Origin of the sequence: Stenotrophomonas sp. G106K1, assembly GCF_037969685.1 — a bacterium.
GTDB lineage: Bacteria > Pseudomonadota > Gammaproteobacteria > Xanthomonadales > Xanthomonadaceae > Stenotrophomonas > Stenotrophomonas lactitubi.
In genome coordinates, this window is the sequence record NZ_JBBPFR010000022.1 from 1 (window position 1) to 56,825 (window position 56,825).

The window sequence follows — 56,825 nt, forward strand, 5'->3', positions numbered from 1 at the left end:
TTTCCTCGTAGTTCATGACGCAGCCCTCCCAGACGAAGTCATGGTTCGAGCATAGTCCGGCGCTGGCGCGCGGGCCGCCCTACCTTGGTAGGGGGTGGGATTTGTTCTGCAGGGCTTGCAGCCCTGCCGATACCCCTGCCCTCCTAGAACGGAGTCGCAGACTCGAACGCGAGCGCCTCGCCCGTCACCGGATGGGTGAACTGCAGCTTCCGCGCATGCAGGTGCACGCGCTGCGCGGCGTCTGCGCCGTACAGCATGTCGCCGACGATGGGATGACCGAGGCTGGCCATGTGCAGGCGCAACTGGTGGCTGCGGCCGGTGACCGGTTCCAGTTCAACGCGCGTGCGTTGCGCCTCGATGTCACGCGACAGCACGCGCCACCGGGTCAGTGCCGGCTTGCCGCGTTCGTGGTCGACCATCTGCCGCGGCCGGTTCGGCCAGTCGACGATCAGCGGCAGATCCACGTCACCCGCATCACCTTCAAGCAGCCCCTGCACGATGGCCTCATAGCGCTTGCCCACCTGGCGCTTCTCGAACTGCATCGACAGCGCCACCTGCATGTCCTTGCCACGCGCGTGCAGCAGCAGGCCGGAGGTGACCTGGTCCAGGCGATGCACGGTCAGCGCATCGGCATACACCGCCTGCAGCCGCGCAACCACGCAGTCCTGGTTCTCCGCCGAGCGGCCGGGCACGGACAGCAAACCGGCAGGCTTCTCGGCCACCAGCAGCGCGTTGTCGATGTAATGCAGATGGATCATGTCGTTGCCAGGTGCTCCATACGGAAACGGGGAAGCCGAAGCCTCCCCGTTTCCTGCGTACCGGCCAACGGCCGGCACCTACCCTGTTGGAAAACGTGCCGGCAAGCTGCCGGCACAGACCGCATCAGCCCAGCAGGTGGGCGACGCCGGCGCGCTCTTCTTCCAGCTCGGCCAGGGTCTTGTCGATGTACTTCTGGCTGAAGTCGTCGACCGGCAGATCCTTGACCAGGGTGTACTCGCCGTTCTCGGTGGTGACCGCAAAGCCGAAGATCACGCCTTCCGGAATGCCGTAGGAACCGTCTGACGGCACGCCCATGGTGACCCACTTGCCGTTGCTGCCCAGCACCCAGTCACGCACGTGGTCGATCGCTGCGTTGGCGGCCGAGGCAGCCGAGGACGAGCCACGGGCCTCGATGATCGCCGCGCCGCGCTTGCCGACGGTCGGGATGAAGGTGTTGGCGTTCCACTCCTGGTCGTTGATCGCATCGGCGATCGACGCACCATCGGCGGTGGCGAAACGGTAGTCCGGGTACATGGTCGGGCTGTGGTTGCCCCACACCACCAGCTTCTCCATGCCGGCGACCGGCTTGCCGAGCTTGGTCGACAGCTGGCTCAGCGCGCGATTGTGGTCCAGGCGCAGCATGGCGGTGAAGTTGCGCGGGTTCAGGTCCGGCGCCGACTTCATCGCGATGTAGGCGTTGGTGTTGGCCGGGTTGCCGACCACCAGCACCTTCACGTCACGCTTGGCGACCTTGTTCAGTGCGGCGCCCTGGGCGGTGAAGATCTTCGCGTTTTCCAGCAGCAGATCCTTGCGCTCCATGCCCGGGCCACGCGGACGCGCGCCGACCAGCAGGGCGATGTCAGCGTCCTTGAAGGCGACTTCAGCATCGTCGGTGCCAACCATGCCGGCCAGCAGCGGGAACGCGCAGTCTTCCAGTTCCATCATCACGCCCTTCAGGGCGGCCTGGGCCTTGTCGACCGGCAGCTCCAGCAGTTGCAGGATGACCGGCTGGTCCTTGCCCAGCATTTCACCGGAGGCGATACGGAACAGCAGGGCGTAGCCGATCTGGCCGGCGGCGCCGGTCACGGCAACACGAACAGGTGCTTTCATGGGGATTTCCTCTGCTAAGAAGCTAAATAGCGTTGTAGAAGATGGCCGCGCGGGCGGGGATGGGCCTGGCGGGGCGGCCGCAACATGGAAACGGCCCCCTCTGCAGGGGGCCGTCGGGGGCGGATCAGGCGGCGAGGATCTTGTTCCACTCACCCACGCGCTCAGCCTGGGCGGCGAGCACGGCGTCGGTGTCGCCTTCCAGGGTGATCGAATGGATCACGTCGCCCTGCTTGACCGAATCAACGATCGCCTGGCCTTCCAGGACCTGGCCGAACACGGTGTGCTTGCCGTCCAGCCAGTCGGTCTTGATGTGGGTGATGAAGAACTGGCTGCCATTGGTGTTCGGGCCGGCGTTGGCCATCGACAGCGAGCCGATCTGGTGCTTCACACCATTCTTCTCGTCTTCGAACTTGTAGCCCGGGCCGCCGGTGCCACGACCCTGCGGGCAGCCGCCCTGGATCATGAAATCGGGGATGACGCGGTGGAAGATCAGGCCGTCATAGAAGCCGCGCTTGACCAGGTTCACGAAGTTGGCGACCGTCAGCGGCGCCTTGTCGGCGAACAGCTCGACCTTGATCGGGCCCTGGGTGGTGTCGAAAGTGGCGATGAGGGACATGCAGATCCTTGGGATGCGGGGTGTGTAATCAGCCCCATAAGGATACACCTCCCCCGTGGCATGGGCGGCTTCGACCATCGGCGCAGGCAGGGTCTTCAGCCCGCGGACGGGCAGCGCCGGGGGCCAGGCTGAATGGGCCCCCCGGCAGGTCTGAAATCCAGGTTTTCGCCAATCGTCAAGTTCGACGTATAATGTTGGACTTCTTTTTCCAAATCCGGCGCCGACTGGCCCCCTTTCGTATGTCCATCGAAAATCTTCGCAACATCGCCATCGTCGCCCACGTCGACCATGGCAAGACCACCCTGGTCGACCAGCTGCTGAAGCAGTCCGGCACCCTGTCCGAGCGTACCGTCCTCGCCGAGCGCGTGATGGACAGCAACGACCAGGAAAAGGAACGCGGCATCACCATCCTGGCCAAGAACACGGCCATCACCTGGGAAGACAAGAAGACCGGTATCAAGAACCGGATCAACATCGTCGACACCCCCGGACACGCCGACTTCGGCGGCGAGGTCGAGCGCGTGCTGTCGATGGTCGACACCGTGCTGATCCTGGTCGACGCGATGGACGGCCCGATGCCGCAGACCCGCTTCGTCACCCAGAAGGCCTTCGCGATGGGCTTCAAGCCGATCGTCGTGGTCAACAAGGTCGACCGTCCGGGCTCGCGTCCGGAGTGGGTGATCGACCAGGTCTTCGACCTGTTCGACAAGCTCGGCGCCACCAATGAGCAGCTCGACTTCCCGATCGTCTACGCCTCGGCCCTGAACGGCTACGCCGGCCTGGAAGACACCGTGCGCGACGGCGACATGACCCCGCTTTACGAAGCGATCATGCAGCACGCACCGAAGCCGGAAGTGGACCCGGAAGGTCCGTTCCAGATGCGTATCAGCCAGCTGGACTACAACAACTTCGTGGGCGTGATCGGCATCGGCCGCATCCAGCGCGGCACCCTGAAGAAGGGCATGCAGGTCGCGGTGATCGACCGTGAAGGCAAGAAGCGCAACGGCAAGGTCGCGCAGGTGCTGGGCTTCCTGGGCCTGGAGCGCATCGAGCAGGACACCGCCGAGGCCGGCGACATCGTCGCCATCTCCGGCATTGCCGAGCTGACCATTTCCGACACCCTGTGCCACCCGGACACCCCGGAAGCACTCCCGGCTCTGACCGTCGATGAACCGACGATCTCGATGACCTTCCAGGTCAACAACTCGCCGTTCGCCGGCAACAAGGACCTGTCCGGTGGCAAGTTCCTGACCAGCCGCCAGATCAAGGACCGTCTGGACCGCGAGCAGGTCCACAACGTGGCCCTGAAGGTCGAACAGCTGGAAGACGCCGACAAGTTCCTGGTCTCCGGCCGTGGCGAACTGCACCTGTCGGTGCTGATCGAGAACATGCGTCGCGAAGGCTACGAGCTGGCCGTGTCGCGCCCGGAAGTGATCATCAAGCAGATCGACGGCCAGGCCATGGAGCCGATCGAGCAGCTGGTGGTGGACATTGAAGAAGTCCACCAGGGCGGCGTGATGGAAAAGCTGGGCACCCGCAAGGGCCAGCTGAAGAACATGGAATCGGACGGCAAGGGCCGTGTGCGCCTGGAATACCAGATCCCGGCCCGTGGCCTGATCGGCTTCCAGAACGAGTTCAAGACCCTCACCCAGGGTTCGGGCCTGCTGTTCCACGTGTTCGACCATTACGGCCCGAAGGAACAGGGCGCCATCGCCAAGCGCATCAACGGTGTGATGATCGCCAATGCCCCGGGCACCACTCCGGCTTACTCGCTGGGCCCGCTGCAGGAACGCGGCAAGCTGTTCGCTGCTGAAGGCGACAACGTGTATGAAGGTCAGCTGGTTGGCATCCATTCCAAGGACAACGACCTGACCGTCAACGCGATCAAGACCAAGCCGCTGACCAACATGCGCGCTTCGGGCAAGGACGATGCTATCCAGCTGACCCCGGCGATCAAGTACTCGCTGGAACAGGCCCTGGACTTCATCGAAGACGACGAGCTGGTCGAGATCACCCCGAAGGAGATCCGTCTGCGCAAGAAGTTCCTGACCGAAAGCGACCGCAAGAAGAACTCGCGCGGCGGCTGATCCAGCGAACCGTGAGCCAGAACGGCTACAACCCGGATCCGCATCGGCATCCGGGCCTCCATGTCATCGCCTTGCTCGAAGCGAGCAAGGCGATGCTGGCGTTGTTGGCGGCTACCGGACTGGAAATCCTCGGTCCGCAGCCGCTCCGCGACGGCGTCAATGCCCTGATCCGGCGTTTCAGCCTGGACCCGGATCACGGCACCCTGCCCTCGCTGTTGAATGCAATCAGTCCCGATGCGGTGCACCTGGCGGCAGCGGCGATGATCGGCTACGGCCTGCTGCATCTGGTCGAAGCCTGGGGTTTGTGGAAAGCCAAGGCATGGGCCTCCTGGCTGGGCTGCCTGACCGCCTCCATCTACCTGCCCTTCGATATCTACGCGATCGTCCGCCATCCCGGCTGGGCTTCGTGGACGGTGCTGGCGATCAACCTGATCGTCGTCTACGTGCTGGCGCGCGACCTGCGCAAGCGCCGTCGCTGAGCAGCCGCTACACTGGGGATCGGAGCCGTCGAAGCTGCCCCATGCGCCTGCCCTTGCCGCCCCTCCTGTCCTGTCTGATCGCCGCACTGCCTGCGGTGTTTGCTGCTGGCTGCAGCCCGGCCACGTCCACCGCGCATGCCGGTGAACCCGGCAACAGCACCATGCCCTTCCCCTACGCCGAAACCGAAGTCTCCGACCTGCAGGCGCGGATGGTCGCCGGTGAGCTCGACAGCGCCACCCTGACCAGCGCCTACCTCAAGCGCATCGCCGCCCTGGACCGTGCCGGCCCCCGCCTGCGCGCGGTGATCGAGCTCAATCCGAATGCCCTGAAGGAAGCCGCCGAGCGTGATCGCGAGCGCCGTAACGGCCGCCTGCGCGGACCGCTGCATGGCATCCCGATCCTGCTGAAGGACAACATCAACGCCGCGCCAATGGCCACCAGTGCCGGCTCGCTCGCCCTGCAGGGCTTCCGCCCCGACGATGCCTATCTGGTCCGCCGCCTGCGCGAAGCGGGCGCGGTGGTGCTGGGCAAGACCAACCTCAGCGAGTGGGCCAACTTCCGTGGCAACGACTCCATCTCCGGCTGGAGCGCGCGCGGTGGCCAGACCCGCAATCCCTACCGCCTCAGTCATTCACCCTGTGGCTCCAGCAGCGGCAGCGCGGTGGCCGTGGCCGCCAACCTGGCCAGCGTGGCGATCGGCACTGAAACCGACGGCAGCATCGTCTGCCCCGCGGCGATCAACGGCGTGGTCGGCCTGAAACCGACTGTCGGCCTGGTCAGCCGCGAAGGCATCATCCCGATCTCCTTCAGCCAGGACACCGCCGGCCCGATGACCCGCAGCGTCGCCGACGCCGCCGCCGTGCTGACCGCCATCGCCGGCCGCGATGACGCCGATCCCGCCACCGCGACCATGCCCGGCCGCGCGGTCTACGACTACACCGCACGACTGGATCCGCAGGGCCTGCGCGGCAAGCGCATCGGCCTGCTGCAGACACCATTGCTGAAGTATCGCGGGATGCCGCCGCTGGTTGAGCAGGCTGTCGCCGAGCTGCGCCGCGCCGGCGCCGTGGTGGTGCCGGTGGAACTGCCCAACCAGGGCGCCTGGGCCGATGCCGAGCGCATCGTCCTGCTGTACGAATTCAAGGCCGGACTGGAGCGCTACCTCAACACCTACCAGGCACCACTGCGCAGCCTGGCCGGGCTGATCGCCTTCAACGAGGCACACAAGGGCCAGGAACTGGGCCTGTTCGGCCAGGAGCTGCTGCAGGAGGCCGAGGCGACTCCTGGCCTGGGCGATCCCGTTTACATCCGCGCGCGCAGCGATGCGCGGCGACTGGCGGGTCCGGAAGGCATCGACGCCGCGCTGGCATCGCAGAAGCTGGATGCGCTGGTCGCACCGACAACCGGCGTGGCCTGGCCCCTGCGCAGCACCGGCGATGATTTCCCCGGCGAGAGCTACAGTGTCGCCGCCGTCGCCGGCTACCCCAGCCTGAGCGTGCCGATGGGCCAGATCGATGGCCTGCCGGCGGGGCTGCTGTTCATGGGCACGGCCTGGAGCGAACCGAAGCTGATCGAGATGGCCTACGCGTATGAGCAGCGCACACGCGCCAGGCGTCCGCCGCGCTTCGATACCGATACCCTGATCGAATCCGGCGAGCCGTGATCGTGTTTCTGTAGAGCCGAGCCCACGCTCGGCTTCACCGGAAAATCGAAAGCAGCCGAGCATGGCTCGGCTCTACAGAGGCTGGCCCGGCTCCACCGGCGCGATGGCCGCCTCACCATCCTCCGCACCCGGCGAGCGCACATCGGCGCTGCCTGCACGCCGCATCCGCGGCATGTCCAGCTCATCGTCCCGCTGCAGCCGCGCGCGCACCTGCGGCAGCGATTGCGGATGCTCGCGCGCAAGGAAATCCAGCATGCGTTCGCGTACCAGGCAGCGCAGGTCGAATGCGTCACCGGAACTGCGCGCACTGACCAGCAACCGCACCTGGATCGCACGCTCGCTGGTGTCGGTCACCTGCGTCACACACACCCGTCCGTCCCACAGCGGCTGGCCCTGGCAGATGCGTTCCAGCTCGGCACGTATCGCCGCGATCGGCGCGCGGTAGTCCAGCCACAGGAAGGCCGTACCCAGCAGGTCGGCACTGCGTCGCGTCCAGTTCTGGAAGGGATGCTCGATGAACCATGTCAGCGGCACCACCATCCGCCGCTCATCCCAGATGCGCACTACCACATAGCTGCTGCCGATTTCCTCGACACGCCCCCACTCGCCCTCGACAATCACCACGTCATCGAGCCGGATTGGCTGGGTCACCGCGATCTGCAGGCCGGCGATGAGATTGCCGAACACCGGTTTGGCGGCGATGCCCGCCACCAGGCCGATCAGGCCCGCCGACGCCAACAGTGCGGTGCCGATTTTCTGCACCATCGGGAAGGTCAGCAGCACCAGCGACGCGCCGAGCACGATGATGCCGCCCATCAGCACGCGGCTGAGCACCCGCGTCTGGGTCTGGATGCGGCGCGCTTCGAGGTTGTCCGAGACATCAATCGGATGACTGCGCAGGATCGCCCGTTCACCCGCAGCAACGCCACGCACCAGCAGCCAGATGAAGCAGGCGGTCAGAGCGATGTGCAGCACGCGCAGCAGTTGATCGAGCGTGTGTTCGGGCAATGGCGTGGCCTGCAACCCAGGCACCAGCAGCAGCAAGGGCAACGTCAGCGCCAGCGGCGGACCGATCACCCGGCCGATGCGCGCACGGCGCCGATCACGCCCGCGCAGGCGGCGGTACAGGGCCAGTACGGCCCAGGCACCCAGGCCTCCGACCACCAGCGCCGTGCCGATCGGCCACAGATACTGCTGCAGGTGTTGCCAGACCACTATGCATCCTCGCTGTCTGCATCGAAGTGCCAGCGTGGCGCATGCACCATGAGCGCGATGTCAGCCGTTCGTAAGCAGAATGTAGGCGGGGGTGTTCGGCAGGGCTGCGCCCTGCACCTGCAGAGGCTGGAGCAACGGCAACAGCAACGGCAGAAGCCGGCATTCCGTGGGATGGCAGGGTGGGTCCGGTTGCGGGGGACGCCGTGAATCCGTCCCTGGAGGCTTCGGCGCGCCTTGCACGTGTGCGCTGGCCTGCGCACACGGCAAGACCTGGATTGGGCATCCTGCCCAACCCACCCGAGGCATGCCTCGGGCCCATGGCGCTTACACCCCCGCAACCGGACCCACCCCGCCTTCGACAGATTCCCACGATCTGTCGGAATGTCATGGCCTGCTCTTGGTGGGTGTCGACCTTGGTCGACAGGTAGATCCACGCCGTGCGTGGATGCTTTTCGTTCAATTGTCGAAATATTCGATTCCGACGGAGATTCATCCACGCATGGCGTGGATCTACCAGATCGCGGGAAACTGTCAGAGGTGGGGCGGTGTCGGATTGCGGGGCATCCGCGCCATGGATGGCGCGGCTGAGCCTACAGGGACGTACTTGCGGCGTCCCCGCACTCCGACACCGCCCCGCCATCCCGCCGAATGCCCGCTTTTGACGTTGACGTTGCCTCTGCAGGTGCAGGGCGCAGCCCTGCAGAAGCCAACCCTCAGCGCACCTGCTCCTGCTTGCGCACGATCGCCATCGCAATCTCCAGCGACTGCTCGTAGTTCAATCGCGGGTCGACGGTCGAGCGATAGGCACGCTCCAGGTCACGTTCGGTCAACTCGCGCGCACCGCCGGTGCATTCGGTCACATCCTCACCGGTCAGCTCCAGATGCACGCCACCCAGACGCGTACCGGCAGCCGCGTGCAGGTCGAACGACAGCTCAACCTCACCACGTACATTGTCGAAACGCCGCGTCTTGAAGCCGTTGGCGGTGCTTTCGGTGTTGCCGTGCATCGCATCGCACACCCACAGCACGCGACGACCATCGCGCTTGACCGCATCCAGCAGCGGCGGCAGCTTCTGCGCGATCTGCGCCGCACCCATGCGGTGGATGAAGCTCAGGCGGCCCGGCTCGTCATCCGGATTGAGCGCATCGATCAGGCGCAGCAACTGGTCCGGCGTGACCGACGGGCCGACCTTGATCGCGATCGGATTGCGCACGCCACGCAGGTACTCCACGTGTGCGCCGTCCAGCGCGGCGGTACGCATGCCGATCCACGGGTAGTGCGTGCTCAGGTTCAACCAGCCCTGCTGGCGCGGCACCTGCCGGGTCAGCGCCTGTTCGTAGGGCAACAGCAGCGCTTCATGCGAGGTGTAGAAATCGATGCGGTTGAGGTTGTGCACGCGGGCCCCGGCCAGGGTCTCCATGAAGTGCACCGCATCACCGATCGAGGCGACCATCTTCTGGTACTCGGCGGCCAGCGGCGAGTGGCTCACCCATTCCAGGTTCCAGTATTCGGGATGGTGCAGGTCGGCGAAGCCGCCATCGATCAGCGCCCGCACGAAGTTCATCGTCATCGCCGAATGCGCGTGGGCCTGCAGCATCCGCTTCGGATCGGGCAGCCGCGCCGCTTCGGTGAAGGCCGGCGCATTGATGACATCGCCGCGGTAGCTGGGCAGGGTCACGCCGTCGCGGGTCTCGGTATCGGCCGAACGCGGCTTGGCGTACTGCCCAGCAAATCGGCCGACGCGGATCACTGGCTGACGCAGGCCGTGCACCAGCACCAGGCTCATCTGCAGCAGCACCTTCAAGCGGTTGGAAATCGTGCCCGATTCGCAGTCGCTGAAATTCTCCGCGCAGTCGCCGCCCTGCAACAGGAAACGCTTGCCTTCCTGGGCGTCGGCCAGCTGCTGCTTCAGCGCCAGGATCTCCCACGAGGTCACCAGCGGCGGCAGCCGCTTCAACTCGTGCAGCGCCGCATCCAGTGCCACCGGATCGGGATAGGTCGGCAACTGCAGCGCGGTCTTGCCCCGCCAGCTCTCCGGTGACCAGGCAGCGCCAGCAGCGATGGCGGCAGGATCGGGGGCGGGCGGAACGGCGGACAGGCTCATCACGGACATCCGGGGGTGGGGGGCGGTCATGGTCGCAGAGCCAGCCGCTGGCGCAAAGGGCCAGCCACCGCCGCGACTGCCTGAACGGTGCGGAAAGGGGCCGCCTGATCGGCCAGAAACGGCATGGTCGCCGTCGCTGGACAGGCGCATGATCGGCACGCAGCTGTTACGGAGTAACACTCCCTCATGGACCGGCCCCTTCCCCCTTCCCTGCCCATTTCCCATGAAGCCCTCCCTGCTCACCACCGCCATCACCTTCGCCCTGGTCCTGGCCAGCCAACCCGTGCTTGCCGCCGACCCTGATGCCAGCGCGGCTGCGGTCAAGGATCTCGACGTGGTCACCGTCAGTGCCCAGCTCGACCAGGCCCGCAATGCCCTGTCGCCGGACATCGGCAGCAGCCAGTACCAGATCACCGCCGAGGACATCCAGAAGCAGCCTCTGGGCGCCTCCGCTCCGCTCAGCCAAGTGCTGCTGCAGGCCCCGGGCGTGGTCCAGGACTCCTACGGCGGCGTGCACGTGCGCGGCGACCACGCCAACCTGCAGTACCGCATCAACGGCGTACTGCTGCCCGAATCGATCTCCGGCTTCGGCCAGACCCTGGATGCCCGCACCATCAAGAGCATCCGCCTGATGGATGGTGCCCTGCCGGCCCAGTTCGGTGAACGCACCGCCGCGGTGGTCGATATCACCACCCGCAGCGGGGCCGAGCTGGGTAACGGCGGCAGCGCCGGCATCACCGCCGGCTCATTCGGCAAGGTCAACCCGAATGCCTCCTGGTGGGGCAACCAGGGCCGCTGGAGCTGGTTCCTGACCGGCAACTACGACCAGAACGAGGTCGGGCTGGAGAACCCCACCAGCGCCCGCAAGCCGCTGCATGACGATACCCACCAAGGGAAGGCCTTTGCCGACCTGACCTACCTGGTCAACGACAACACCCGCCTGAGCGTGTTCGCCGGCTTTGCCAACAACCGCTTCCAGATCCCGGTCAACCCGGGGCAGACCCCGCAGTTCGGTTACCTGGACACCACCACCTTCGATTCCAGCCAGCTGGACGAAAGCCAGCGCGAGACCACCCGCTTCGGCATGCTGGTGCTGCAGGGCACGCTGGGCCAGACCGCGTACCAGCTGTCGGCCGGCCAGCGTTACAGCGATGTCGCTTTCAACCCGGACATCGTCGGCGACCTGGTGTTCAGCGGCGTCGCCTCGCAGGTCCAGCGCAGCAACCGCGCCAACACCCTGCAGGCCGATTTCTCCACACCGCTGGGCGACAACCACACCCTGCGTTATGGCCTGTATGGCAACTACGAACACGCCGTGGCCAACAACAGCAGCTGGGTATTCCCGGTCGATGCCGATGGCCGGCAGACAAGCACCACGCCGCAGCTGATCCCGGACCGCAACGCCTTCCACGCCAGCACCGCGGCACTGTACGTGCAGGATGAGTGGCGGATAGGCAATGACTGGACCGTCAACTACGGCCTGCGCGGCGACCGCTTCAAGGCGTTCGGCCACACCGAGGGCCAGCTCAGCCCGCGTCTGGGCGTGGTCTGGAATGCCAGCGACAGCACCACGGTGCATGCCGGCTACTCGCGCTACTTCACCCCACCCGCCAGCGAACTGGTTGCCGGCAGCGATCTGGCCCTGTTCGACGGCACCAGCAACCAGCAACCCGCCGGTGGCAGCAACACGCCGTTGTCCGAGCGCAGTGACTACTACGACATCGGCGTGTCACAGCTGGTCGGCGACCACCTCACCCTCGGCCTGGATGCCTACGACCGCCGCGTCTCGCGCCTGCAGGACGAAGGCCAGTTCGGCGCCGCCTACATCTATTCCACCTTCAATTATCGTCGCGGCCACATCCACGGCCTGGAGTTCAGCGCCGACTACAGCAACGGGCCGATCAGCGCGTACTTCAACGCGGCCTACAACAAGGCGATGGGCACCCAGGTCATCACCAGCCAGTACAACCTCGATCCGGATGCATTGGCCTACGTGCAGCAGAACTGGATCCATCTGGACCACGACCAGAAGCTGACGTCTTCCGGCGGCGTCAGCTACGCCTTCGCTGGCCACAACCGGGTGGGTGCGAACTACGTGTACGGCAGCGGCCTGCGTTCGGACATCGAGGGCGTGCCCAATGGCGGTGAGCTGCCGTCGTACCTGCAGGTCAATCTCAGCGCCGCGCATGACTTCAACGCCGACAGCGGCCATCCGCTGCATGTGCAGCTGGCCGTGCTCAACACGCTGGACCGCAGCTACCAACTGCGCGATGGCGGCGGCATCGGCGTGTTCGCGCCGCAATGGGGGCCGCGTCGCGGCGCCTATCTGAGCCTGCAGCAGGATTTCTGAGCGAAGGGGTCGGCTCCCTTTCCGCAGGAAAGGGCTCTGCCCCCGGAGCGCGCAGGAGAGCCACGCCATGCGTGGCTCCAGAATGCCTCAGCGCGTGACCTTGCGCAGCGACACAACCAGCGCCCACAGCGCCAGCAGTACGAACCACACGCCCGACCACATCGGCATGGTCAGGCCGAGGAAGGTCCAGTCGATGTTGCCGCAGTTGCCGGTGCCGGTCAGCACGGTGCGGAACACTTCCAGCGGGCCCATGGTTTCGCGCAGGAAGGCCAGCGGCGGGCCACAGGTCGCACCCATCTCCGGCGGCAGCATCTGCACGTAGACGTGGCGTGCGGCAATGCCCACGCCCACGGCAGCGGCGATGAACGCGAGGATGCCGTAGGTGGCGCGCCCCGGACGGTTGGACGGCCCATGCAGGGCGCCGATCAGGAACAGCAGCCCCAGGGCGACGAACGCCAGGCGCTGGAAGATGCACAGCGGACACGGCTCCAGCCCCATCTTCAACTGCAGGAAGATGGCGTAGCCCAGCAGGCCCGCGCAGATCAGGAAGCCCAGCAGGAACTGGGCGCGGAAAGGCCAGCGCAGAGGATTCATCGGCAACGCTCGTGTAGTACGGACCGCAAGCGTAACCGAGACTGCGCGCCGTTCGAACCGCCACAACGTCGCGCCCGTCGGAACGGTGCGGGTCGGATTCCTTTGCGGATGCAAAGGGCTCTGACCACGTAGAAACGGAAAAACCCGGCACGAGGCCGGGTTCTTCACCGAATGACGGGTGTAGCGCGTCGATTACTCTTCGACGGCTTCAGCCACGACCGGACGGTCAACCAGTTCGACGTAGGCCATCGGCGCGTTGTCGCCGGCGCGGAAGCCGCACTTCAGCAGGCGCAGGTAACCGCCCGGACGGGTCGCGTAGCGCGGGCCCAGGATGGTGAACAGGTTGCCGACGGCTTCGTTGTCGCGCAGGCGGGCGAAGGCCAGACGACGGTTGGCGACGGAGTCGACCTTGGCCAGGGTGATCAGCGGCTCGGCGACGCGGCGCAGTTCCTTGGCCTTCGGCAGGGTGGTCTTGATCAGCTCGTGCTTGAACAGCGAGGCGGCCATGTTCTTGAACATCGCTTCGCGGTGGGCGCTGGTACGGCTGAACTTACGGCCGGATTTCTGATGACGCATGGTGATATTCCTTGGTTAATGATGTGGCTTTGCGGATCGTTGTCGCCTTCCTGGCGCTGCTGCTCGGACTGCGGTTGGTCCTGGCCATCCGTCCTGGACGACCTGCCCGCGAACCTTCGTTCGTCGTGGCGGTATTGCCTTGGTGCAATGGCCCCGTCGTTGCCGACGGGGCCATGCAGTCTTGCAGAAAGGCTATATCAGCCCAGCATGCCGTGGCTGGCGACACCGGCCGGCGGCCAGTTCTCCAGCTTCATGCCGAGCGACAGGCCACGCTGGGCCAGCACTTCCTTGATCTCGGTGAGCGACTTCTTACCCAGGTTCGGGGTCTTCAGCAGCTCGACTTCGGTCTTCTGGATCAGATCGCCGATGTAGTAGATGCTCTCGGCCTTCAGGCAGTTGGCCGAACGCACGGTCAGCTCCAGATCGTCGATCGGGCGCAGCAGCACCGGATCCACGCCGTTGTTGGCCGGCTTCGCCGCACCGCGGTCACGGTGGGTGAAGTCACCGAACACCGACAGCTGATCGCTGAGGATGTCGGCAGCGGTACGCACTGCTTCTTCGGCGTCGATGGTGCCGTTGGTCTCGATATCGATGACCAGCTTGTCCAGATCGGTGCGCTGTTCGACACGAGCCGCTTCCACGGCATAGGCGACACGGCGGACCGGCGAGAACGAGGCATCCAGGACCAGACGGCCGATGGCACGGGTTTCTTCGTCCGGACGACGACGCGCAGCGGCCGGCTGATAGCCGAAACCACGCTCGATCTTCAGACGCATGTTCACTGCCGTGTCCTTGGTCAGGTGGCAGATCACGTGGTCGCCGTTCAAGATCTCCACATTGTGGTCGACCTTGATGTCGGCAGCGGTGACAACGCCCGGACCCTGCTTGGACAGGGACAGAGTCGCGTTGTCGCCAGAGTGCATACGGATGGCCACGTCCTTCAGGTTCAGCAGGACTTCCAGCACGTCCTCCTGCAGACCTTCGACCGTGGTGTACTCGTGCAACACGCCGTCGATTTCGACTTCCGTGATGGCGAAGCCCGGGATGGACGACAGCAGCACGCGACGCAGGGCATTACCCAGCGTATGCCCGTAACCCCGCTCCAAAGGTTCGATAACGACCTTTGCACGGGTGTCGGTAATGCGTTCGATCTGCGGACCGCGAGGACGCAGAACCTGGTTGGCGGTAACCGTCATGTTGCGGGTTCTCCTAGTGAACCCCCGGCCGTCGCCGGGGGCTCTCCAATGTGAATTACTTCGAATACAGCTCGACGATCAGCGCTTCGTTGATGTCTGCAGGCAGATCCGAACGATCCGGAACAGCCTTGAAGATGCCGGAGAACTTGCCGGAATCCACTTCAACCCACGACGGGCTCAGGTCATGCTGGGCGGCGACGGTCAGGGCTTCCTGGACGCGCAGCTGCTTGGCAGCCTTTTCAGACAGAGCGATGGCGTCGCCAGCCTTGACCTGGTACGAGGCCAGGTTGACCGACTTGCCATTCACGGTGACGCCGCGGTGCGACACCAGCTGACGGGCAGCCGGACGGGTCACGGCGAAGCCCATGCGGTAGACAACGTTGTCCAGGCGGGTTTCCAGCAGCTGCAGGAGGTTCTCGCCGGTGTTGCCCTTCTTGGTCGAGGCCTTCTTGTAGTAGTTGCGGAACTGACGCTCCAGCAGACCGTAGATACGCTTGACCTTCTGCTTTTCACGCAGCTGGGTAGCGTAGTCGGACAGCTTGCCCTTACGGGCAGTGGCGCCATGCTGGCCGGGCTTCTGCTCCAACTTGCACTTGGAGTCCAGCGCACGCGCCGGGCTCTTCAGGGACAGGTCGGCGCCTTCGCGACGGGCGAGCTTACAGGTAGGACCGATATAACGAGCCATTTCTTATCGCTCCCTTTAGACGCGACGCTTCTTCGGCGGACGGCACCCGTTGTGCGGGATAGGCGTCACGTCGATGATGTTGGTGATCTTGTAGCCGACGTTGTTCAACGAACGCACGGCCGACTCACGGCCCGGACCCGGACCCTTGATGCGGACTTCCAGCGACTTCACGCCGTAGTCCAGCGCAGCACGACCGGCCTTTTCGGCAGCCACCTGGGCTGCGAACGGGGTCGACTTGCGCGAACCGCGGAAGCCAGCGCCACCGGAGGTCGCCCACGACAGAGCATTGCCCTGACGGTCGGTGATGGTCACGATGGTGTTGTTGAACGAAGCGTGGACGTGGGCAACGCCGTCGGTGACGACGCGCTTGATCTTCTTCTTGGTCTTAGCAGCAGGCTTAGCCATTTATATGTCCCTTACTTCCTGATCGCCTTGCGCGGGCCCTTGCGGGTGCGGGCGTTGGTACGGGTGCGCTGGCCACGCAGCGGCAGACCGCGACGGTGACGCAGGCCGCGGTAGCAGCCCAGGTCCATCAGGCGCTTGATCGCGATACCGATTTCACGGCGCAGATCGCCTTCCACGATGTACTTGCCGACTTCGGCGCGCAGGCGCTCGATTTCCGGCTCCGACAGATCGCGGATCTTGGTGGTCGAAGTGACGCCTGCGACTTCGCAGACCTTCTTCGAACGGGTACGGCCGATGCCGTAAATGCTTTGCAACCCGACCCAGACATGCTTCTGGGCTGGCAGGTTGACGCCTGCAATACGCGCCATGACGCGGTTCTCCAGCTGAGTGATGGCCGACAGCGCGCTCCAGGCACGCCGATCCGGCAGGATGGATCAAAAAAGTGAACCAGTGATACTAACAGGGTTCCGGTTTACTTGGAAGCCCGTGAAACCAGAGGTTTCATGAACCCGGCCCGGGGAGTGTGCCCAGGCTCCGGCGCCGGATGGGGTTGGACCTGGAGTTGCCTCCCGGGCCGCCCGCGCTACTCCAGCGCGGGACCACCTCATCACACCCCCACCCGGAACCGCTGCGGGGGCCGCCCTTCGTTTGTGTGGCCAGAGTCCGCGAAGCGGAGGACCATCACGTCAGGAAGACGAAAGTATAACAGGCTAATCAGCCGCGAGCAAAACCACCGCGGTTGCCGCCCTTCAGGTTGGCCTTCTTCAGCAGGCTCTCGTACTGGTGGGACATCAGGTGCGCCTGCACCTGGGCGATGAAGTCCATCACCACCACCACCACGATCAGCAGCGAAGTACCGCCGAAGTAGAACGAGGCATTCAACTGCGTGCGCATCAGTTCCGGCAGCAGGCAGACGATCACCAGGTAGGCCGAACCGGCAGCAGTCAGTCGGGTCAGCACGCCGTCGATGTAGTCGGCGGTGGCCTTGCCCGGACGAATGCCCGGAATCAGCGCACCCGACTTCTTCAGGTTGTCGGCGGTTTCCTGCGAGTTGAACACCAGCGCGGTATAGAAGAACGCGAAACCGGTGATCAGCGCAGCGAACACGATCATGTGCAGCGGCTCGCCCGGGCCCAGGGCATTGGCGACCTTCTGCAGGGTCTGGCCAAAGGTGCTCTGGTTGGCAGCCTGGCCGGACCACATGGCCAGGGTGGCCGGGAAGGCCAGCAGGCTCGAGGCGAAGATCGCCGGGATGACGCCGGCCATGTTCAGCTTCAGCGGCAGGAACGAGGTCTGGTTCATGTACGCGTTGCGACCGCCCTGGCGGCGCGCGTAGTTCACCGTGATTCGGCGCTGGCCGCGTTCGACGAACACCACGAAGAAGGTGAAGGCGAGCACGACGATGGCGATCAGCAGCAGCTGGATGAACTGGATGTTGCCGTCGCGGTAGGCGTCGAAGGTGTGGATGACCGCACCCGGCAGGCCCGCCACGATACCGGCGAAGATGATCAGCGAGACGCCGTTGCCGATGCCGCGCTCGGTGACCTGCTCACCGACCCACATCAGGAACATGGTGCCGGCGGTCAGTGCGACCACGGCAGTGAGCACGAAGCCCATGCCCGGCATGTACACGACCGGTGCGCCGGTCGGCGACACCTGGCCCTGCAGCGCCAGCGCGATAGAACCGCCCTGCACCACTGCGAGCAGCACGGCGCCAATGCGCGAATACTGGGTGATCTTGCGGCGGCCGGACTCACCTTCCTTCTGCATCGCCTTCAAGGCGGGGAAGATGTGCACAGCCAGCTGCATCACGATCGATGCCGAAATGTACGGCATCACGTTCAGCGCGAAAATGCTGAAACGGTGCAGGGCGCCGCCCGAGAACATGTTGAACATGTCCACGATGCCGCCGCCCTGCTGTTGCATCATGGCAAGCATGGCATCGGGATTGACGCCCGGCACCGGCACGTAGCAGCCGATGCGATAGACGATCAAAGCCCCGACGACGAACAGCAAACGTTGGCGAAGTTCAGTGAACTTGCCCATTCCGCCCGCGAGGTTACCGATGCCAGCTTGCGCCATGATTCTCTTACTCCGTTACGCTGCCGCCGGCAGCTTCGATCGCAGCCTTGGCACCAGCCGTGGCAGCAACACCCTTCAGGGTGAAGGCCTTGGTCACTTCGCCCTTGACGACGACCTTGGCCTTCTTGGCAGTGCTCGGGACCAGCTTGGCAGCACGCAGGGCAGCGAAATCGATCTCGCCGGCCGGCAGCTTGTCCAGCTGGTACAGCAGCACTTCAGCGGTGTCCTTGGCGATCGGCGAACGGAAGCCAATCTTCGGCAGACGACGCTGCATGGGGGTCTGGCCGCCTTCGAAGCCAGCCTTGATCTTGCCGCCACCCTTACGGGCGAACGAACCCTTGTGGCCGCGGCCGCAGGTCTTGCCCAGGCCGGAACCGATACCGCGACCGACGCGGGTACGTTCCTTGCGGGCGCCCGGTGCCGGGCTCAATTCATTCAGATGCATGGTCATTGGATTATTCCTCAACCTTGACGAGGTAGTGGACCTTGTTGATCAGGCCGCGAACCTGCGGGCTGTCCTTCAGTTCACGCACATCGTTCAGCTTGCCCAGACCCAGCGCACGCACCGACAGGCGATGACGCGCCTGGGCACCACGCAGGCCGCGAACCAGACGGACCTTGACGGTCTTGGTGGTGTCATTAGCCATGGTTGAGATCCTCCACCTTCTTGCCGCGCTTGGCCGCGATACGAGCCGGCGACTGCGCTGCAGTCAGGCCCTTCACGGTGGCACGCACCAGGTTGATCGGGTTGCGCGAACCGGTGGCCTTGGCCAGCACGTTCTTCACGCCCACTGCTTCCAGGACGGCGCGCATGGCACCACCGGCAATGACGCCGGTACCTTCGGAAGCCGGCTGCATGAACACGCGCGCTGCGCCGTGACCATCCTTGATGGTGTGCCACAGGGTGCCGTTGTTCAGATCGACGGTGACCTGGTTCTTGCGAGCCTGCTCCATCGACTTCTGGATGGCGACCGGCACTTCGCGAGCCTTGCCATAACCGAAACCGACCTTGCCTTCGCCGTCGCCGACAACAGTCAGGGCGGTGAAGGTGAACTGACGGCCACCCTTGACGGTCTTGCTGACGCGGTTGACCGCGACCAGCTTTTCGATCATGCCGTCGTCGACTTTCTCTTCGCGGTTACGGTCGCGATCGCGACCCCGCTGCTGACGTTCTTCTGCCATGTTTATTCCTTGGTTGTTGGGTTATGTACGGCTCGAGGCCGCTTATGGTTGTGGAGTGGTGCGTTGTTGCGGTGGGCCGCTGCAGAAGAGCGGCGCCGCCCAGCCTCACTCAGGCTGGCGAGCAGGCGGACATGGGGGCCGAAGCCCCCTGCCCTGATCCCTTAGAACTGCAGGCCGGCTTCGCGGGCAGCGTCAGCCAGGGCCTTGATGCGGCCGTGGTAACGGTAACCCGAACGATCGAAGGCAACCTTCTCGACGCCGGCGGCCTTGGCGCGCTCAGCGACGATGCGGCCAACCTTGGCGGCGGCATCGGCGTTCTTGCCGTTCTTCAGGCCTTCCTTGACGTCGGCCTGGGTGGTGTTGGCAGCAGCCAGCACCTTCGAGCCGTCAGCGGTGAAGACCTGTGCGTACAGGTGCTGGCCGGTGCGCAGCACCGACAGGCGGGCGACACCGAGCACACGGATGTGGGCACGGGTCGACTTGGCGCGACGCAGGCGGGCGATGTTCTTGTTCATGATGTGTTTTCCTTGAAAGCTGAAGGTTGGGCTTTTCCCTGGAAAGTCCGCACATGAATGTGCGGGCTCTTGCGAGGGACTCGCGCTTATGCCTTCTTGGCTTCCTTACGGATGATGACTTCGTCGGAGTACTTCACGCCCTTGCCCTTGTACGGCTCCGGCTTGCGGAACGCACGGATCTTGGCGGCAGCTTCACCGACGGCCTGCTTGTCAGCGCCCTGCACCAGGATTTCGGTCTGGGTCGGGGTGGTGATGGTGATGCCTTCCGGGGCCACGAACACGATCGGGTGCGAGTAGCCCAGCGACAGGCTGAGGTCCTTGCCCTGCATCGCAGCACGGTAACCCACGCCGACCAGCTCCAGCTTGCGCTCGAAGCCTTCGGAAACACCCTTGACCATGTTGGACAGGATGGCGCGGACGGTACCGGTCAGCGGGATCAGGTCCACGTTGTCGGTGCTCAGGGTGGCAACGCCGTTTTCGACATTGATGTTGATACCAGCCGGCTTGGCCAGCGACAGGGTGCCCTTCGGGCCCTTGGCGATGACGTTGTCGTTCTGGATGTTCAGTTCAACCTTACCCAGGTCGATCGGCTTCTTGGCTACACGGGACATGGTCTACTCCTTTCGCCTTAGGCCACGAAGCACAGGACTTCGCCGCCGACGCCCAACTGGCGCGCCTGCGCATCAGTCATGATGCCCTTGGAGGTGGAAATGATGGAAATGCCCAGGCCGTTCATGACCTTCGGCAGTTCGCTCTTGCCGCGGTACTGGCGCAGGCCCGAACGCGAGAAGCGCTTCAGGGTCGCGATGACCGGCTTACCTTCGAAGTACTTCAGCACGATTTCCAGCTCGGACTTGTTGTTCTCGAGCGCGGTCACGCGCAGGTCGGCGATGTAACCCTCGTCCTTCAGGACCTGGGCGATCGCAACCTTGATCTTGGACGACGGGGCTTTCACCGTCTGCTTGCCAACCGCTGCCGCATTCTTGATGCGGACCAGCAGGTCGGCGATGGGATCAGTCATGCTCATATGAGTACCTTTGAGTGCACCGATATCCGCTTTCGCGAAAATCTGTTGTCTCCTGGAAACGGGCCAGGCCCCCTCCCCTACGCGTTGCGCAGAGCAAGACGCGGGAGTATACGCCAAAAGAGCCCGACTTGCGTCGGGCTCTTCGGTTTTTTGCAGAGGGAAAGCTGAACGCTCCCCCTCCCCGGCTGCGGGGGCCCCCGAAGGCGCCCTCGCTGGCAGGACCGGCTGGTATTACCAGCTGGCCTTGCGCAGGCCCGGAACGTCGCCACGCATGGTGGCTTCGCGCAGCTTGTTGCGACCCAGGCCGAACTTGCTGTACACGCCACGCGGGCGGCCAGACAGTTCGCAACGGTTGCGGTGGCGGCTCGGCGACGAATCGCGCGGCAGCTTCGACAACTTGGTGGCGGCCTCGATCTTCTCTTCGTAGCTCGCGTCCGGGGAGGACACGATCTTCTTCAGAGCAGCACGCTTGACAGCGAACTTCTCAGCCAGCTTCTTCCGCTTGATGTCGCGGTTGACCATGGAGGTCTTTGCCATTTCGGTTTCCTCGACGAATCAGTTACGGAACGGGAACTTGAACGCTGCCAGCAGCGCCTTCGCTTCCGCGTCGGTCTTCGCAGTGGTGGTGATGGCGATATCCATACCGCGGATCGCGTCGACAGCGTCGAAGTCGATTTCCGGGAAGATGATCTGTTCCTTCACACCCATGTTGAAGTTGCCGCGACCGTCGAAGGAACGACCGGAAACACCACGGAAGTCGCGCACGCGCGGCAGCGAGATGTTGATCAGGCGGTCCAGGAACTCGTACATCTTGTGGCGACGCAGCGTGGTCTTGCAGCCGATCGGCCAACCATCACGGATCTTGAACGATGCCACCGAGATACGCGACTTGGTGACGATCGGCTTCTGGCCCGAGATCTTGGTCATGTCGCCAACGGCGTTTTCCAGGATCTTCTTGTTGGTGGCCGCTTCGCCGACACCCATGTTCAGGGTGACTTTGACCAGCTTCGGCACCTGCATGGAATTGGTGTAACCGAACTGCTTCATCAGCGCCGGCACCACTTCTTCCTTGTAAAACTTTTCGAGACGGGAAGTCATCTTCTCATTCCTCAGGCGTCGAGCGCCTCACCGCTGGAGCGGAACACACGCAGTTTGCGTCCATCCTCCAGCACCTTGAAGCCAACGCGCTCGCCCTTGCCCGAAGCCGGGTTCAGCACATTCACGTTGGAGATATGGATCGACGCTTCACGCTCGACCACGCCGCCGGCAACACCTGCCTGCGGGTTCGGCTTGGTGTGGCGCTTGACGATGTTCACGTTGGCAACGACCAGACGGTCGCCATCGACGCGGACGACTTCGCCCTGCTTACCCTTGTCCTTGCCGGCGTTGACGACAACCTGGTCGCCCTTCTTGATACGGTTAGCCATGATTATCTCCTGTCGCTCACAGCACTTCGGGAGCGAGCGAGACGATCTTCATGAACTTCTCCGAACGAAGTTCACGAGTCACCGGCCCGAAGATACGGGTCCCGATCGGCTCCTGCTTGTTGTTAAGCAGAACGGCAGCGTTGCCGTCGAAGCGGATCAGCGAGCCGTCGGCGCGACGCACACCCTTGCGGGTACGCACCACGACGGCGTCATACACTTCACCCTTCTTGACCTTGCCGCGCGGAATCGCATCCTTCACGGTGACCTTGATGATGTCGCCGATGCCGGCGTAACGGCGCTTGGAACCACCCAGCACCTTGAAGCACATCACTCGCTTGGCACCAGAATTGTCGGCGACGTCAAGGTAGCTCTGCATCTGGATCATGATTCAGACTCCTTATTCAGCCGCACGCGTGATGACTTCCACCACGCGCCAGTTCTTGGTCTTGGACATCGGAGCAATCTCGGTCACGCGGACGACATCGCCTTCCTTGCAGGCGTTGTCGGCATCGTGGGCGTGCAGTTTCGTCGAGCGCTTGATGTACTTGCCGTACAGTGCGTGCTTGACCTGACGCTCGACCAGGACGGTAACCGTCTTGTCCATCTTGTTGCTGACGACACGGCCTTCGACCGTGCGCAGCGCTTTGTTTTCAGTATTGTCGCTCATAGCGGCCATCCTTACTTCGTGCTGCCGAGCAGGGTCTTGACGCGAGCAATTTCGCGACGCACCCGGCGGATGTCGTGTGTCTTCGGCAGCTGGCCGGTGACCTGCTGCATACGGACAGAGAACTGTTCCTTACGCAGGTCGATCAGGTGGGCCTTGAGGTCGTCAGCCGACTTTTCACGGAGAGTTTTGATATCCATCAGCGCACCGTCCGGGTCACGAAAGTGGTGGTGACCGAGAGCTTGGCAGCGGCCAGGCGGAACGCCTCGCGTGCCACTTCCTCGGTAACACCCTCGATTTCATAGATCATGCGGCCGGGCTGGATCTGGGCCACCCAGTATTCCACGTTGCCCTTACCCGAACCCATTCGAACTTCGATGGGCTTCTTGGTGATGGGCTTGTCGGGGAACACTCGGATCCACATCTTGCCGCCGCGCTTCACGTAGCGGCTGATCGAACGGCGAGCCGCTTCGATCTGACGCGCGGTCAGCTGACCGTGGGCGGTTGCCTTCAGGCCGTACTCGCCAAAGCTGACAGCGTTTGCGCTCCAGCTGAGGCCTTCGTTACGGCCCTTGTGCACCTTGCGGTACTTGGTTCGCTTGGGTTGCAACATTGTCGTTACCTCGCTTCACGAGCCGGGCGCTGACGGTCACCGCGGTCGCCGCGATCATGACGATCGTTGCGCGACGGGGTGTCGTCCTGCTTTTCCTGGCCAACCTGGGAGAAATCGAAGACCTCGCCCTTGTAGATCCAGACCTTGATGCCGATGATGCCGTAGGTCGTCTTGGCTTCAGCGAAGCCATAGTCGATGTCGGCACGCAGCGTGTGCAGCGGCACGCGGCCCTCGCGGTACCACTCCGAACGGGCGATTTCTGCACCGTTGAGACGGCCACCGACGTTGACCTTGATGCCCAGGGCACCGAGGCGCATCGCGTTGCCGACCGAGCGCTTCATTGCACGGCGGAACATGATGCGGCGCTCCAGCTGCTGCGCGATCGATTCGGCAACCAGCTGTGCGTCCAGCTCGGGCTTGCGCACTTCGGTGACGTTGATGTGCGCCGGGACGCCCATCATCTCGCTCACTTCCTTGCGCAGCTTCTCGATGTCCTCACCGCGCTTGCCGATCACCACGCCCGGACGGGCGGTGTGGATCGTCACGCGAGCGGTCTTGGCCGGACGCTCGATCAGGATCTTGCTGATGCCGGCCTGAGCCAGCTTCTTGCGCAGCATGTCGCGCACTTTCAGGTCGGCTGCCAGGTAACCAGCGAACTCGGCCTTGTTGGCGTACCACTTGGAGTTCCAGTCCTTGGAAATGCCGAGGCGGATACCAATCGGATGAACTTTATGACCCATGGTCTTTTCCTTATCCGCTTACTTGGCGGCGCCCACAACCACAGTGATGTGGCTGGTGCGCTTGAGGATGCGGGTACCGCGGCCTTTCGCCCGCGCCATGAAACGCTTCAGGGTCGGACCTTCATCTACCATGATGGTCTGAACCTTCAGCTCGTCGACGTCGGCGCCCTGGTTGTTCTCGGCATTTGCAATAGCCGACTCCACCACCTTCTTGATCAGGTGGGCAGCCTTCTTGTCCGAGAACTTCAGCAGGTTGACGGCACGCTCGGCCGGCAGACCGCGCACCTGGTCAGCGACCAGACGTGCCTTCTGCGGGGAGATGCGCGCGGTGCGCAGGATGGCTTTCGCTTCCATTGTCATCTCTCCTTACTTGCCCGACTTCTTGTCACCACCGTGACCCTTGAAGGTCCGGGTGATGGCAAATTCGCCGAGCTTGTGGCCGACCATGTTCTCGTTGACGAGAACCGGGATGTGGTTCTTGCCGTTATGCACGGCAATGGTGACGCCTACCATGTCAGGCAGGATCATCGAACGACGCGACCAGGTCTTGATCGGACGCTTGCTACCCGCAGCGGCAGCCACCTTAGCAACCAGGTGGTGATCGACAAACGGGCCCTTCTTGAGTGAACGTGCCATGGTCGATTAGCCCCTACGATCGCGGACGATGAACTGCTGAGTGCGCTTGTTATGGCGCGTCTTGTAACCCTTGGTCGGAACACCCCACGGGGTGACCGGATGCGGGTTACCCTGGCCGGCCTTCGCCTCACCACCACCGTGCGGGTGGTCAACCGGGTTCATGGCAGCACCACGAACGGTCGGGCGGACGCCGCGCCAGCGCTTGGCACCGGCCTTGCCCAGCTTTTCCAGGCTGTGCTCGTCGTTGCCGACTTCGCCGATGGTCGCGCAGCACTCGACCGGAACCTTGCGCATTTCACCCGAGCGCAGGCGCAGGGTGGCGTAGATGCCTTCACGGGCAACCAGCTGCACGGCAGCACCTGCAGCGCGGGCGATCTGAGCGCCCTTGCCCGGCTTCAGCTCGATGCAGTGGATGGTGGTACCGACCGGGATGTTGCGCAGCGGCAGGGTGTTGCCCGCCTTGATCGGAGCATCCGAACCAGCGATCACCTGATCACCAGCCTTCAGACCCTTCGGGGCGATGATGTAGCGGCGCTCGCCGTCGACGTAGCACAGCAGGGCGATGTGGGCGGTGCGGTTCGGATCGTATTCGATGCGTTCCACGCGCGCCGGGATGCCCAGCTTGTTGCGCTTGAAGTCAATCAGGCGGTAGTGCTGCTTGTGGCCACCACCGACGTGACGCACGGTGATGCGGCCGTGGTGGTTGCGACCACCCGAACGGCTCTGCGACTCGACCAGCGGGGCATGCGGAGCGCCCTTGTACAGGTCGGGAGTAACCACGCGCACGGCCGAACGGCGACCGGGAGAAGTGGGCTTGAATTTCATCAATGGCATGGGATGTACCTCAGGCCTTGGCCGTTACATCGATCGACTGGCCGTCGGCCAGGCGAACGTACGCCTTGCGCCAATCGCCGCGGCGGCCAGCACGGTTACGGAAGGACTTGTTCTTGCCCTTGACGTTGACCACGTTGACTGCTTCGACCTTGACGTCGAACAGCTGCTCAACCGCGGCCTTTACATCGGCCTTGGTGGCTTCGTTCGAAATTTCGAAGACGTACTGATTGGAGAGTTCCTGCAGGCGCGCGGTCTTTTCGGAGACACGCGGGGCGAGCAGCACGCTGAAGATTTTTTCGTTGCTGTTCATGCCAGCCACTCCTCGACCTTCTTGACCGCGTCAGCGGTGATGACGACCGTGTCGGCACCGACCAGCGACACCGGATCCAGGCCCTGGACGTCACGCACTTCCACGTAGGGAATGTTGCGCGCCGACAGGTACAGGTGCTCGGAGGCTTCTTCAGTGACGATCAGCGGACGCTTGCCCACTTCCAGGCCGGCCAGCTTGGCGATCAGACCCTTCGTGTTGGTCACTTCGACATCGAAGGACTCCACGATGGTCAGACGGCCCTGACGGTTCAGCTCGGACAGGATCGCGCACATGGCGGCACGGTACTGCTTACGATTGACCTTCTGCTCGAAGCTGCGCGGCTTTGCCGCGAAGGTGACACCGCCGCCGACGAAGATCGGAGCCGTCAGTGCGCCATGACGCGCGCCGCCGCCCTTCTGCTTCTTCGACTTCTTGGTGGTACCTGCCACTTCGGAGCGAGTCTTCTGCGCCTTGGTGCCGGCGCGACCGGCGTTGCGGTAAGCAACGACAACCTGGTGAACCAGATCTTCGCTGAAATCGCGACCGAACACGGCGTCGGAGACCGAGACCTTGTTATTGCTACCCGTGATAACGAGTTCCATCGTCATCTCTCCTTATGCCTTGCTCGCCGGACGGACGATCACGTCGCCACCCGCCGCGCCCGGAACGGCGCCGCGAACCGCGATCAGACCGCGTTCGACGTCGACCTTGACAACTTCCAGGTTCTGGGTGCTCTGCTGCACCGAGCCCATGTGACCGGACATCTTCTTGCCCGGGAACACGCGGCCGGGCGTCTGGCGCTGACCCAGCGAACCCGGCGCGCGATGCGACAGCGAGTTGCCGTGGGTAGCGTCACCCATGCGGAAGTTGTAGCGCTTGATGGTGCCCTGGAAGCCCTTACCCTTGGTGACACCCTGGACGTCGACGATCTGGCCGACTTCAAAGATGTCCGCCTTGACTTCGCCGCCAACGGCGAAATCGCCGAGCTGGGCGTCTTCAACGCGGAATTCCCACAGGCCACGGCCCGCTTCCACCTTCGCCTTGGCGAAGTGGCCGGCTTCCGGCTTGTTGACCAGGGCAGCGCGACGCGCGCCGACGGTCACCTGCACGGCGCTGTAGCCGTCAGCTTCGACGGTCTTGATCTGCGCGATGCGGTTGGGGGTTGCTTCGATCAGGGTCACCGGGATGGAACGGCCATCTTCGGTGAACACGCGGCTCATGCCAGCCTTGCGGCCCACGAAGCCCAACGAATATTTCTTCGTCATGGTCGTAGTCCTCAGGTCAGCTTGATCTGAACGTCGACGCCGGCAGCCAGTTCGAGCTTCATCAGCGCGTCCACGGTCTTGTCATTCGGGTCAACGATATCGAGCACGCGCTTGTGCGTGCGGGTCTCGTACTGGTCACGCGCGTCCTTGTCGACGTGCGGGGAGACGAGGATGGTGTAACGCTCGATCTTGGTCGGCAGCGGGATCGGGCCACGCACTTGCGCGCCGGTCCGCTTCGCCGTCTCAACGATCTCGCTGGCCGAACGGTCGATCAGACGATGATCGAACGCTTTCAGCCGGATCCGGATCTTTTGGTCCGCCATGGCGGTAGGTTCCTTCGATAAAAGAGCGACAGACAAAGCCTCTGGGTTGCTTTGCCCCATGAAATCCCTGAATACAGACGGCCCGCATTCCCGCAGGCCGACAAGGTCAATCCGTAGACCCCAAATGCATAGGCAGACCCGTGAAACCGGCCTGCCCAGACGGAGAAGCATAATGGCACGCAAGGCAGCTGTCAACAGTCTCCTGTTGACGCCGCCTGAATGGCATTGACCCTTCCTGGTCCGGGGAACACAAGGCACATCCTGTGCCTACTTTCCCGTTTGATACGCCCCGATGCCCTACCCAGGCAACATCGGGGCGCAGAGTCTAACAGATTACTCGAGGATGGTGGCAACCACGCCAGCACCGACGGTACGGCCACCTTCGCGGATCGCGAAGCGCAGGCCGGCGTCCATGGCGACCGGGTTGATCAGGGTGACAACCATCTTGATGTTGTCGCCCGGCATCACCATCTCGACGCCTTCCGGCAGCTCGACCGCACCGGTGATGTCGGTGGTACGGAAGTAGAACTGCGGACGGTAGCCCTTGAAGAACGGGGTGTGACGGCCGCCTTCGTCCTTCGACAGGACGTAGACTTCGGCGTCGAACTTGGTGTGCGGCTTGATCGAACCCGGCTTGGCCAGAACCTGGCCACGCTCGACGTCGTCACGCTTGGTGCCGCGCAGCAGCAGACCGGCGTTGTCGCCTGCCTGACCCTGGTCCAGCAGCTTGCGGAACATTTCCACGCCGGTCACGGTGGTCTTCTGCACCGGACGGATGCCGACGATTTCGATTTCTTCGCCGACCTTGATCACGCCGCGCTCGATACGACCGGTGACCACGGTGCCGCGACCCGAGATCGAGAACACGTCTTCGACCGGCATCAGGAATGCCTTGTCGACGTCACGCTCCGGGGTCGGGATCCAGGTGTCCAGCGCCTCAACCAGCTTGATGACGGCCGGCACGCCGATGTCGCTCTGGTCGCCTTCCAGCGCCAGGCGGGCCGAACCCGAGATGATCGGGGTGTCGTCGCCCGGGAAGTCGTACTTGCTCAGCAGCTCGCGGACTTCCATTTCGACCAGTTCCAGCAGCTCGGCATCGTCAACCATGTCGGCCTTGTTCAGGAACACGACGATGTACGGCACGCCGACCTGACGCGACAGCAGGATGTGCTCGCGGGTCTGCGGCATCGGGCCGTCAGCGGCCGAGCACACCAGGATCGCGCCGTCCATCTGGGCAGCACCGGTGATCATGTTCTTGACGTAGTCAGCATGGCCCGGGCAATCGACGTGGGCGTAGTGACGAACGGTGGATTCGTATTCGACGTGCGCGGTCGAGATCGTGATGCCACGCGCCTTTTCTTCCGGCGCGGCGTCGATCGCGGAGTAATCCTTGAACTCGCCACCGAAGCGCTCGGCACCGATCTTGGTCAGTGCGGCGGTCAGCGTGGTCTTGCCGTGATCGACGTGACCGATGGTGCCGACGTTGACGTGCGGCTTGGTGCGCTCGAACTTACCCTTTGCCATTTCTTTCTACCTTATTGGTTCGTAAGTGGTTTGGAGGACCTGAGCGTTACGCTCAGGCCTTCTTCATGACTTCGTCGGCGATGTTGTTCGGCGCCGGCTCGTAGTGGTCAAATTCCATCGTGAAGGTGGCGCGGCCCTGGGTCTGCGAACGCAGCGAGGTCGCGTAGCCAAACATTTCGCCCAGCGGAATCATCGCGTTGATGATGCTGGCCGAACCGTCACCGGTGGTATCAGAACCCTGCAGAACGCCGCGACGGCGGCTGACGTCGCCCATCACGTCACCCTGGTAATCCTCCGGGGTCACGATCTCGACCTTCATGATCGGCTCCAGCAGGACCGGCTTGGCCTTGCGGAAGCCTTCCTTGAAGGCCATCGAGGAAGCGAGCTTGAACGCCATTTCCGAGGAGTCGACGTCGTGGTACGAGCCGAACACCAGCTTCACCTTGACGTCCACGACCGGGAAGCCAGCCAGCGGACCGCTGGTGATGGTTTCGCGCAGGCCCTTTTCGATCGACGGGATGAATTCCTTCGGAATCACGCCACCGGTGATGTCGTTGATGAACAGGAAGTCGTCCTTGATGCCGGCAGCGATCTTCGGATCTGCACGATCGGCCTCGGTGATCGGCGACAGCTCGATCACGACGTGACCGTACTGACCCTTACCACCCGACTGCTTGGCGTGCTTGTAGTCCGACTTCACGTCCGACATGGTGATCGTTTCGCGGTACGCCACCTGCGGCTTGCCGACGTTGGCTTCAACGTTGAACTCGCGCTTCATGCGGTCAACGATGATGTCCAGGTGCAGCTCGCCCATGCCCGAGATGATGGTCTGGCCGGATTCTTCGTCGGTCTTGACGCGGAACGACGGATCTTCCTGCGCCAGACGACCCAGTGCCAGACCCATCTTCTCCTGGTCGGACTTGGTCTTCGGCTCGACAGCCATCGAGATGACCGGCTCCGGGAACACCATGCGCTCGAGGATGATCGGCTGATCCATGGAGCACAGAGTGTCACCCGTAGTGGTGTCCTTCAGGCCCACGGCGGCGGCGATGTCGCCCGCCAGCACTTCCTTGATTTCTTCGCGGTTGTTGGAGTGCATCTGCAGGATACGGCCGATGCGCTCCTTCTTGCCCTTCACCGAGTTCAGCAGCTGGTCGCCTGCGTTCAACGTGCCCGAGTAGACACGGAAGAAGGTCAGCGCGCCGACGAACGGGTCGGTGATGATCTTGAAGGCCAGGGCCGAGAACGGAGCCTTGTCGTCAGACTTGCGGCTCATTTCCTTGGTTTCATCGTCAACGTCGGTACCGGTCACGTCCGGCACGTCGATCGGCGACGGCAGCAGCTGGATCACGCCGTCCAGCATGGCCTGCACGCCCTTGTTCTTGAACGCCGAGCCGCAGTACATCGGCACGATGTCGGTGGCCAGGGTGCGCACGCGCAGGGCTTCGATGATCTCGGCCTCGGTCAGCTCGTCGCCGCCCAGGTACTTGTCCATCAGCTCTTCGCTGGCTTCGGCAGCCGCTTCGATCATGAAGGTACGGGCTTCGGTCGCTTCAGCCAGCAGGTCGGCCGGCACATCGCTGTACTCGAACTTCATGCCCTGCGAAGCCTCATCCCAATGGATGGCCTTCATCTTCAGCAGATCGACGACGCCCTTGAAGCCTTCCTCAGCGCCGATCGGCAGCTGCATCGGAACGGCCTTGGCACCCAGCTTCGCCTTCAGCTGGCCAACGACCTTGCTGAAGTTGGCACCGGTACGGTCCATCTTGTTGACGAACGCGATGCGCGGCACCTTGTAACGATTGGCCTGGCGCCACACGGTTTCCGACTGCGGCTGCACGCCACCGACGGCACACAGCACGAAGACGGCACCGTCGAGCACGCGCAGCGAGCGCTCCACTTCGATGGTGAAGTCGACGTGCCCGGGGGTGTCGATGATGTTGAAGCGGTGCTCCGGCAGGGACTTGTCCATGCCCTTCCAGAACGCGGTGGTCGCAGCGGACTGGATCGTGATGCCACGCTCCTGCTCCTGCTCCATCCAGTCCATGGTGGCGGCGCCGTCATGCACTTCACCGATCTTGTGGCTCTTGCCGGTGTAGAACAGGATGCGCTCGGACGTGGTGGTCTTGCCGGCATCGATGTGAGCCATGATGCCGAAATTGCGGTAACGCTCGATGGGAGTGGAACGGGCCACGGGGAGCCTCTCAGATTTCTTGGATTTCGGATGGCCGAACGCCGCCTTTCGGCGGCCTTCGGATTGGCGCAGCCCTTCTGGGGCCGCGAGGCAGCACCGAGATGGTGCTGCCCTGCCTGTTTTACAAGGCCGTCAAACTCACCAGCGGTAGTGGGCGAATGCCTTGTTGGCTTCGGCCATGCGGTGGGTTTCTTCGCGCTTCTTGATGGCGCCGCCACGGTTTTCCGCAGCGTCGATCAGTTCAGCGGCCAGCTTCTTCGGCATGGTGTTCTCACCACGCTTGCGCGCGGAGTCGATCAGCCAACGCATGGCCAGGGCCATCTTGCGCGAGGCGCGCACTTCGACCGGCACCTGATAGGTGGCACCACCGACACGGCGGGACTTGACTTCGACCGACGGAGCCACGTTTTCCAGAGCCTTCTGAACCAGCTCGACGGAATTCGGGTTCTTCTCACCGATCACGTCCATGGCGCCATAGACGATCTTTTCAGCGACCGACTTCTTGCCGCTCAGCATCACCATGTTGATGAAACGGGCGATGGTTTCGCTTCCGTGCTTCGGATCCGGCAGGACTGCGCGCTGCGGCGTATTACCTTTACGAGACATGTGTGCTTTCCCTTAGCTCTTCGGACGCTTGGCGCCGTACTTGGAACGGCCCTGGCGACGCTTGGCAACGCCGGAGGCGTCGAGCGAACCACGAACGGTGTGGTAACGCACACCCGGCAGATCCTTGACGCGACCGCCACGGATCAGGACCACGGAGTGCTCCTGCAGGTTGTGGCCTTCACCGCCGATGTAGGAAATCACTTCTTCCTGGTTGGTCAGGCGAACCTTGGCAACCTTGCGAAGCGCCGAGTTCGGCTTCTTCGGAGTAGTGGTGTAAACGCGCGTGCAGACGCCACGGCGCTGGGGGCACTTTTCGAGAGCCGGCGAGGCGCTCTTATAAGTGGTTGCCTGCCGCGGCTTGCGGACAAGCTGATTGATCGTCGCCATCAGTATGTTCTTCTGAGAGAGGCCGAAAAAAACCGGCCATGAATGCGGATATGTGCGAGCAGGCGAAAAACCGGCCTGCTGAGACAGACGATTGTAGCAACCTGGCGAAAACGCGGTCAAATGCGCACACGCCAAGCCAGCCCTGATCCCGGGCCGTTACAGGGGAGCCTTCTCCATGCCCCCCGTTCAGGTTGTCGTCCGACCCATCGCTGGGCCGGGCGGCATCCTACCTCATCGAAAGCCAACAGACCAGCGGCCTGGGCCCTCGAGTGCAGATCCGGCCGGAACCGGTGCTGCGTGATGCTTGTCCGGCACGAGGCCGGAACGTCGGCAGGGACCGACCGATGGCCGCCCCCTGCCCGATCGAGGTCCGGCCGGAGCCGGACCCGCCGATCAATCCTCGGCCTGCTCGGCGTCGGTCGATTCCACCACCACTTCCGGTGCTGCCACGGCCACGGGGGCTGCAGCTGCCGGGGTACCGGCGAGGGTCTGCATTTCCGAGTCGGTCAGCCCGCTCGCGTTGCGGCGGCGGTTGGCGTGGTAGGACAGACCGGTACCGGCCGGAATCAGACGGCCGACGATCACGTTCTCCTTCAGGCCGCGCAGGTTGTCCTTGGTGCCGCGGACGGCAGCCTCGGTCAGCACGCGGGTGGTCTCCTGGAAGGAGGCCGCCGAGATGAACGATTCGGTTGCCAGCGAGGCCTTGGTGATGCCCAGCAGGACCGGATCGAAACGAGCGATCAGCTCGTTGCGGGTGGTCAGGCGTGCATTTTCCTCGATGACGCGCTGACGCTCGACCTGTTCACCGTTCAGGAACTTGCTGCTGCCCTGATCGGTGATCTCGACCTTGCGCAGCATCTGGCGGGTGATCACCTCGATGTGCTTGTCGTTGATCTTCACGCCCTGCAGGCGGTACACGTCCTGGATTTCCTTGACCAGGTAGGCGGCCAGCGGCTCGACACCCAGCAGACGCAGGATGTCCTGCGGGCTCGGCTCGCCGTCGACGATGGTTTCGCCCTTGGTCACGTGCTCACCTTCGAACACGATGACCTGACGGTACTTCGGAATCAGCTCTTCGTGCTCCGAACCATCGGTGTCCTTGATGATCAGGCGCTGCTTGCCCTTGGTGTCCTTGCCGAAGCTGATGATGCCCGAACGCTCGGCCAGCACCGCCGGATCCTTCGGCTTGCGCGCTTCGAACAGATCGGCCACGCGCGGCAGACCACCGGTGATGTCGCGGGTCTTGGACGCTTCCTGCGGGATCTTGGCGACCACGTCACCCACGCCGACGGCAGCGCCGTCCTGCAGGTTGACGATCGAGCGCGGCGGCAGCAGGTACTGCGCCGGCAGGTCGGTGCCCGGAATCGACAGGTCGTTGCCCTTGCCATCGACGATGCGGACGATCGGGCGCAGATCCTTCGCCTGGGCGCCGCGGCGCTTCGGGTCGGTGATTTCGCGCGATGCCAGGCCGGTCAGCTCATCGGTCTTCTCGATGACGGTGATGCCGTCCACGAAGTCGATGAAGCGGATGAAACCAGCCACTTCCGAAACGATCGGGTGGTTATGCGGATCCCAGTTGGCCACGGTCTGGCCAGCCTTGACCGCATCACCATCCTTGGAGGTGATGGTTGCGCCGTACGGCAGCTTGTAACGCTCACGCTCACGGCCGTGCGCATCGAGCACCGACATTTCGCCCGAGCGCGACACGGCGACCAGCGAGCCATTGGCATGGGCCACCGACTTGAGGTTGCTGAACTTGACCGAGCCGGTGGTCTTGACGGTGATGTTGTCGACCGCAGCAGCTCGCGATGCCGCACCACCGATGTGGAACGTACGCATCGTCAGCTGGGTACCCGGCTCACCGATGGACTGGGCGGCGATGACGCCGACCGCTTCACCGATGTTGACCAGGTGGCCACGGGCCAGATCGCGGCCGTAGCAGCGGCTGCAGACACCGAAGGCCGATTCGCAGGAGATCGTCGAGCGGACCTTGATGGTCTGCACGCTGGCCTCTTCAAGCTTGGCGACCCAGGCTTCGTCGAGCAGGGTGTTGCGGGTGACGATCGGATCTTCGTCGTTGCCCGGCAGGAACACGTCCTCGGCAACCACGCGACCCAGCACGCGATCCTTCAACGGCTCGACCACGTCGCCGCCTTCAACGATCGGGGTCATGATCAGGCCTTCGGTGGTACCGCAATCCACCTCGGTGATCACCACGTCCTGCGCCACGTCGACGAGACGACGGGTCAGGTAACCCGAGTTCGCGGTCTTCAGCGCGGTATCGGCCAGACCCTTACGGGCACCGTGGGTGGAGTTGAAGTACTCCTGCACGTTCAGGCCTTCGCGGAAGTTCGCCTTGATGGGCGTCTCGATGATCGAGCCATCGGGACGGGCCATCAGGCCACGCATGCCGGCCAGCTGACGGATCTGCGCCTGGCTGCCTCGCGCACCGGAGTCGGCCATGATGTACAGGGAGTTCATCGACTTCTGGTCGATGGTCTCGCCCTTGGCATTGATGACCTTCTCGGTACCGATGGTGTCCATCATCGCCTTGGCGATGCGCTCATTGGTGCGCGACCAGATGTCGACCACCTTGTTGTAGCGCTCGCCGGCGGTGACCAGGCCCGACTGGTACTGCTCCTGGATTTCCAGCACTTCGGCTTCAGCCTCGGTGAGGATGCCCTTCTTCTCGTCGGGGATCAGCATGTCGTCGATGCCGATCGAGACGCCGGCACGGGTCGCGTAGGCGAAGCCGGTGTACATCAGCTTGTCGGCGAACACGACCGTGTCCTTCAGACCCAGCTGGCGGTAGCTGGAGTTGATCAGGCGGCTGATGTTCTTCTTGGTCAGCTCGGTGTTGGCCAGCGCGAACGGCAGGCCTTCCGGCAGGATTTCAGCCAGCAGGGCGCGACCGATCGTGGTCTCCACGATCGACGACTTGCTCTGCTTGTTGCCTTCCTCGTCGGTCACCACCTCGGTGATGCGGACCTTGACGCGCGCGTGCAGTTCCACCACGCGGTTGTCGTAGGCGCGCTTGACTTCGGCGATGTTGGCGAAGGCCATGCCCTCGCCCTTCTTGTTCTCCAGCGAGCGGGTCATGTAGTACAGACCCAGCACGACGTCCTGCGACGGCACGATGATCGGCTCGCCGTTGGCCGGCGACAGGATGTTGTTGGTGGACATCATCAGCGCACGCGCTTCCAGCTGGGCTTCCAGCGAGAGCGGCACGTGGACGGCCATCTGGTCACCGTCGAAGTCGGCGTTGAACGCGGTGCAGACCAGCGGGTGCAGCTGGATGGCCTTGCCTTCGATCAGGACCGGCTCGAAGGCCTGGATGCCCAGACGGTGCAGGGTCGGCGCACGGTTCAGCATCACCGGATGCTCGCGGATGACCTCTTCCAGGATGTCCCAGACTTCGGCTTCTTCGCGCTCGACCAGCTTCTTGGCGGCCTTGATGGTGGTGGCCAGGCCACGACGCTGCAGCTTGGCGAACACGAACGGCTTGAACAGTTCGAGTGCCATCTTCTTCGGCAGGCCGCACTGGTGCAGGCGCAGGTACGGACCGACCACGATGACCGAACGGCCCGAGTAGTCGACGCGCTTGCCGAGCAGGTTCTGACGGAAGCGACCCTGCTTGCCCTTGATCATGTCGGCCAGCGACTTCAGCGGGCGCTTGTTGGTGCCGGTGATGGCACGGCCACGACGACCGTTGTCCAGCAGCGCATCGACCGATTCCTGCAGCATGCGCTTTTCATTGCGCACGATGATGTCCGGCGCGCTCAGTTCGAGCAGGCGGCGCAGGCGGTTGTTGCGGTTGATGACACGGCGGTACAGGTCGTTCAGGTCGGAGGTCGCGAAGCGGCCACCGTCCAGCGGGACCAGCGGACGCAGGTCCGGCGGCAGCACCGGCAGGACGGTCATGACCATCCACTCCGGACGGTTGCCCGATTCCAGGAAGGCTTCGATCAGCTTGATGCGCTTGGTGAGGCGCTTCAGCTTGGTTTCCGAACCGGTGCTGGCGATTTCTTCGCGCAGGCGGGTCATTTCCGACTGCAGGTCGATGGTGCGCAGCAGTTCGTACACGGCCTCGGCGCCCATGGCGGCGTCGAAGTCGTCACCGTGCTCCTGGCGGGCCTGCAGGTACTGTTCTTCGGTCAGCAGCTGGCGGCGCTCCAGGGCGGTCAGGCCCGGCTCGGTCACCACGTAGGCTTCGAAGTACAGCACGCGCTCGATATCGCGCAGGGTCATGTCCAGCATCAGGCCGATGCGCGACGGCAGCGACTTCAGGAACCAGATGTGCGCGACCGGCGAGGCCAGGTCGATGTGACCCATGCGCTCACGACGTACCTTGGCCAGGGTCACTTCGGTGCCGCACTTCTCGCAGACCACGCCGCGGTGCTTCATGCGCTTGTACTTGCCGCACAGGCACTCGTAGTCCTTGACCGGTCCGAAGATGGCGGCGCAGAACAGGCCGTCACGCTCCGGCTTGAAGGTACGGTAGTTGATGGTTTCCGGCTTCTTCACTTCGCCGAAGGACCACGAACGGATCAGGTCCGGCGAAGCCAGCGCGATCTTGATCGCGTCGAAGTCCAGCGTCTGGCGCTGCTGGTTGAAGAGGTTGAGCAGGTCTTTCATGGTGTTCTCCAGAAGGAGGAATGCTGTGTCGATGGGCTTTCAGTTGACTGCCAGCGGCGCGGCGGCGTTGACCGCCGCGCCGGCATGGATCAGTTGTCTTCCAGTTCCATGTTGATGGCCAGCGAGCGGATTTCCTTCACCAGGACGTTGAAGGATTCCGGCATGCCCGCGACCATCTCGTGCTCACCGTCGACGATGTTCTTGTACATCTGGTTGCGGCCCTGCACGTCATCGGACTTCACCGTCAGCATTTCCTGCAGGGTGTAGGCCGCGCCGTAGGCTTCCAGCGCCCAGACTTCCATTTCACCGAAGCGCTGGCCGCCGAACTGCGCCTTGCCGCCCAGCGGCTGCTGGGTGACGAGCGAGTACGGACCGGTCGAACGGGCGTGCATCTTGTCGTCGACCAGGTGGTTCAGCTTCAGGTAGTGCATGTAGCCAACGGTGGTGTGGCGATCGAAGGCTTCACCGGTGCGGCCGTCATACAGCTGGGTCTGGCCACTGCTCGGCAGGTCGGCCAGTTCCAGCATGCGCTTGATTTCCGCTTCGGTGGCGCCGTCGAACACCGGAGTGGCCATCGGCACGCCGTCGAACAGGTTACGGGCCAGGCGCAGCAGTTCCTCGTCGCTGAACTGCGACAGGTCGACACGGTTGGCCACGTTGGTGTCATCGTGGTTGTAGATGTCGTCCAGGAACTTGCGCAGGTCGGCAACCGCCGCCTGGGCTTCCAGCATCGCCTGGATCTTGCGACCCAGACCCTTGGCGGCCCAGCCCAGGTGCACTTCCAGGATCTGCCCGATGTTCATACGCGACGGTACGCCCAGCGGGTTCAGCACGATGTCCACGGTTTCGCCCGAGGCCATGTACGGCATGTCCTCGACCGGCACCACGTTGGACACCACACCCTTGTTGCCGTGGCGGCCTGCCATCTTGTCGCCCGGCTGGATGCGGCGCTTCACGGCCAGGAACACCTTGACCATCTTCAGCACGCCCGGGGCGAGGTCGTCACCCGCGGTGATCTTGCCGCGCTTGTCGGCGAAGCGACGCTCGAATTCCTTCTCGTGCGCCTGGATCTGCTTCTGTGCGCGTTCGATGGCTTCGGCAGCGTCCTCGTCCTTCATGCGCAGCACGAACCAGTCAGCCTTCTTCAGGCCATCCAGGTAGGCGTCGGAGATGACGTCGCCCTTCTTCAGGCCGGCGCCGCCGTTGACCACCTTGCCGACGATCTGCGAACGCAGACGGGCGTAGATGGCCGCTTCCAGGATACGGAACTGGTCGTCGAAGTCCTTCTTGACGCGCTTGATTTCAGATTCTTCGATCTGACGGGCGCGCTTGTCCTTCTCGATGCCATCGCGGGTGAAGACCTGCACGTCGATGACGGTGCCGTCCATGCCCGGCGGCACGCGCAGCGAGCTGTCCTTCACGTCCGAAGCCTTCTCGCCGAAGATCGCCCGCAGCAGCTTCTCTTCCGGGGTCAGCTGGCTTTCGCCCTTCGGGGTGACCTTGCCGACCATGATGTCGCCGGCGCGGACTTCGGCACCGATGTACACCACGCCGCTCTCGTCCAGGCGGTTCAGCGCCTGCTCGGAAACGTTCGGGATGTCGGCAGAGATTTCCTCCGGCCCCAGCTTGGTGTCACGCGCAACGCAGGTCAGCTCTTCGATGTGGATCGTGGTGTAGCGATCCTCTTCCACCACGCGCTCGGAGAGCAGGATGGAGTCTTCGAAGTTGTAGCCGTTCCACGGCATGAAGGCGATCAGCATGTTCTGGCCCAGGGCCAGTTCACCGATGTCGGTGGACGGACCGTCGGCCAGCACGTCGCCACGCGCCACCACGTTGCCCACTTCCACCAGCGGCCGCTGGTTGATGCAGGTGTTCTGGTTGGAGCGGGTGTACTTGATCAGGTTGTAGATGTCGACGCCGGCATCGGACGCATCGGTGATTTCGGCTTCGTTGACCTTGACCACGATGCGGGCGGCGTCGATCTGCACGATCTCACCACCACGACGGGCGTTCACGGTCACACCCGAGTCACGCGCCACGGCGCGCTCGATGCCGGTACCGACCAGCGGCTTCTGCGCACGCAGGGTCGGCACGGCCTGACGCTGCATGTTGGCGCCCATCAGTGCGCGGTTGGCGTCATCGTGCTCCAGGAACGGAACCAGCGCAGCCGCGATCGACACGGTCTGCATCGGCGAAACGTCCATGAAATGGACTTCCGCCGGCGGCTTCAGCAGCGATTCGCCCTGGTAACGGCAGGGAACGAACTGCTCGGTCAGCACGCTGTTGGCATCGGTCAAGGCGTTGGCCTGGGCGATGACGTACTCGTTTTCTTCGATGGCCGACAGGAACTCGACTTCGTCGAACACCTTGCCGTCCACGACCTTGCGGTACGGGGTCTCGAGGAAACCGTACTGGTTGGTGCGGGCGTACACGGCCAGCGAGTTGATCAGGCCGATGTTCGGGCCTTCCGGGGTTTCGATGGTGCAGACGCGGCCGTAATGGGTCGGGTGCACGTCGCGCACTTCGAAGCCGGCGCGCTCACGGGTCAGGCCGCCCGGGCCCAGGGCCGAGACGCGACGCTTGTGCGTGACTTCCGACAGCGGGTTGTTCTGATCCATGAACTGCGACAGCTGCGAGGAGCCGAAGAATTCCTTGATCGCCGCAGCCACCGGCTTGGCGTTGATCAGCTCCTGCGGGGTCAGGCCTTCCGACTCTGCCATCGACAGGCGTTCCTTGACCGCGCGCTCGACGCGGACCAGGCCCACGCGGAACACGTTCTCGGCCATTTCACCGACCGAACGCACGCGACGGTTGCCCAGGTGATCGATGTCATCGACCACGCCACGACCGTTGCGGATCTCGGTCAGGACCTTGATCACGTCCAGGATGTCCGAGCTGTCGCCGTGGGCGGCAACCAGGCGCTTGGACTCTTCGTCGTTGCGCTCGCCGTAGTACTTGCGGTCGTACAGCACGGCTTCGCCGGTGGTTTCCTTGCGGCCCACGCGACGGTTGAACTTCATGCGGCCGACGGCGGACAGGTCGTAGCGCTCGAAGGTGAAGAACAGGTTGTGGAACAGGTTCTGCGCGGCATCCTTGGTCGGCGGCTCGCCCGGACGCATCATGCGGTAGATCTCGACCAGGGCTTCCAGCTGGGTCTTGGTCGGATCGATGCGCAGGGTGTTGGACAGGTACGGGCCACGATCCAGGTCGTTCACCCACAGGGTGCCCACGGCATCGACGCCGGCCTTGCGGAAGTTCTGCAGCTGCTCGTCGGTGATTTCGTCGTTGGCCTGGGCCAGCAGTTCACCGGTCGAGGCATCGACCACATCGTGCGACAGGATGCGGCCGACGATGTAGTCGTCCGGCACGGCCAGGGCGGCGATGCCCGAGGCTTCCAGCTGCTTGATGTGGCGCGCAGTGATGCGCTTGCCGGCTTCCACGATGACCTTGTCGCCGTCGGCGAGGTCGAAGCCCAGGGTTTCGCCGCGCAGGCGCTCCGGCACCAGCTCCAGCTGGACGCCTTCATCCGGGTTGATGTGGAAGGTGTTGATCTCGAAGAACTCGGCCAGCATCTCTTCGTTGCTGTAGCCAAGCGCACGCAGCAGGATCGACACCGGCAGCTTGCGGCGACGGTCGATACGGGTGAACAGCGCGTCCTTCGGGTCGAACTCGAAGTCCAGCCAGGAGCCGCGGTAAGGAATGATGCGGGCGCTGTACAGCAGCTTGCCCGAGCTGTGGGTCTTGCCACGGTCGTGGTCGAAGAACACGCCCGGCGAGCGGTGCAGCTGCGAAACGATGACGCGCTCGGTGCCGTTGACGATGAAGGTGCCGTTGTCGGTCATCAGCGGGATTTCGCCGAGGTAGACCTCCTGCTCCTTCACGTACTTGATGGCCTTGGTCGACGACTCGCGGTCGTAGATCACCAGGCGCACGGTCACGCGCAGCGGCGCACCGTAGCTCATGCCACGCTGACGGCATTCACGCTCGTCGAAGACCGGATCGCCCAGCTTGTAGCCGACGTATTCCAGGGCAGCATTGCCGCTGTAGCTGGCGATCGGGAAGACCGACTTCAGTGCAGCGTGCAGGCCGTGGTCCGTGCGCTTGGCCGGATCGACGTTTTCCTGCAGGAATTCACGGTAGGAATCCACCTGGATGGCGAGCAGGAACGGCACTTCGAGAATCGAACGCTGCTTGCCGAAATCCTTGCGGATACGCTTTTTTTCGGTGAACGAATAGGACGTCATGAGGTCTTCCACCTTGTTGTGCGAGTCGTGCGCCCACGACCCGAAGGGAACTTGAAATTGTCAGTTGGAAGTCGCTGGTATTGCCGGCACCAGCACGCCTTCTCCCGCTACTTCCAACTGCCAACTCGTCTGCATCCACTCCCCTGCCGTCGCGCTTTGCGCTGGCCGACCAGGGTTTGACCGCAGCCCGTGTTGGGCTTTTTGCCGCTTTTCACATCCACGCATGGCGTGGATCTACAACACCGCAACAACGACCAAAGGCCGGGGGCTTACGCCCCCAGCCTTGGCTGCATCGCCGGATTTCGATGGCGACGCAATGGAAGTGCTTACTTGACTTCGACAGTCGCGCCAGCAGCTTCCAGGTCCTTCTTCATCTTCTCGGCTTCGTCCTTCGAAGCGTTGTCCTTCAGGACGCCGCCGGCTTCGGCCAGGTCCTTCGCTTCCTTCAGGCCCAGGCCGGTGATGGCGCGGACGGCCTTGATGACTTCGACCTTCTTGTCGCCGGCGGTCTTCAGGGTGACGACGAATTCGGTCTGCTCTTCAACGACGGCAGCCGGGCCAGCCACAGCAGCGGCGACCGGAGCAGCGGCGGAGACGCCGAACTTCTCTTCGATGGCCTTGACCAGCTCCATCACTTCCATCAGGGACTTCTCGGCGATGGCGTCGACGATCTGTTCGTTGGTAAGGGACATGATAATTACCTTTGGATGTTTTTCTGGATTGAGGTTCCGTCAGGAACCACGATTAGTCGAAACTCAGGCGGTCTCGGCGGCCGGTTCAGCAGCGTCGGCGGCGACGTCGCCACCATTCTGCTTGTCGCCGATTGCCTTGATGGCGCGGGCGAACATCGTGACCGGCTCGGTCAGGACGCGTGCCAGCATTGCCAGGGCCTGGTCGCGGGTCGGCAGCGATGCCAACACGTCGACGTGGCTTGCCGGGAACACTTCACCACCGATTGCGACGACCTTGGCCTTCAGCTTGTCGTTGCCCTTGGCGGCTTCCTTGATCAGGCGACCGGCAGCACCGGGCTCCTCGAGCGAGAACGCGTACAGCAGCGGACCAACCATCTGGTCCTGTGCGACTGCGAACTCGGTGCCTTCAACAGCACGCGACGCCAGGGTGTTCTTGACAACTTTCAAGAAAACGCCGGTTTCACGAGCCTGCTTGCGCATCGCGGTCATCTGGGCGACCGTGGTGCCAGCGTATTCGGCTGCGATCAAGGAGTGGGCCTTGGCGGCGATGTCTGCCAGCTCCGCGACTACTTCTTGCTTCTGGGACAGATTGAGAGCCATTGCACTCCTCCGATTGAACTCCGCTTACGGCTCCTGCCGTGTGCGGTCCTGTGCGGCATCCGTCCTGGACGCCGGGAACATCGGAATGATGTTCCGGGGGGTGGGCCGTTCTAGACCTGGAGTGGGCCAACCTGGGTAACCCCAGACGTGCGTGAACCAGAAAAACTCCAGAAGGGCACCATCTACGCAGGGTGATTCCGGGGAATCGATTAAGCGCTCGTGACTGCTCCGGCGGCGACTCCCTGCCAAATCGAGCTTCCGTGCCCGTCGCCGGCATACCACGACCGCACCTGCGGTCTTTGACGGCTACCACCGGCGATGGGTTGCCGGCGATGCCTTCAAATGTCACGGCCGCGGAACCCGAGGGGCCCGCGACCGCTTGAAACGATTACTTCAGGCTCAGCGACGACTGGTCGACGGTGACGCCCGGGCCCATCGTCGAGCTGACCGACACCTTCTGCAGGTACAGGCCCTTCGAGGTAGCCGGCTTGGCCTTGATCAGGTCCAGCAGCAGCGCGGTCAGGTTCGACTTCAGCGCGTCTTCGGCGAAGTCGGCCTTGCCGATGGTGCAGTGGATGATGCCGGCCTTGTCGGTGCGGTAACGCACCTGACCCGACTTGGCATTCTTCACAGCCTCACCCGGGTTCGGGGAGACGGTGCCGACCTTCGGGTTCGGCATCAGGCCACGCGGGCCCAGCACGGTACCCAGCTTGCCGACGACGCGCATTGCGTCCGGGGTCGCGATCACGACGTCGTAGTTCAGATCGCCGGCCTGCATCTTCTCGGCCAGGTCGTCCATACCGACGGCTTCGGCACCAGCGGCCAGGGCTTCATCAGCCTTGGCACCGGCCGGAGCGAAGACAGCGACGCGGACCGACTTGCCGGTACCAGCCGGCAGCACGGTAGAGCCACGGACCTGCTGGTCGGACTTCTTCGCGTCGACGCCCAGGCGCACAGCAACGTCGATCGACTCGACGAACTTGGCCTTGGTGGCGGTCTTCAGGATGTTGATTGCGTCCTCGAAGGCATATGCCTTACCCGGGACAACGGCGGCCTTGATGGCCTTTTCGCGCTTGTTCTGTGCCATCTGATTAACCCTCCACCACGAGGCCCATGGAACGGGCAGAGCCAGCGATGGTACGCACGGCGGCGTCCAGGTCGGCGGCAGTCAGATCCGGTTCCTTCGCCTTGGCGATCTCTTCCAGCTGCTTACGGGTGACCTTGCCGACCTTCTCGGTGTTCGGGCGCTTGGAGCCCGACGAGATACCAGCGGCCTTCTTCAGCAGGGTGGTGGCCGGGGTGCTCTTGGTGATGAAGGTGAACGTACGGTCCGAATAGGCCGTGATGATCACCGGAACCGGCAGACCCGGCTCGAGCTTCTGCGTGGCGGCATTGAAGGCCTTGCAGAATTCCATGATGTTCAGGCCGCGCTGACCCAGCGCAGGACCGACCGGCGGCGAGGGGTTGGCCTGACCGGCCTTCACCTGCAGCTTGATATAACCGACAACTTTCTTTGCCATGTGAGTACTCTCCGGGTGCTAGCGCCTTGCGACAACAGGCTCCCCATCGGACCGGGAATCACGCGTCCCGGCATCGCGTTTTGAAATCATGCCGAAGGCCACCTTTCGGTGGCCTCTTCCCGCCAGCTTCCCAACGGGAGCCGCGCAGCATATCAGGTTTTTTCTTCACATGCCTGAAGCGGCAGGTGAATTCAGATCAGACGGCCTTTTCGACCTGGCCGAACTCGAGCTCGACCGGGGTAGCGCGACCGAAGATCAACACGGAGACGCGCAGACGGCTCTTCTCGTAGTTGACCTCTTCGACGACACCATTGAAGTCGTTGAACGGACCTTCGGTGACGCGGACCATCTGGCCCGGCTCGAACAGCACCTTCGGACGCGGCTTCTCGACGCCTTCCTGGACACGGTTCAGGATCGCCTCGGCCTCGGAATCAGCGATCGGTAGCGGACGATCAGCGGTTCCGCCGATGAAACCCATGACGCGCGGGGTTTCCTTGACCAGATGCCAGCTTTCGTTGTCGATGCGCGGAATGCCCGCTTCTTCGTGGGTCTCGATCTGGACCAGCACGTAACCCGGGAAGAACTTGCGCTCGGAACGGCGCTTCTGGCCGGCGCGCATTTCGATCACTTCCTCGGTCGGGACCAGGACGTCGCCGAAGCGCTCTTCCATGCCGTCACGGACGATGCGATCGCGCAGAGCCTGCGCCACCGACTTCTCGAAGCCCGAATAGGCGTGAACGACGTACCAACGCTTCATGCATTTCTCCTTAGCGGCTCAGGAACCACTGAGTCAGTTTCTGGATGAAGAAGTCGAACCCACCCAGCAACAGGCTGAGGATCAGGACGACGACAATCACCACCCAGGTCATGCGAATGGCTTCCTGGCGGGTCGGCCAAACCACTTTACGCAGCTCGAAACGCGACTCGGAGAGGAATTCGCGGGTGTCGCGCCCCTTGCCGGTCAGCATGAACACGCCGATACCGCCAACCAGGCCGACCACGACCGCCAACGCACGCAGCTGACCCGCCCACGAGCCCAACTGGGCAGCGCGACCGGAATCGGCGGAGAACCAGAACCAGACGAACAGACCTGCCAGCACCAGCAACGATGCGAGGACGTACTTGACGATATCCCCGCCTTGCGCGGAGGTGTCCTTGGAATGTTCGATCTTGCTATTCATCAGGCTGTGTCTGCTTTAGCGGCAGGGCCGCTGGGTAAGGTGGGCAGATGGCACGCCAGGAGGGACTCGAACCCCCAACCTGCGGTTTTGGAGACCGCTGCTCTGCCAATTGAGCTACTGGCGTACGTAGAAAACTTGCCTTCCCTTAGACGGCGAAGGCGGACCGAGGTTCCCGGCCCGCCACTCGCCAGACCGGCAGCGCTATGCGACCGCCGGCATGCAGGCTTACTCGAGGATGGTGGCAACCACGCCAGCACCGACGGTACGGCCACCTTCGCGGATTGCGAAGCGCAGGCCGGCGTCCATGGCGACCGGGTTGATCAGGGTGACAACCATCTTGATGTTGTCGCCCGGCATCACCATCTCGACGCCTTCCGGCAGCTCGACCGCACCGGTGATGTCGGTGGTACGGAAGTAGAACTGCGGACGGTAGCCCTTGAAGAACGGGGTGTGACGGCCGCCTTCGTCCTTCGACAGGACGTAGACTTCGGCGTCGAACTTGGTGTGCGGCTTGATCGAACCCGGCTTGGCCAGAACCTGGCCACGCTCGACGTCGTCACGCTTGGTGCCGCGCAGCAGCAGACCGGCGTTGTCGCCTGCCTGACCCTGGTCCAGCAGCTTGCGGAACATTTCCACGCCGGTCACGGTGGTCTTCTGCACCGGACGGATGCCGACGATTTCGATTTCTTCGCCGACCTTGATCACGCCGCGCTCGATACGACCGGTGACCACGGTGCCGCGACCCGAGATCGAGAACACGTCTTCGACCGGCATCAGGAATGCCTTGTCGACGTCACGCTCCGGGGTCGGGATCCAGGTGTCCAGCGCCTCAACCAGCTTGATGACGGCCGGCACGCCGATGTCGCTCTGGTCGCCTTCCAGCGCCAGGCGGGCCGAACCCGAGATGATCGGGGTGTCGTCGCCCGGGAAGTCGTACTTGCTCAGCAGCTCGCGGACTTCCATTTCGACCAGTTCCAGCAGCTCGGCATCGTCAACCATGTCGGCCTTGTTCAGGAACACGACGATGTACGGCACGCCGACCTGACGCGACAGCAGGATGTGCTCGCGGGTCTGCGGCATCGGGCCGTCAGCGGCCGAGCACACCAGGATCGCGCCGTCCATCTGGGCAGCACCGGTGATCATGTTCTTGACGTAGTCAGCATGGCCCGGGCAATCGACGTGGGCGTAGTGACGAACGGTGGATTCGTATTCGACGTGCGCGGTCGAGATCGTGATGCCACGTGCCTTTTCTTCCGGCGCGGCGTCGATCGCGGAGTAATCCTTGAACTCGCCACCAAAGCGCTCTGCACCGATCTTGGTCAGTGCGGCGGTCAGCGTGGTCTTGCCGTGGTCGACGTGACCGATGGTGCCGACGTTGACGTGCGGCTTGGTGCGCTCGAACTTACCCTTGGCCATGGCTGCTTATCTCGAATTCGTCTGGTGTGGTGCTGAAGATGGTGCTCACAAAAGGAATCGAACCTTCGACCTCTTCCTTACCAAGGAAGTGCTCTACCGACTGAGCTATGTGAGCGAGTTTTGCATTATGGCATGAACTCGATAATATTCAAAGTTCACTCAATGGAGCGGGAGACGGGGATCGAACCCGCACCATCAGCTTGGAAGGCTGAGGTTCTACCATTGAACTACTCCCGCACCGGGAATGTGCCACAACGTGAAGCTGGTGGAGGGAGGTGGATTCGAACCACCGAAGGCGTAAGCCAGCAGATTTACAGTCTGCCCCCGTTGGCCGCTTGGGTATCCCTCCTTTTACCACCCCGTCCCGTGCCGCCGAAGCGTTGCGGTGTGTGGTGGTGAGCCCGCAATTCTGGAGATGAAGCGGGGGTCTGTCAACGCTTTTTTTCACTTTTTTTCACACGCGTCGCAAACCCCTTGATACGCAAGGGCCTGCTCAGGGCAGTTCGATTGTCTCGTCGGCAAAGATGGCCACGTGGGCAACGCCATCGGCCCCGATCCAGCCCCGATACATGCCCTGGGTGTTGAACGGTGCTGCCGCTTTTCCATCTGCAGAGAGCACGATCGCCCCGCCGTCGCCGCCCATCTGCGGAATCGCGTCGTTGATCACGCCCTTGCCCGCCTGTTCCGGCGATTGACCGAGGTAACGCATGCGCGCGCAGATCTCATGGGCTGCCGCGGTGCGGATGTAGTACTCGCCCCAACCGGTACCCGACACCGCACAACGCGCATCAGCCCAGGTGCCGGCACCGATGATCGGCGAATCGCCGACACGGCCATAGCGCTTGTTGGTCATGCCGCCGGTGGACGTGCCTGCAGCAAGATGCCCCTGCGCATCCAGGGCGACCGCGCCGACCGTGCCGAAGTGCTTTGCGGTTTCCAGGTCGGCATGCGCCTGCCCGCTCGCCTCTTCCTTCAATGCACGCTGCAGCTGCTGCCAGCGCTTGTCGGTGCGGAAGTAGGAGGGGTCGACCAGGGTCACGCCCTGTTCGGCGGCGAAGGCTTCTGCGCCCTGCCCCACCATCATCACGTGCCTGGACTTCTGCATCACCGTCTGCGCGAGCAGGATCGGATTGCGCACGCGCTGCACGCCGGCCACTGCGCCGGCTGCCTGGGTGGCCCCGTCCATCACCGCCGCGTCCAGTTCATTGCGGCCTTCGTGGGTGAATACCGCGCCCTTGCCCGCGTTGAAGGTCGGATCATCCTCGAGCACGGTGATGGCCGCGGTGACCGCCGCCAATGCCGGACGCCCGGCTGCTAGTTCGGCATGGCCCTTCAGCAATGCCGCCTTCAGGGCAGCGCGCGCGGCCTGTTCTTCCGCCGCAGAGAGATCCTTGCGCTCGACGCCGGCGCCGCCGTGGATGACCAACAGCGGCGATGCGGTGGGTGCGGCCTGGGCCAGCAGTGGCAGGGACAACAGCGCGGACAGTGCCAGGCGCAGTTTCATGGAAGCAGATCTCCAGCAGGACAGGGATTGGATTGCACGGTAGCGCCGGGCCGGGCCCGGCGGAAGGCACAGCACGGCGGCATCCGCGAGCATGGTGGATCATTGGCGGACGACTTCAATCTCGCCGTCGCTGATTTCAACCAAGGCCTGGTAATCGGCCTCGGCCTCGAAGTCGTCCAGGCGCATGCGGCTGCCGCTGGCAACCACGGTGACCGGCACCGCGTGGAAGCGCAGGGGCTCACCTTCCACCAGCCGGTCGGCATCGCGTCCGGGGCTGACCACCCATACCTTGCCTTGGCCGTCGGCGCTGTAGACCTGGGCTTGGCCGTCAGGCTCCACGCACAGGGCCGTATCTTCGTCGACGCCGATGCCGACCATGTCCGGGTCACCACTGTCATGCGCGGCGCGGGCCACGAACACGATCAGGCGGCCGAGACGGTCGCGCTTGTCGAAGTGGGTGTCGGTGACCACCCGCTGCAGGTAGGGCAGCTGCAGGAAGCCGCGGTCCAGGGTGACGGCCTCGCCCATCGGGTCGGCGATGGCGCTGGCCGAGTCGATGCTGCCTCCATCCAGCGCGCCATAGGCGTAGCCGCCGAGGATGGCCAGCCCGGCGCTGGTACCGGCAATCGGCTTGCCGGCGCGCACGTGGGCATTCAGCGCGCGATTGAGCGCGGTGCCCTTCCAGAAGCGGATGTAGCGGGACTGATCGCCGCCAGCGATGAAGATCGCATCGGCCGCAGCCACGACCCGCAGCACGGCCGGGTCGTCGGCGCCGCGGCGGCTGTCGAACACCAGGGTCTGCACGGCGGTGGTCCCGCCGATCTCACGGTACAGACGGTCCTGCAGTTCATCGGTGCCGGAGGCACGCAGGATCAGCACGCGACCATTGCCAGCCTGGCGCAGCCACCACTGGAAGGCCTCGGGGACCCATTCGCCGCCGCCCATCAGCATCATCGCGGGGGTGCGCGGGCCAGGCCGCGGCACATCCAGATCACCCACTTCGTAATAGGCGAAGCCCGGCTCCATCAGCTCCTGTGCAGCTGCTGGCGAGGACCAACAGAGCACCGACAGCAGCAAGGTGAGGCGCGGGCCAGGCAGGCTGTAGCGAAGGCATCGCATCCTGATCTCCCTGAACAAAACGACCTGCAACCGTTTTCACTCTTTGCCAGATTGCCAGACATATCCCCAGTAGTCCCAGTAGTCAAGGACATGAAAAAGGCGTTAAATGCGCGCGCCCATTCCTGAAATGTGAATGGGGGACAGGGTCCCTCCTCCGCGGGCCGGCATTACTTCCGAGAATTTCTCATGCGTAGACAGGCGATGGCGTGGTCGATCCAGCTGACGTTGATGGGCGTTGCTGCTTCGGCGGCGGCACAGACTCCCGCTTCCTCTTCGGTACAACAGCTGGATGCGGTGCAGGTGACCGGCTCACGCATCCCGCGCGCCCAGGTGGAAGGACCGGCGCCGATCACTGTCATCAACGCAGAGCAGATCCGCTCCAGCGGCTTCACCACCGTGCCGGACGTGCTGCGCGCGATGACCCAGAACGGCGGTGAGACGCAGAGCCAGCAGTCCTCCGGCGGCGCCGACTTCTCGCCGGGCGCGCAGCAGGTCGACCTGCGTGGGCTGGGGCCGAACCACACCCTGGTGCTGGTCAACGGCCGTCGCATCGCCGACTTCCCGATGCCGTTCAAGGGCCGAAGCAACTTCACCGATGTGTCCAACATTCCGCTGGGCATGATCGACCGCATTGAAGTGCTGACCGGCAGCGCGTCGGCGATCTACGGCTCGGATGCGATCGCCGGCGTGGTCAATTTCATCCTGAAGAAGAAGGCCGATGGCACCACCATCGACATACGCATGGGCACCACTACCGAAGGCGGTGGCGAATCGTTCGACATGAGCCTGGCCAGCGGTTTCAGTAGCGGCAACTTCAATGCGGTGTACAGCGTCGAACTGCAGTCGCAGACGCCGCTGTGGGCCTACGACCGCGACATCCAGGACTCGACCCAGGACGGCCCGACCGAAGGCGCGCGCGTCGCCCGTCGTTCCTATCTGCGCACCGATTACAACGACGACTACCTGGACCCGGGCGCAGCGACCTGTGATGCACTGTCGGCACAGAACCAGGGCAGCACCTACCGCGCGTTCCGTCCGCGCTACGGCTACTACTGCGGCAGCGACAGCGCGATCGGTTACGGCACGATCCTCAGCAAGCGCCGCGGCGCCAACGGCTATGCCTCGCTCAGCTACGACTTCGACAACGGCCAGCAGTGGTTCGCCGACGTGCAGCTGGGCTACCACACGATGTCGCTGATGCGCGATGTCACCAAGTGGGGGCGCATGGCCGCCGACGGCGACGAGTCGGGCTACTTCAACAATGAAGCGACCGGCGAGATCGAGTTCTGGCAGCGCCAGTTCTCGCCCGAGGAAATGGGCGGGCTGGACAATGCGATGGTACGCAGCACGCAGAAGACCTTCAGCGTGACCACCGGCTTCAAGGGCAACCTGACCGGCAGCTGGGACTACGAAGCGGCACTGAGCCATTCGCAGTACCAGTCGCGGATCAGCTGGGCGCAGATCATCGCGTCCAAGGCCAACGACCTGTTCCTGGGCCCGCAGCTGGGCGAGGACGATGACGGCTTCCCGATCTACAACGCCGATCCGTCGCGCCTGTACCGGCCGCTGACCCGTGCCGAGTACGATTCGATCGCCGCACGCACCACCTATACGCCGAAGTCGCGCACCGAGACGGCGGCGCTGACCCTGACCAATGGCTCGCTGTTCACCCTGCCCGGTGGCGATGCCGGCTTTGCCGCGACGGTGGAAGTGGGCCAGCAGGCCTATGCGCTCAATCCCGACCCGCTGGCGACCGGCTATTACTACTACAGCTGGAAGGATTCGGACGGCAAGGGCTCGCGCAACCGCTGGGCGACGGCTGCCGAGCTGCGCATGCCGCTGCATGAAACGGTCAACCTGAGCGTGGCCGGGCGTTACGACCAGTACCGCTATTCGGGCCACTCCATCGGCAAGGCGACCTGGAGCGGCGGCCTGGAATGGCGTCCGATCAACACGCTGCTGGTGCGCGGTTCGTACGGCACCGCGTTCCGTGCGCCGGACCTGCACTATGTTTTCGCCGGCCCGGGCAACGACGAGACCAGCGCGGAAGATCTGTACAACTGCCGCGCCGATGCCGCCGATGATTGCGCCGATTACGAGCGCAACGTGATCCGCAGCCGCAGTGGCAACCGCGAGCTGGACCCGGAAACCAGCACTTCCTGGAGCGCTGGCTTCGTGTGGTCGCCGGCCGCCGGCCTGGACCTGTCGGCCGACTGGTTCAACATCGACATGCGCGACCAGGTGCAGGACATGGACGTGCGTACGATCCTGGCCAGCGAAGCGAACTGCCGGCTGGGCAGCGCCGACATCAGCTCGCCGACCTGCGTGGACGCCCTGGCCCGCATCACCCGCACTGCCGATGGCCGTCTGTATGGCGTGCATGTGAACCCGATCAACGTTGCGCGCGAGTCCACCTCCGGCGTCGACGTCGGCCTGCGTTACCGCCTGCAGACCGGCATCGGCGACTTCATCTTCAATGGCACCCACACCTGGGTGAAGAAGCATGACTTCCAGCGCTATGCCGGTGATGTGACCGAAGACCAGTTCGCGATCAACAGTGGCTTTGATATTCCCCGCACCAAGACCAGCGTCAGCGTGACCTGGGAGAAGGATGCCTGGTCGGCCACCGTGTACGGCTCGCGCCTGGGCAAGCTGCCGACCTCGGACAGCTACGACCAGGTGTTCGACGAGGAGAGCGGCGACAGCCCGTGGATCAAGGCGACCTACCGCTACAACGCCTCGCTGCAGTACCGCTTCGACGATCACTCGCGGTTGTCGCTGTCGGTGGTCAATGTGTTCAACAAGATGCCGCCGAAGGACAGGACCTATACGGCGTACCCGTACTACGACGTGTCCTGGTTCGACAGCGTCGGCCGCACCATCAACCTGCAGTACACGCACAAGTTCGGCGGCAGCGCGCTGTAAGGGCGCCCCTGCTGGCGGCACGTTACAGACCCCCGCTTCGGCGGGGGTCTTTCTTTAGAGCGCCGGCCAAGCCCCAGCCTGAACGGTTCCCGGCCGGCGAGGTGCTTCACGGGGTGCATGCCGCTTTTTAGGACATGGCTGATTCCGGGCGGGTGAGTGCCCTCCCTAGGATCGGTGCATGTTCCGATTCCCTCGCCCTTCCCTGCCCCTGGTCGCACCGCCGACCACTGCTTCGGTGCTGCTGCGCTGGCTGACGGTGTGCGTGTTCCTGTGCCTGGCGGCCGCCACCGGCTTCTACCTGCTGACCGCGATGACCGAAGACATCTCCAGCCACCGCCGCGACATGAATGCCGCCGCGTACAGGGCGCAGATCTACTTCGACCAGCGCGAGGCCCTGCTGCGCTACCTGGGCGATTCGGTGGTGGTGGGTGATCCGTCGGTGCCGTCCAGCGAGGGCGTACGCCAGCTGCCATTGGACGGGCCGGGTGGCAAGCCGGGCCAGCGCCTGCTGCTGTCGCCGCGCGCGGAGCACACGCTGCAGACCCTGCAGACACATCTGCTGCTGGTCGATGCGCAGGGAACGCATTGGCTGGCAGGCGGCCAGGCTGACGTTGACATCGCCGGCCTGCCCACATTGCAGGTGCTGCGGCAGCGCAGCGGCACGCTTGCCGGCACCGATCCGGTGTACTGGCTGCGCGCGGGTGATGCCGGGGTCGCCCTGGCCCAACCGGTACAGGCCGGGCCGCAGCCGAGCCAGTGGCTGATGCTGCTGCTGGACAGTGCGCCCGCCTCGGACATGATCGATGGCCAGGGCATCGGCGGCTACGCCCTGCTGGACCGCGACGGGCAGCCCGCGCTGTCGAGCCTGGCGCCACGGCTGGACAGTGCAGGTTGGAAAGCGCTGCAGCAACGCCAGGACGACAGTTTCGGCGTGCTCTGGAGCATGGGCCTGCCACGCGGCGTGGCCTTGGTGAAGGGCGTAGGCAATGACGGCTGGCGGCTGGTCTATCACCTGCCTCCGCGCCTGCTGCTCGGCGACATGGCGACCTCGCTGCTGATCAGCGGTGCACTGCTGTTGTTGGCGGGTATCGCGCTGCGTCTGCTGCGGCATCGCATCGACCGCCAGTTGATCCAGCCGGCCCTGCTGCAGCACCGGCGCCTGCTGGAAAGCCTGGATTTCAGTTCCACGGTGATCGACCTGGCGCCGGTCGGCATCTGTGTCCTGCGCCGCAGCGACCGTCAGCTGCTGCTGTCCAACCAGCTGCTGCGCGACTGGCTGGGCGAGGACGGCACCGACAGCGATTGGCAGGCACCGTGGCGCGTGCATGCCGGCGAACGCGGTCGCGGGCTGGAGTTCACCGCACGCGACGGTCGCCAGCTGCAGGTACTGCATGCGGCCTGCCGTTACCAGGATGACGACGTGCTGCTGTGTGTGTTCCATGACATCTCACGCCATCGCCAGGCGCAGGCAGCACTGTCCTCGGCACGGCAGGCGGCCGACGCCGCCAACCAGGCCAAGAGCGCGTTCCTGGCGACCATGAGCCATGAAATCCGCACACCGCTGTACGGGGTGCTTGGCACGCTGGAGCTGCTCGGCCGCACGCCCCTGGATGCGCGCCAGTCGCAGTACCTGCGCACCATCGAGAGTTCTTCATCGGTGCTGCTGCAACTGATCAGCGACGTGCTGGATGTGTCCAAAATCGAATCGGGCCAGCTGAGCCTGGAGCCGGCATCCTTCTCGCCGCGCGAACTGACCGAGAGCGTGCTGCGCAGCTTCGCCGCTGCGGCGACGCGCAAGGGCCTGCAGGTACTGGTGTGCACCGATCCCCGGTTGCCGACGCGGGTGCTCGGCGATGCCGACCGGATCCGCCAGGTGCTGGGCAACCTGCTCAGCAATGCCATCAAGTTCACCGAGCATGGCCGGGTGGTGCTGCGCGTACGACTGGTGCAGCGCGAAGGCGAGTCGAGCGTGCTGGCCTGGCAGGTCACCGATACCGGCGTGGGCATCGCCACCGAGGAACAGGTGCGCCTGTTCGAGCCCTTCCGCCAGGTCCGTAGTGCCGCCAGCGCACAGGGCACCGGGCTGGGTCTGTCGATCAGCGACCGCCTGGTGCGGTTGATGAGTGGCGAACTGCGCGTGGTCAGCGAACCGGGACTGGGCAGCAGTTTCACCGTGCGCCTGCCCTTGCCGGTGCTGGCCGCGACCGAGGATGGCCCGGCGTTGCTGGCCGAGCCGCCGGTCTACGTGCGCGGCCGCGATCGCGAGCTGGTCGACAGTGCCTGTGGCTGGCTGCGCCGCTGGGGTGCCAATGCGCAGCCTCTGCAGGGCGACCCTGCCCTGCTCGACCACGCCGGCGCGATCCTGATGGATGGCGAGGCGGAACAACCGTTGGCCTGGCGGGGCCCGCGGGTGCTGGCCTCGATCGACGGTGGCGACCAACCCTCACCCACCGCCGATGGCACGCTGCTGGTCACCCTGCACGGCATGTCCTCGATCGCCCTGGCGGTCGCACGCCAGCAGCGGCAATGCACAACGCTGCCGACCGCAGCCCGCGATGTGCAACCGGGTCCGCTGGGACTGCGGGTGCTGGCCGTGGAAGACAATCCCATCAACCGGGTGATCCTGGCCGAACAGCTGCAGGCCCTGGGCTGCGAGGTGGAGCTTGCGCAGGATGGTGTCGAGGCGTTGCAGCTGTGCCAGACCCATGACTTCGACCTGGTGGTCACCGACATCAACATGCCGCGCATGGACGGCCACACCCTGGCGCGCCGGCTGCGTGCGGAGGGCAATCTGCTACCCGTGATCGGCGCCACCGCCAACGCGACCGCCGAGGAGCGCGAGCGCTGCCTGGCCAGCGGGATGCAGGGCTATCTGAGCAAACCCATCGACATCGCACGCCTGCGTCAGGCGCTTTCCGCCGTTCGCCAAGGAGATCCCGCATGACCCGCCGTGTCCTGATCCTGGAAGACCAGCCGTTCCAACGTGGTTACCTCGTCAATCTGTTCAGCGCGCGCGCCGGTGTGCAGGTTGACGCCTGCGAAGACGTGGATGCGGCAATCGCCCTGTGTGCCTGCCAGGCCTATGACCTGGTGGTGAGCGATCTGTTGATGCCCGGCCAGGATGGCATCCAGTTCATCCAGGCACTGGCCGCACAACCGCGCCCACCGCGGCTTGCCGTAGTCAGCGCGGCCTCGCGGCGGATGATGAGTTCGGCACGGTTGATGGCCGAATCACTGGGCCTGGAGGTGGTAGGACTGTTGGCCAAGCCGGTCGCCGCCAGCGATGTCGATGCGCTGCTCGAAGCACTGGCGCAGGCGCGGCCAGCGGTGCGCACCAGCCCGGCGGCGCTGACGCCCGAACCGGACGCCGCGCAGCTGCGACAGGCGTTGGCCGACGGCAGCCTGACCGCCTGGTTCCAGCCGAAGAAGTCGTTGCAGTCCGGGCGCGTGGTTGCCGCTGAGGCACTGGTGCGCTGGCGCCACCCGCAGCTGGGGACGCTGGCGCCGGGCAGTTTCCTGCCGGCGCTGTGCCGTCATGGGCTGGAGGGCGAACTGCTGCGGGCGATGCTCACCGCCAGCATCCGGGCTCAGGCGCGCTGGCGCGCGCAGGGATTCCGCGTACCGGTATCGATCAACCTGCCGCCGCACCTGCTGGAGCAGTCCGATCTTCCGGATGAACTGCAGGCGCTGACCCTGGCCGCGGGCGGCACTCCGGCGGATCTGTGCTTCGAACTGATGGAGAACAGCACCACCCGCCACGTCAGCGACTTCTACGCAGGCGCCTGCAGGTTGCGGATGAAGGGCTTCGGCCTGGCCCAGGACGATTTCGGCCAAGGGCTGAGCTCGGTGCACAACCTGGTCAACACCCCCTTCACCGAGGTCAAGATCGATCGTGCGCTGGTCAGTGGTTGCGCGCGCGATCCCGCCCTGCACCTGACCTTGACCACGGTGATCGCGCTGGCCAACCAGCTCGGCCTGACCATCGTTGCCGAAGGCGTGGAGAGTGATGCCGACCTGGCCGCGCTGCGCCATCTAGGCTGCAACCAGGTACAGGGCTTCCTGATTTCGCAGGCGCTGCCCTCCGACGACTTCACCCGTCTGCTGGACGAAGATGTTCCGCATGCGGCCGCTGCCAGCAACCGGGCAACGTCGCGCTGACAGGCGAGGCTGAAAGGCTTCACAATCCCATCAAGAGTCTTTGACGATCCTCTCTGCGCGGCGGTACCGGCCGTGCCCTGGGCCCTTCTGGCCGCCATCGACCGCCTACTGCTCCGAGACCTGTCCATGCCGGCCGAGGCCACTCCCGTACGCCGACTCGCCCGCCGCTCCCTGCGTGTACATGCCCTGCTGATCGGCGTGGTGGTGCTGGTCACCCTGCAGGCCGGCCTGCTGCTGTCCACCGGCAGCCAGCTGTTCAACGAAGAACAGAGCAAGATCCGCTATCACTTCCGCCGGCTGGACGGCACGCTGCAGGAACAGGATCGCTTCCTGCGGCAATGGCGCCTGCATGACGTGGGCAATCAAGGGCAGCCCGTGGACGAGGGCGCTTCAGGTACACAGCCCAGCCCGCTGTTTGCCAGTTTCGCGCGGATCGGTGCCGACGGCGGCGCCTCGACACAGGCAACGGCCGAACTGGGCGACCGCTTCCTGCGCTTCTACGGTGCTTTCTGGGCGGCCTCCCGGTTTCCGCCGCCGCAGTGCCTGCTGGTCGATGGCCAGGGCCGCCGTGGCCTGCTTGCACCGATCCAGACAGTGCGTGGTGATCCCGGCCAGAGCAGCCCGCATCACCTGCAGCCGGCACTGACCGCCATCCACGAGG

At 64.0% G+C, this 56,825-nt stretch carries 56 protein-coding genes and 4 tRNA genes (1 of these 60 running past the window's edge); 8 read left to right on the forward strand and 52 right to left on the reverse strand.

Annotation, left to right across the window (positions count from 1 at the left end):
- Positions 1–143: 143 nt before the first annotated feature.
- The 3 genes from WKB25_RS16690 to WKB25_RS16700 form a co-directional block, all read right to left on the reverse strand.
- Positions 144–758 (reverse strand): RluA family pseudouridine synthase, encoded by a 615-nt coding sequence (locus WKB25_RS16690; RefSeq protein WP_340571869.1) that lies wholly within the window; start codon positions 756–758, stop codon positions 144–146.
- Between the two features lie 124 nt (positions 759–882).
- Complete coding sequence (locus WKB25_RS16695; RefSeq protein WP_025879435.1) at positions 883–1,869, reverse strand: malate dehydrogenase; 987 nt, start codon at positions 1,867–1,869, stop codon at positions 883–885.
- 124 nt (positions 1,870–1,993) lie between these two features.
- A complete protein-coding gene (locus WKB25_RS16700) occupies positions 1,994–2,485 on the reverse strand; it encodes a peptidylprolyl isomerase (protein WP_025879436.1) in 492 nt (163 codons plus the stop codon).
- 239 nt (positions 2,486–2,724) lie between these two features.
- Here WKB25_RS16700 and typA point away from each other — a divergent pair, with 239 nt between their 5' ends.
- Genes typA through WKB25_RS16715 form a run of 3 tightly spaced genes read left to right on the forward strand, consistent with a single transcriptional unit; the run spans position 2,725 to position 6,715 of the window.
- Entirely contained in the window at positions 2,725–4,572 is a 1,848-nt protein-coding gene (gene typA, locus WKB25_RS16705) for a translational GTPase TypA (RefSeq protein WP_340571870.1), read from the forward strand.
- A gap of 11 nt (positions 4,573–4,583) precedes the next feature.
- Entirely contained in the window at positions 4,584–5,051 is a 468-nt protein-coding gene (locus tag WKB25_RS16710) for a DUF2127 domain-containing protein (protein WP_025879438.1), read from the forward strand.
- A gap of 41 nt (positions 5,052–5,092) precedes the next feature.
- On the forward strand, positions 5,093–6,715 hold the full coding sequence (locus tag WKB25_RS16715) for an amidase (protein ID WP_340571871.1): 1,623 nt from the start codon (positions 5,093–5,095) through the stop codon (positions 6,713–6,715).
- A 72-nt stretch (positions 6,716–6,787) separates the two neighbouring features.
- On the opposite strand, the gene WKB25_RS16720 is transcribed toward WKB25_RS16715, so the two are convergent.
- Complete coding sequence (locus tag WKB25_RS16720) at positions 6,788–7,930, reverse strand: mechanosensitive ion channel family protein (protein WP_340571872.1); 1,143 nt, start codon at positions 7,928–7,930, stop codon at positions 6,788–6,790.
- A 713-nt stretch (positions 7,931–8,643) separates the two neighbouring features.
- Positions 8,644–10,035, reverse strand: a complete 1,392-nt coding sequence (locus tag WKB25_RS16725; RefSeq protein WP_340571873.1) for a 3-deoxy-7-phosphoheptulonate synthase class II — start codon at positions 10,033–10,035, stop codon at positions 8,644–8,646.
- Between the two features lie 223 nt (positions 10,036–10,258).
- Between WKB25_RS16725 and WKB25_RS16730 the strand changes: the two genes are divergently transcribed.
- Positions 10,259–12,385, forward strand: coding sequence for a TonB-dependent receptor (locus WKB25_RS16730; RefSeq protein ID WP_340571874.1), 2,127 nt, complete (start codon positions 10,259–10,261; stop codon positions 12,383–12,385).
- An 87-nt stretch (positions 12,386–12,472) separates the two neighbouring features.
- Here WKB25_RS16730 and WKB25_RS16735 read toward each other — a convergent pair whose 3' ends face one another.
- The 47 genes from WKB25_RS16735 to WKB25_RS16965 all read right to left on the reverse strand — a co-directional run bounded on the left by WKB25_RS16735 (position 12,473) and on the right by WKB25_RS16965 (position 49,081).
- Entirely contained in the window at positions 12,473–12,979 is a 507-nt protein-coding gene (locus WKB25_RS16735) for a disulfide bond formation protein B (protein ID WP_340571875.1), read from the reverse strand.
- 192 nt (positions 12,980–13,171) lie between these two features.
- Positions 13,172–13,555 (reverse strand): 50S ribosomal protein L17, encoded by a 384-nt coding sequence (gene rplQ, locus WKB25_RS16740; protein ID WP_089239009.1) that lies wholly within the window; start codon positions 13,553–13,555, stop codon positions 13,172–13,174.
- 197 nt (positions 13,556–13,752) lie between these two features.
- A complete protein-coding gene (gene rpoA, locus WKB25_RS16745; protein WP_025879320.1) occupies positions 13,753–14,751 on the reverse strand; it encodes a DNA-directed RNA polymerase subunit alpha in 999 nt (332 codons plus the stop codon).
- A gap of 55 nt (positions 14,752–14,806) precedes the next feature.
- Entirely contained in the window at positions 14,807–15,436 is a 630-nt protein-coding gene (gene rpsD, locus WKB25_RS16750) for a 30S ribosomal protein S4 (protein ID WP_025879319.1), read from the reverse strand.
- 15 nt (positions 15,437–15,451) lie between these two features.
- The gene (rpsK, locus tag WKB25_RS16755) at positions 15,452–15,841 is read right to left on the reverse strand and encodes a 30S ribosomal protein S11 (RefSeq protein WP_004145443.1); all 390 of its coding nucleotides are present in this window, start codon (positions 15,839–15,841) and stop codon (positions 15,452–15,454) included.
- A gap of 11 nt (positions 15,842–15,852) precedes the next feature.
- Positions 15,853–16,209 carry a 30S ribosomal protein S13 gene (rpsM, locus tag WKB25_RS16760; RefSeq protein WP_025879318.1) on the reverse strand — a complete coding sequence of 119 codons (357 nt, stop codon included), beginning with the start codon at positions 16,207–16,209 and terminating at the stop codon, positions 15,853–15,855.
- Positions 16,210–16,555: 346 nt separating this feature from the next.
- Positions 16,556–17,923, reverse strand: a complete 1,368-nt coding sequence (secY, locus tag WKB25_RS16765) for a preprotein translocase subunit SecY (protein ID WP_025879317.1) — start codon at positions 17,921–17,923, stop codon at positions 16,556–16,558.
- Positions 17,924–17,930: 7 nt separating this feature from the next.
- The gene (gene rplO / locus WKB25_RS16770) at positions 17,931–18,374 is read right to left on the reverse strand and encodes a 50S ribosomal protein L15 (protein ID WP_089239007.1); all 444 of its coding nucleotides are present in this window, start codon (positions 18,372–18,374) and stop codon (positions 17,931–17,933) included.
- Positions 18,375–18,378: 4 nt separating this feature from the next.
- Positions 18,379–18,570 (reverse strand): 50S ribosomal protein L30, encoded by a 192-nt coding sequence (rpmD, locus tag WKB25_RS16775; protein ID WP_038690275.1) that lies wholly within the window; start codon positions 18,568–18,570, stop codon positions 18,379–18,381.
- Positions 18,563–19,105, reverse strand: coding sequence for a 30S ribosomal protein S5 (gene rpsE / locus WKB25_RS16780; protein ID WP_025879314.1), 543 nt, complete (start codon positions 19,103–19,105; stop codon positions 18,563–18,565). Before rpsE ends, rpmD begins: the two co-directional genes overlap by 8 nt.
- A gap of 161 nt (positions 19,106–19,266) precedes the next feature.
- Entirely contained in the window at positions 19,267–19,620 is a 354-nt protein-coding gene (gene rplR, locus WKB25_RS16785; protein ID WP_099819141.1) for a 50S ribosomal protein L18, read from the reverse strand.
- Positions 19,621–19,706: 86 nt separating this feature from the next.
- Complete coding sequence (gene rplF / locus WKB25_RS16790) at positions 19,707–20,231, reverse strand: 50S ribosomal protein L6 (RefSeq protein WP_099819140.1); 525 nt, start codon at positions 20,229–20,231, stop codon at positions 19,707–19,709.
- 17 nt (positions 20,232–20,248) lie between these two features.
- Positions 20,249–20,647: a 30S ribosomal protein S8 gene (rpsH, locus tag WKB25_RS16795; RefSeq protein WP_025879311.1), complete on the reverse strand. Its 399-nt coding sequence runs from the start codon at positions 20,645–20,647 to the stop codon at positions 20,249–20,251.
- A gap of 231 nt (positions 20,648–20,878) precedes the next feature.
- Entirely contained in the window at positions 20,879–21,184 is a 306-nt protein-coding gene (rpsN, locus tag WKB25_RS16800) for a 30S ribosomal protein S14 (protein ID WP_032977438.1), read from the reverse strand.
- 18 nt (positions 21,185–21,202) lie between these two features.
- Positions 21,203–21,745, reverse strand: a complete 543-nt coding sequence (gene rplE / locus WKB25_RS16805; protein ID WP_025879309.1) for a 50S ribosomal protein L5 — start codon at positions 21,743–21,745, stop codon at positions 21,203–21,205.
- Positions 21,746–21,756: 11 nt separating this feature from the next.
- Entirely contained in the window at positions 21,757–22,074 is a 318-nt protein-coding gene (gene rplX, locus WKB25_RS16810; RefSeq protein WP_025879308.1) for a 50S ribosomal protein L24, read from the reverse strand.
- Positions 22,075–22,090: 16 nt separating this feature from the next.
- Positions 22,091–22,459: a 50S ribosomal protein L14 gene (rplN, locus tag WKB25_RS16815; RefSeq protein WP_025879307.1), complete on the reverse strand. Its 369-nt coding sequence runs from the start codon at positions 22,457–22,459 to the stop codon at positions 22,091–22,093.
- 12 nt (positions 22,460–22,471) lie between these two features.
- On the reverse strand, positions 22,472–22,741 hold the full coding sequence (gene rpsQ, locus WKB25_RS16820) for a 30S ribosomal protein S17 (RefSeq protein WP_004145355.1): 270 nt from the start codon (positions 22,739–22,741) through the stop codon (positions 22,472–22,474).
- A gap of 11 nt (positions 22,742–22,752) precedes the next feature.
- Entirely contained in the window at positions 22,753–22,938 is a 186-nt protein-coding gene (gene rpmC / locus WKB25_RS16825; RefSeq protein WP_025879306.1) for a 50S ribosomal protein L29, read from the reverse strand.
- Complete coding sequence (rplP, locus tag WKB25_RS16830) at positions 22,938–23,351, reverse strand: 50S ribosomal protein L16 (protein ID WP_025879305.1); 414 nt, start codon at positions 23,349–23,351, stop codon at positions 22,938–22,940. Before rplP ends, rpmC begins: the two co-directional genes overlap by 1 nt.
- A gap of 5 nt (positions 23,352–23,356) precedes the next feature.
- Positions 23,357–24,091, reverse strand: coding sequence for a 30S ribosomal protein S3 (gene rpsC / locus WKB25_RS16835; protein WP_005415414.1), 735 nt, complete (start codon positions 24,089–24,091; stop codon positions 23,357–23,359).
- An 18-nt stretch (positions 24,092–24,109) separates the two neighbouring features.
- Positions 24,110–24,445, reverse strand: a complete 336-nt coding sequence (gene rplV, locus WKB25_RS16840; protein WP_004145348.1) for a 50S ribosomal protein L22 — start codon at positions 24,443–24,445, stop codon at positions 24,110–24,112.
- A 12-nt stretch (positions 24,446–24,457) separates the two neighbouring features.
- Entirely contained in the window at positions 24,458–24,727 is a 270-nt protein-coding gene (gene rpsS, locus WKB25_RS16845; RefSeq protein WP_004145340.1) for a 30S ribosomal protein S19, read from the reverse strand.
- A gap of 6 nt (positions 24,728–24,733) precedes the next feature.
- A complete protein-coding gene (gene rplB / locus WKB25_RS16850) occupies positions 24,734–25,561 on the reverse strand; it encodes a 50S ribosomal protein L2 (protein WP_099819139.1) in 828 nt (275 codons plus the stop codon).
- A gap of 10 nt (positions 25,562–25,571) precedes the next feature.
- A complete protein-coding gene (gene rplW, locus WKB25_RS16855; RefSeq protein ID WP_025879303.1) occupies positions 25,572–25,871 on the reverse strand; it encodes a 50S ribosomal protein L23 in 300 nt (99 codons plus the stop codon).
- Positions 25,868–26,473 carry a 50S ribosomal protein L4 gene (rplD, locus tag WKB25_RS16860; protein ID WP_176021667.1) on the reverse strand — a complete coding sequence of 202 codons (606 nt, stop codon included), beginning with the start codon at positions 26,471–26,473 and terminating at the stop codon, positions 25,868–25,870. Before rplD ends, rplW begins: the two co-directional genes overlap by 4 nt.
- Positions 26,474–26,485: 12 nt before the next feature.
- Positions 26,486–27,136 (reverse strand): 50S ribosomal protein L3, encoded by a 651-nt coding sequence (gene rplC, locus WKB25_RS16865; RefSeq protein WP_049470484.1) that lies wholly within the window; start codon positions 27,134–27,136, stop codon positions 26,486–26,488.
- A gap of 11 nt (positions 27,137–27,147) precedes the next feature.
- Positions 27,148–27,459 (reverse strand): 30S ribosomal protein S10, encoded by a 312-nt coding sequence (gene rpsJ / locus WKB25_RS16870; protein WP_010341589.1) that lies wholly within the window; start codon positions 27,457–27,459, stop codon positions 27,148–27,150.
- A 333-nt stretch (positions 27,460–27,792) separates the two neighbouring features.
- Positions 27,793–28,983: an elongation factor Tu gene (tuf, locus tag WKB25_RS16875; protein ID WP_089238985.1), complete on the reverse strand. Its 1,191-nt coding sequence runs from the start codon at positions 28,981–28,983 to the stop codon at positions 27,793–27,795.
- Positions 28,984–29,035: 52 nt separating this feature from the next.
- Complete coding sequence (gene fusA / locus WKB25_RS16880) at positions 29,036–31,177, reverse strand: elongation factor G (protein ID WP_100463193.1); 2,142 nt, start codon at positions 31,175–31,177, stop codon at positions 29,036–29,038.
- Between the two features lie 138 nt (positions 31,178–31,315).
- Complete coding sequence (gene rpsG, locus WKB25_RS16885) at positions 31,316–31,783, reverse strand: 30S ribosomal protein S7 (protein ID WP_089238997.1); 468 nt, start codon at positions 31,781–31,783, stop codon at positions 31,316–31,318.
- A gap of 12 nt (positions 31,784–31,795) precedes the next feature.
- Positions 31,796–32,170, reverse strand: coding sequence for a 30S ribosomal protein S12 (gene rpsL / locus WKB25_RS16890; RefSeq protein ID WP_025879344.1), 375 nt, complete (start codon positions 32,168–32,170; stop codon positions 31,796–31,798).
- A gap of 393 nt (positions 32,171–32,563) precedes the next feature.
- Complete coding sequence (rpoC, locus tag WKB25_RS16895; RefSeq protein ID WP_099819136.1) at positions 32,564–36,805, reverse strand: DNA-directed RNA polymerase subunit beta'; 4,242 nt, start codon at positions 36,803–36,805, stop codon at positions 32,564–32,566.
- 89 nt (positions 36,806–36,894) lie between these two features.
- Positions 36,895–41,049 carry a DNA-directed RNA polymerase subunit beta gene (gene rpoB, locus WKB25_RS16900; protein ID WP_100463185.1) on the reverse strand — a complete coding sequence of 1,385 codons (4,155 nt, stop codon included), beginning with the start codon at positions 41,047–41,049 and terminating at the stop codon, positions 36,895–36,897.
- Positions 41,050–41,375: 326 nt separating this feature from the next.
- Entirely contained in the window at positions 41,376–41,741 is a 366-nt protein-coding gene (gene rplL, locus WKB25_RS16905) for a 50S ribosomal protein L7/L12 (RefSeq protein ID WP_025879347.1), read from the reverse strand.
- Positions 41,742–41,804: 63 nt separating this feature from the next.
- On the reverse strand, positions 41,805–42,341 hold the full coding sequence (rplJ, locus tag WKB25_RS16910) for a 50S ribosomal protein L10 (protein ID WP_004145252.1): 537 nt from the start codon (positions 42,339–42,341) through the stop codon (positions 41,805–41,807).
- Positions 42,342–42,729: 388 nt separating this feature from the next.
- Positions 42,730–43,428, reverse strand: coding sequence for a 50S ribosomal protein L1 (gene rplA, locus WKB25_RS16915; RefSeq protein WP_089238989.1), 699 nt, complete (start codon positions 43,426–43,428; stop codon positions 42,730–42,732).
- Positions 43,429–43,432: 4 nt separating this feature from the next.
- Positions 43,433–43,861 (reverse strand): 50S ribosomal protein L11, encoded by a 429-nt coding sequence (gene rplK, locus WKB25_RS16920; RefSeq protein ID WP_004145248.1) that lies wholly within the window; start codon positions 43,859–43,861, stop codon positions 43,433–43,435.
- A 196-nt stretch (positions 43,862–44,057) separates the two neighbouring features.
- Entirely contained in the window at positions 44,058–44,618 is a 561-nt protein-coding gene (gene nusG / locus WKB25_RS16925; RefSeq protein WP_025879350.1) for a transcription termination/antitermination protein NusG, read from the reverse strand.
- Between the two features lie 10 nt (positions 44,619–44,628).
- On the reverse strand, positions 44,629–45,042 hold the full coding sequence (gene secE / locus WKB25_RS16930) for a preprotein translocase subunit SecE (protein ID WP_099819134.1): 414 nt from the start codon (positions 45,040–45,042) through the stop codon (positions 44,629–44,631).
- Between the two features lie 48 nt (positions 45,043–45,090).
- A tRNA-Trp gene (locus WKB25_RS16935) sits at positions 45,091–45,166 on the reverse strand.
- A gap of 101 nt (positions 45,167–45,267) precedes the next feature.
- The gene (tuf, locus tag WKB25_RS16940; RefSeq protein ID WP_089238985.1) at positions 45,268–46,458 is read right to left on the reverse strand and encodes an elongation factor Tu; all 1,191 of its coding nucleotides are present in this window, start codon (positions 46,456–46,458) and stop codon (positions 45,268–45,270) included.
- A gap of 39 nt (positions 46,459–46,497) precedes the next feature.
- Positions 46,498–46,573, reverse strand: a tRNA-Thr gene (locus tag WKB25_RS16945).
- 48 nt (positions 46,574–46,621) lie between these two features.
- Positions 46,622–46,695, reverse strand: a tRNA-Gly gene (locus tag WKB25_RS16950).
- 26 nt (positions 46,696–46,721) lie between these two features.
- A tRNA-Tyr gene (locus WKB25_RS16955) sits at positions 46,722–46,807 on the reverse strand.
- 144 nt (positions 46,808–46,951) lie between these two features.
- Complete coding sequence (locus WKB25_RS16960; protein WP_340571876.1) at positions 46,952–47,962, reverse strand: isoaspartyl peptidase/L-asparaginase; 1,011 nt, start codon at positions 47,960–47,962, stop codon at positions 46,952–46,954.
- Between the two features lie 99 nt (positions 47,963–48,061).
- Positions 48,062–49,081: a cyanophycinase gene (locus WKB25_RS16965; protein ID WP_340571877.1), complete on the reverse strand. Its 1,020-nt coding sequence runs from the start codon at positions 49,079–49,081 to the stop codon at positions 48,062–48,064.
- Between the two features lie 186 nt (positions 49,082–49,267).
- Between WKB25_RS16965 and WKB25_RS16970 the strand changes: the two genes are divergently transcribed.
- From WKB25_RS16970 to WKB25_RS16985, 4 genes are all read left to right on the forward strand, one after another.
- Positions 49,268–52,006, forward strand: a complete 2,739-nt coding sequence (locus WKB25_RS16970) for a TonB-dependent receptor (RefSeq protein WP_340571878.1) — start codon at positions 49,268–49,270, stop codon at positions 52,004–52,006.
- 178 nt (positions 52,007–52,184) lie between these two features.
- Positions 52,185–54,950 (forward strand): response regulator, encoded by a 2,766-nt coding sequence (locus WKB25_RS16975; protein ID WP_340571879.1) that lies wholly within the window; start codon positions 52,185–52,187, stop codon positions 54,948–54,950.
- Entirely contained in the window at positions 54,947–56,164 is a 1,218-nt protein-coding gene (locus WKB25_RS16980; protein ID WP_340571880.1) for an EAL domain-containing response regulator, read from the forward strand. Before WKB25_RS16975 ends, WKB25_RS16980 begins: the two co-directional genes overlap by 4 nt.
- A 72-nt stretch (positions 56,165–56,236) precedes the next feature.
- Positions 56,237–56,825, forward strand: the 5' end (the start) of a protein-coding gene (locus WKB25_RS16985) for an ATP-binding protein (RefSeq protein ID WP_340571881.1). The gene runs 2,666 nt beyond the window's last position; 589 of the gene's 3,255 nt are visible here — the first part of the coding sequence; it begins with the start codon at positions 56,237–56,239; its stop codon lies beyond the right edge, outside the window.

Bases quoted from the DNA above. Each gene is read 5' to 3' on its own strand.
- WKB25_RS16690 (WP_340571869.1), bottom strand. From the start codon at position 758: ATGATCCATCTGCATTACATCGACAACGCGCTGCTGGTGGCCGAGAAG.
- WKB25_RS16695 (WP_025879435.1), bottom strand. From the start codon at position 1,869: ATGAAAGCACCTGTTCGTGTTGCCGTGACCGGCGCCGCCGGCCAGATC.
- WKB25_RS16700 (WP_025879436.1), bottom strand. From the start codon at position 2,485: ATGTCCCTCATCGCCACTTTCGACACCACCCAGGGCCCGATCAAGGTC.
- typA (WP_340571870.1), top strand. From the start codon at position 2,725: ATGTCCATCGAAAATCTTCGCAACATCGCCATCGTCGCCCACGTCGAC.
- WKB25_RS16715 (WP_340571871.1), top strand. From the start codon at position 5,093: ATGCGCCTGCCCTTGCCGCCCCTCCTGTCCTGTCTGATCGCCGCACTG.
- WKB25_RS16725 (WP_340571873.1), bottom strand. From the start codon at position 10,035: ATGAGCCTGTCCGCCGTTCCGCCCGCCCCCGATCCTGCCGCCATCGCT.
- WKB25_RS16730 (WP_340571874.1), top strand. From the start codon at position 10,259: ATGAAGCCCTCCCTGCTCACCACCGCCATCACCTTCGCCCTGGTCCTG.
- WKB25_RS16735 (WP_340571875.1), bottom strand. From the start codon at position 12,979: ATGAATCCTCTGCGCTGGCCTTTCCGCGCCCAGTTCCTGCTGGGCTTC.
- rplQ (WP_089239009.1), bottom strand. From the start codon at position 13,555: ATGCGTCATCAGAAATCCGGCCGTAAGTTCAGCCGTACCAGCGCCCAC.
- rpoA (WP_025879320.1), bottom strand. From the start codon at position 14,751: ATGACGGTTACCGCCAACCAGGTTCTGCGTCCTCGCGGTCCGCAGATC.
- rpsD (WP_025879319.1), bottom strand. From the start codon at position 15,436: ATGGCTCGTTATATCGGTCCTACCTGTAAGCTCGCCCGTCGCGAAGGC.
- rpsK (WP_004145443.1), bottom strand. From the start codon at position 15,841: ATGGCTAAGCCTGCTGCTAAGACCAAGAAGAAGATCAAGCGCGTCGTC.
- rpsM (WP_025879318.1), bottom strand. From the start codon at position 16,209: ATGGCGCGTATTGCAGGCGTCAACCTGCCAGCCCAGAAGCATGTCTGG.
- secY (WP_025879317.1), bottom strand. From the start codon at position 17,923: ATGGCGCAAGCTGGCATCGGTAACCTCGCGGGCGGAATGGGCAAGTTC.
- rplO (WP_089239007.1), bottom strand. From the start codon at position 18,374: ATGACCATGCATCTGAATGAATTGAGCCCGGCACCGGGCGCCCGCAAG.
- rpmD (WP_038690275.1), bottom strand. From the start codon at position 18,570: ATGGCTAATGACACCACCAAGACCGTCAAGGTCCGTCTGGTTCGCGGC.
- rpsE (WP_025879314.1), bottom strand. From the start codon at position 19,105: ATGGCAGAAGAACGTCAGCAGCGGGGTCGCGATCGCGACCGTAACCGC.
- rplR (WP_099819141.1), bottom strand. From the start codon at position 19,620: ATGAACAAGAACATCGCCCGCCTGCGTCGCGCCAAGTCGACCCGTGCC.
- rplF (WP_099819140.1), bottom strand. From the start codon at position 20,231: ATGTCCCGTGTAGCCAAGAAGCCGATCGACCTGGGTAAGGTTGAACTG.
- rpsH (WP_025879311.1), bottom strand. From the start codon at position 20,647: ATGAGCATGACTGATCCCATCGCCGACCTGCTGGTCCGCATCAAGAAT.
- rpsN (WP_032977438.1), bottom strand. From the start codon at position 21,184: ATGGCAAAGACCTCCATGGTCAACCGCGACATCAAGCGGAAGAAGCTG.
- rplE (WP_025879309.1), bottom strand. From the start codon at position 21,745: ATGACTTCCCGTCTCGAAAAGTTTTACAAGGAAGAAGTGGTGCCGGCG.
- rplX (WP_025879308.1), bottom strand. From the start codon at position 22,074: ATGGCTAACCGTATCAAGAAGGGCGACCAGGTTGTCGTCAACGCCGGC.
- rplN (WP_025879307.1), bottom strand. From the start codon at position 22,459: ATGATCCAGATGCAGAGCTACCTTGACGTCGCCGACAATTCTGGTGCC.
- rpsQ (WP_004145355.1), bottom strand. From the start codon at position 22,741: ATGAGCGACAATACTGAAAACAAAGCGCTGCGCACGGTCGAAGGCCGT.
- rpmC (WP_025879306.1), bottom strand. From the start codon at position 22,938: ATGGATATCAAAACTCTCCGTGAAAAGTCGGCTGACGACCTCAAGGCC.
- rplP (WP_025879305.1), bottom strand. From the start codon at position 23,351: ATGTTGCAACCCAAGCGAACCAAGTACCGCAAGGTGCACAAGGGCCGT.
- rpsC (WP_005415414.1), bottom strand. From the start codon at position 24,091: ATGGGTCATAAAGTTCATCCGATTGGTATCCGCCTCGGCATTTCCAAG.
- rplV (WP_004145348.1), bottom strand. From the start codon at position 24,445: ATGGAAGCGAAAGCCATCCTGCGCACCGCGCGCATCTCCCCGCAGAAG.
- rpsS (WP_004145340.1), bottom strand. From the start codon at position 24,727: ATGGCACGTTCACTCAAGAAGGGCCCGTTTGTCGATCACCACCTGGTT.
- rplB (WP_099819139.1), bottom strand. From the start codon at position 25,561: ATGCCATTGATGAAATTCAAGCCCACTTCTCCCGGTCGCCGTTCGGCC.
- rplW (WP_025879303.1), bottom strand. From the start codon at position 25,871: ATGAACAGCAACGAAAAAATCTTCAGCGTGCTGCTCGCCCCGCGTGTC.
- rplD (WP_176021667.1), bottom strand. From the start codon at position 26,473: ATGGAACTCGTTATCACGGGTAGCAATAACAAGGTCTCGGTCTCCGAC.
- rplC (WP_049470484.1), bottom strand. From the start codon at position 27,136: ATGACGAAGAAATATTCGTTGGGCTTCGTGGGCCGCAAGGCTGGCATG.
- rpsJ (WP_010341589.1), bottom strand. From the start codon at position 27,459: ATGGCGGACCAAAAGATCCGGATCCGGCTGAAAGCGTTCGATCATCGT.
- tuf (WP_089238985.1), bottom strand. From the start codon at position 28,983: ATGGCAAAGGGTAAGTTCGAGCGCACCAAGCCGCACGTCAACGTCGGC.
- rpsG (WP_089238997.1), bottom strand. From the start codon at position 31,783: ATGTCTCGTAAAGGTAATACGCCGCAGCGCGCAGTCCTGCCGGATCCG.
- rpsL (WP_025879344.1), bottom strand. From the start codon at position 32,170: ATGGCGACGATCAATCAGCTTGTCCGCAAGCCGCGGCAGGCAACCACT.
- rpoC (WP_099819136.1), bottom strand. From the start codon at position 36,805: ATGAAAGACCTGCTCAACCTCTTCAACCAGCAGCGCCAGACGCTGGAC.
- rpoB (WP_100463185.1), bottom strand. From the start codon at position 41,049: ATGACGTCCTATTCGTTCACCGAAAAAAAGCGTATCCGCAAGGATTTC.
- rplL (WP_025879347.1), bottom strand. From the start codon at position 41,741: ATGTCCCTTACCAACGAACAGATCGTCGACGCCATCGCCGAGAAGTCC.
- rplJ (WP_004145252.1), bottom strand. From the start codon at position 42,341: ATGGCTCTCAATCTGTCCCAGAAGCAAGAAGTAGTCGCGGAGCTGGCA.
- rplA (WP_089238989.1), bottom strand. From the start codon at position 43,428: ATGGCACAGAACAAGCGCGAAAAGGCCATCAAGGCCGCCGTTGTCCCG.
- rplK (WP_004145248.1), bottom strand. From the start codon at position 43,861: ATGGCAAAGAAAGTTGTCGGTTATATCAAGCTGCAGGTGAAGGCCGGT.
- nusG (WP_025879350.1), bottom strand. From the start codon at position 44,618: ATGAAGCGTTGGTACGTCGTTCACGCCTATTCGGGCTTCGAGAAGTCG.
- secE (WP_099819134.1), bottom strand. From the start codon at position 45,042: ATGAATAGCAAGATCGAACATTCCAAGGACACCTCCGCGCAAGGCGGG.
- tuf (WP_089238985.1), bottom strand. From the start codon at position 46,458: ATGGCCAAGGGTAAGTTCGAGCGCACCAAGCCGCACGTCAACGTCGGC.
- WKB25_RS16960 (WP_340571876.1), bottom strand. From the start codon at position 47,962: ATGAAACTGCGCCTGGCACTGTCCGCGCTGTTGTCCCTGCCACTGCTG.
- WKB25_RS16965 (WP_340571877.1), bottom strand. From the start codon at position 49,081: ATGCGATGCCTTCGCTACAGCCTGCCTGGCCCGCGCCTCACCTTGCTG.
- WKB25_RS16970 (WP_340571878.1), top strand. From the start codon at position 49,268: ATGCGTAGACAGGCGATGGCGTGGTCGATCCAGCTGACGTTGATGGGC.
- WKB25_RS16975 (WP_340571879.1), top strand. From the start codon at position 52,185: ATGTTCCGATTCCCTCGCCCTTCCCTGCCCCTGGTCGCACCGCCGACC.
- WKB25_RS16980 (WP_340571880.1), top strand. From the start codon at position 54,947: ATGACCCGCCGTGTCCTGATCCTGGAAGACCAGCCGTTCCAACGTGGT.